General features: G+C 59.9%; 41 protein-coding genes and 11 pseudogenes. 22 read left to right on the forward strand and 30 right to left on the reverse strand.

All coding sequences use genetic code 11. The features are described 5' to 3' along the window. Positions 1–310: 310 nt before the first annotated feature. The 4 genes and pseudogenes from NKH28_RS27150 to NKH28_RS27165 all read right to left on the reverse strand — a co-directional run. On the reverse strand, positions 311–565 hold the full coding sequence (locus NKH28_RS27150) for a DUF982 domain-containing protein (protein ID WP_352467868.1): 255 nt from the start codon (positions 563–565) through the stop codon (positions 311–313). A 548-nt stretch (positions 566–1,113) separates the two neighbouring features. Continuing rightward, positions 1,114–1,341 (reverse strand): hypothetical protein, encoded by a 228-nt coding sequence (locus NKH28_RS27155; protein ID WP_352467869.1) that lies wholly within the window; start codon positions 1,339–1,341, stop codon positions 1,114–1,116. Positions 1,342–2,007: 666 nt separating this feature from the next. Continuing rightward, entirely contained in the window at positions 2,008–2,235 is a 228-nt protein-coding gene (locus tag NKH28_RS27160) for a hypothetical protein (protein ID WP_352980852.1), read from the reverse strand. A gap of 617 nt (positions 2,236–2,852) precedes the next feature. Then, positions 2,853–3,049, reverse strand: a pseudogene (locus NKH28_RS27165) (transposase); the annotation flags it as partial. Positions 3,050–3,124: 75 nt separating this feature from the next. Here NKH28_RS27165 and NKH28_RS27170 point away from each other — a divergent pair. Then, entirely contained in the window at positions 3,125–3,376 is a 252-nt protein-coding gene (locus tag NKH28_RS27170; protein ID WP_352473724.1) for a DUF6074 family protein, read from the forward strand. Here the strand turns inward: NKH28_RS27170 and NKH28_RS27175 are convergent. Continuing rightward, positions 3,322–3,666: a hypothetical protein gene (locus tag NKH28_RS27175; protein ID WP_352473732.1), complete on the reverse strand. Its 345-nt coding sequence runs from the start codon at positions 3,664–3,666 to the stop codon at positions 3,322–3,324. The genes NKH28_RS27170 and NKH28_RS27175 overlap by 55 nt on opposite strands. A gap of 424 nt (positions 3,667–4,090) precedes the next feature. Between NKH28_RS27175 and NKH28_RS27180 the strand changes: the two genes are divergently transcribed. Both NKH28_RS27180 and NKH28_RS27185 read left to right on the forward strand, forming a co-directional pair. Beyond that, the gene (locus tag NKH28_RS27180; protein WP_352700228.1) at positions 4,091–5,254 is read left to right on the forward strand and encodes a hypothetical protein; all 1,164 of its coding nucleotides are present in this window, start codon (positions 4,091–4,093) and stop codon (positions 5,252–5,254) included. A 220-nt stretch (positions 5,255–5,474) separates the two neighbouring features. After that, positions 5,475–6,056 carry a hypothetical protein gene (locus NKH28_RS27185; RefSeq protein WP_352682139.1) on the forward strand — a complete coding sequence of 194 codons (582 nt, stop codon included), beginning with the start codon at positions 5,475–5,477 and terminating at the stop codon, positions 6,054–6,056. Positions 6,057–6,164: 108 nt separating this feature from the next. Here NKH28_RS27185 and NKH28_RS27190 read toward each other — a convergent pair whose 3' ends face one another. From NKH28_RS27190 to NKH28_RS27200, 3 genes are all read right to left on the reverse strand, one after another. Continuing rightward, complete coding sequence (locus NKH28_RS27190; RefSeq protein WP_352980853.1) at positions 6,165–7,646, reverse strand: hypothetical protein; 1,482 nt, start codon at positions 7,644–7,646, stop codon at positions 6,165–6,167. 49 nt (positions 7,647–7,695) lie between these two features. Beyond that, on the reverse strand, positions 7,696–8,370 hold the full coding sequence (locus NKH28_RS27195; protein ID WP_352980854.1) for a hypothetical protein: 675 nt from the start codon (positions 8,368–8,370) through the stop codon (positions 7,696–7,698). Between the two features lie 287 nt (positions 8,371–8,657). Further along, positions 8,658–8,903: a hypothetical protein gene (locus tag NKH28_RS27200; protein WP_352980855.1), complete on the reverse strand. Its 246-nt coding sequence runs from the start codon at positions 8,901–8,903 to the stop codon at positions 8,658–8,660. Positions 8,904–9,027: 124 nt separating this feature from the next. Between NKH28_RS27200 and NKH28_RS27205 the strand changes: the two genes are divergently transcribed. Further along, complete coding sequence (locus NKH28_RS27205) at positions 9,028–9,609, forward strand: hypothetical protein (protein ID WP_352682133.1); 582 nt, start codon at positions 9,028–9,030, stop codon at positions 9,607–9,609. A 6-nt stretch (positions 9,610–9,615) separates the two neighbouring features. Here NKH28_RS27205 and NKH28_RS27210 read toward each other — a convergent pair whose 3' ends face one another. From NKH28_RS27210 to NKH28_RS27225, 4 genes are all read right to left on the reverse strand, one after another. Beyond that, positions 9,616–10,479 carry a hypothetical protein gene (locus NKH28_RS27210; RefSeq protein WP_352682131.1) on the reverse strand — a complete coding sequence of 288 codons (864 nt, stop codon included), beginning with the start codon at positions 10,477–10,479 and terminating at the stop codon, positions 9,616–9,618. 302 nt (positions 10,480–10,781) lie between these two features. Next, entirely contained in the window at positions 10,782–15,626 is a 4,845-nt protein-coding gene (locus NKH28_RS27215; protein ID WP_352980856.1) for an NACHT domain-containing protein, read from the reverse strand. A gap of 211 nt (positions 15,627–15,837) precedes the next feature. After that, positions 15,838–20,979, reverse strand: coding sequence for an NACHT domain-containing protein (locus NKH28_RS27220; RefSeq protein ID WP_352980857.1), 5,142 nt, complete (start codon positions 20,977–20,979; stop codon positions 15,838–15,840). 347 nt (positions 20,980–21,326) lie between these two features. Continuing rightward, on the reverse strand, positions 21,327–25,880 hold the full coding sequence (locus tag NKH28_RS27225; RefSeq protein WP_352833898.1) for an ATP-binding protein: 4,554 nt from the start codon (positions 25,878–25,880) through the stop codon (positions 21,327–21,329). Between the two features lie 522 nt (positions 25,881–26,402). Between NKH28_RS27225 and NKH28_RS27230 the strand changes: the two genes are divergently transcribed. Continuing rightward, positions 26,403–26,663 (forward strand): hypothetical protein, encoded by a 261-nt coding sequence (locus tag NKH28_RS27230; RefSeq protein WP_352682123.1) that lies wholly within the window; start codon positions 26,403–26,405, stop codon positions 26,661–26,663. On the opposite strand, the gene NKH28_RS27235 is transcribed toward NKH28_RS27230, so the two are convergent. The 5 genes and pseudogenes from NKH28_RS27235 to NKH28_RS27255 all read right to left on the reverse strand — a co-directional run bounded on the left by NKH28_RS27235 (position 26,660) and on the right by NKH28_RS27255 (position 30,091). Next, a complete protein-coding gene (locus NKH28_RS27235) occupies positions 26,660–27,484 on the reverse strand; it encodes a toll/interleukin-1 receptor domain-containing protein (protein ID WP_352980858.1) in 825 nt (274 codons plus the stop codon). The two genes, NKH28_RS27230 and NKH28_RS27235, sit on opposite strands and share 4 nt — an antisense overlap. Positions 27,485–27,561: 77 nt before the next feature. Then, positions 27,562–28,122: an RloB domain-containing protein gene (locus tag NKH28_RS27240; RefSeq protein ID WP_352682119.1), complete on the reverse strand. Its 561-nt coding sequence runs from the start codon at positions 28,120–28,122 to the stop codon at positions 27,562–27,564. Positions 28,123–28,124: 2 nt separating this feature from the next. Continuing rightward, the gene (locus NKH28_RS27245; RefSeq protein ID WP_352818549.1) at positions 28,125–29,354 is read right to left on the reverse strand and encodes an AAA family ATPase; all 1,230 of its coding nucleotides are present in this window, start codon (positions 29,352–29,354) and stop codon (positions 28,125–28,127) included. 98 nt (positions 29,355–29,452) lie between these two features. Continuing rightward, a pseudogene (dnaE2, locus tag NKH28_RS27250) lies at positions 29,453–29,831 on the reverse strand (error-prone DNA polymerase); the annotation flags it as partial. Between the two features lie 5 nt (positions 29,832–29,836). Beyond that, a complete protein-coding gene (locus NKH28_RS27255) occupies positions 29,837–30,091 on the reverse strand; it encodes a hypothetical protein (RefSeq protein ID WP_352682116.1) in 255 nt (84 codons plus the stop codon). 99 nt (positions 30,092–30,190) lie between these two features. On the opposite strand from NKH28_RS27255, the gene NKH28_RS27260 reads away from it, so the two are divergent. Next, complete coding sequence (locus NKH28_RS27260; RefSeq protein WP_352682114.1) at positions 30,191–30,877, forward strand: DUF4160 domain-containing protein; 687 nt, start codon at positions 30,191–30,193, stop codon at positions 30,875–30,877. A gap of 70 nt (positions 30,878–30,947) precedes the next feature. On the opposite strand, the gene NKH28_RS27265 is transcribed toward NKH28_RS27260, so the two are convergent. The 3 genes from NKH28_RS27265 to NKH28_RS27275 form a co-directional block, all read right to left on the reverse strand. Next, positions 30,948–31,664 carry a hypothetical protein gene (locus NKH28_RS27265; protein WP_352682112.1) on the reverse strand — a complete coding sequence of 239 codons (717 nt, stop codon included), beginning with the start codon at positions 31,662–31,664 and terminating at the stop codon, positions 30,948–30,950. A gap of 251 nt (positions 31,665–31,915) precedes the next feature. Further along, a complete protein-coding gene (locus NKH28_RS27270) occupies positions 31,916–32,380 on the reverse strand; it encodes a type II CBASS E2 protein (protein WP_352682110.1) in 465 nt (154 codons plus the stop codon). A 343-nt stretch (positions 32,381–32,723) separates the two neighbouring features. Continuing rightward, on the reverse strand, positions 32,724–33,695 hold the full coding sequence (locus NKH28_RS27275) for a LysR substrate-binding domain-containing protein (protein WP_352457357.1): 972 nt from the start codon (positions 33,693–33,695) through the stop codon (positions 32,724–32,726). A gap of 122 nt (positions 33,696–33,817) precedes the next feature. On the opposite strand from NKH28_RS27275, the gene NKH28_RS27280 reads away from it, so the two are divergent. The 8 genes and pseudogenes from NKH28_RS27280 to NKH28_RS27315 all read left to right on the forward strand — a co-directional run bounded on the left by NKH28_RS27280 (position 33,818) and on the right by NKH28_RS27315 (position 38,852). Next, positions 33,818–34,285, forward strand: coding sequence for an ATP-binding cassette domain-containing protein (locus tag NKH28_RS27280; protein ID WP_352980859.1), 468 nt, complete (start codon positions 33,818–33,820; stop codon positions 34,283–34,285). After that, positions 34,285–34,945, forward strand: a pseudogene (locus NKH28_RS27285) (amidohydrolase family protein). Before NKH28_RS27280 ends, NKH28_RS27285 begins: the two are co-directional and overlap by 1 nt. Before the next feature lie 35 nt (positions 34,946–34,980). Continuing rightward, positions 34,981–35,733 (forward strand): SDR family NAD(P)-dependent oxidoreductase, encoded by a 753-nt coding sequence (locus NKH28_RS27290; RefSeq protein WP_352453729.1) that lies wholly within the window; start codon positions 34,981–34,983, stop codon positions 35,731–35,733. A gap of 19 nt (positions 35,734–35,752) precedes the next feature. Next, entirely contained in the window at positions 35,753–36,592 is an 840-nt protein-coding gene (locus NKH28_RS27295; RefSeq protein ID WP_352453734.1) for a transketolase, read from the forward strand. Further along, positions 36,589–37,611 (forward strand): transketolase family protein, encoded by a 1,023-nt coding sequence (locus NKH28_RS27300; RefSeq protein WP_502895560.1) that lies wholly within the window; start codon positions 36,589–36,591, stop codon positions 37,609–37,611. The genes NKH28_RS27295 and NKH28_RS27300 overlap by 4 nt, the downstream gene beginning before the upstream one ends. Positions 37,612–37,717: 106 nt before the next feature. Further along, positions 37,718–38,002, forward strand: a pseudogene (locus NKH28_RS27305) (transposase); the annotation flags it as partial. A gap of 71 nt (positions 38,003–38,073) precedes the next feature. After that, positions 38,074–38,229 (forward strand): annotated as a pseudogene (locus NKH28_RS27310) (ATP-binding protein); the annotation flags it as partial. Between the two features lie 266 nt (positions 38,230–38,495). After that, positions 38,496–38,852: a hypothetical protein gene (locus NKH28_RS27315; protein ID WP_352453730.1), complete on the forward strand. Its 357-nt coding sequence runs from the start codon at positions 38,496–38,498 to the stop codon at positions 38,850–38,852. Between the two features lie 138 nt (positions 38,853–38,990). Here the strand turns inward: NKH28_RS27315 and NKH28_RS27320 are convergent, their stop codons facing one another. Beyond that, positions 38,991–39,944 carry a glycosyltransferase family 10 domain-containing protein gene (locus NKH28_RS27320; RefSeq protein WP_352881705.1) on the reverse strand — a complete coding sequence of 318 codons (954 nt, stop codon included), beginning with the start codon at positions 39,942–39,944 and terminating at the stop codon, positions 38,991–38,993. Positions 39,945–40,505: 561 nt separating this feature from the next. Here NKH28_RS27320 and NKH28_RS27325 point away from each other — a divergent pair. After that, positions 40,506–41,629, forward strand: a pseudogene (locus tag NKH28_RS27325) (site-specific integrase). Between the two features lie 242 nt (positions 41,630–41,871). Here NKH28_RS27325 and NKH28_RS27330 read toward each other — a convergent pair. Next, the gene (locus tag NKH28_RS27330; RefSeq protein WP_352980860.1) at positions 41,872–43,539 is read right to left on the reverse strand and encodes a tannase/feruloyl esterase family alpha/beta hydrolase; all 1,668 of its coding nucleotides are present in this window, start codon (positions 43,537–43,539) and stop codon (positions 41,872–41,874) included. 185 nt (positions 43,540–43,724) lie between these two features. On the opposite strand from NKH28_RS27330, the pseudogene NKH28_RS27335 reads away from it, so the two are divergent. Continuing rightward, positions 43,725–44,016, forward strand: a pseudogene (locus NKH28_RS27335) (integrase); the annotation flags it as partial. A 906-nt stretch (positions 44,017–44,922) separates the two neighbouring features. Here NKH28_RS27335 and NKH28_RS27345 read toward each other — a convergent pair. Continuing rightward, positions 44,923–46,005: a sensor histidine kinase gene (locus NKH28_RS27345; RefSeq protein ID WP_352980861.1), complete on the reverse strand. Its 1,083-nt coding sequence runs from the start codon at positions 46,003–46,005 to the stop codon at positions 44,923–44,925. Between the two features lie 404 nt (positions 46,006–46,409). Beyond that, a pseudogene (nadE, locus tag NKH28_RS27350) lies at positions 46,410–46,741 on the reverse strand (NAD(+) synthase); the annotation flags it as partial. A 1,013-nt stretch (positions 46,742–47,754) separates the two neighbouring features. Between nadE and NKH28_RS27355 the strand changes: the two are divergent. After that, positions 47,755–49,821, forward strand: a complete 2,067-nt coding sequence (locus NKH28_RS27355) for a carbamoyltransferase family protein (protein WP_352980865.1) — start codon at positions 47,755–47,757, stop codon at positions 49,819–49,821. 85 nt (positions 49,822–49,906) lie between these two features. On the opposite strand, the gene NKH28_RS27360 is transcribed toward NKH28_RS27355, so the two are convergent. Next, on the reverse strand, positions 49,907–50,083 hold the full coding sequence (locus tag NKH28_RS27360) for a hypothetical protein (protein ID WP_352457364.1): 177 nt from the start codon (positions 50,081–50,083) through the stop codon (positions 49,907–49,909). A gap of 320 nt (positions 50,084–50,403) precedes the next feature. Here NKH28_RS27360 and NKH28_RS27365 point away from each other — a divergent pair, with 320 nt between their 5' ends. The 4 genes from NKH28_RS27365 (at position 50,404) to NKH28_RS27380 (ending at position 53,547) form a co-directional block, all read left to right on the forward strand. After that, positions 50,404–51,588: a glycosyltransferase family 9 protein gene (locus tag NKH28_RS27365; RefSeq protein WP_352453586.1), complete on the forward strand. Its 1,185-nt coding sequence runs from the start codon at positions 50,404–50,406 to the stop codon at positions 51,586–51,588. A gap of 539 nt (positions 51,589–52,127) precedes the next feature. Continuing rightward, the gene (locus NKH28_RS27370; RefSeq protein WP_352517874.1) at positions 52,128–52,412 is read left to right on the forward strand and encodes a type II toxin-antitoxin system TacA family antitoxin; all 285 of its coding nucleotides are present in this window, start codon (positions 52,128–52,130) and stop codon (positions 52,410–52,412) included. Continuing rightward, positions 52,413–52,922, forward strand: coding sequence for a GNAT family N-acetyltransferase (locus NKH28_RS27375; RefSeq protein ID WP_352453588.1), 510 nt, complete (start codon positions 52,413–52,415; stop codon positions 52,920–52,922). A gap of 187 nt (positions 52,923–53,109) precedes the next feature. Continuing rightward, positions 53,110–53,547: a hypothetical protein gene (locus tag NKH28_RS27380; protein WP_352980862.1), complete on the forward strand. Its 438-nt coding sequence runs from the start codon at positions 53,110–53,112 to the stop codon at positions 53,545–53,547. Between the two features lie 650 nt (positions 53,548–54,197). On the opposite strand, the gene NKH28_RS27385 is transcribed toward NKH28_RS27380, so the two are convergent. The 3 genes and pseudogenes from NKH28_RS27385 to NKH28_RS27395 all read right to left on the reverse strand — a co-directional run. Next, a complete protein-coding gene (locus NKH28_RS27385; RefSeq protein WP_352567081.1) occupies positions 54,198–54,440 on the reverse strand; it encodes an FMN-binding negative transcriptional regulator in 243 nt (80 codons plus the stop codon). Continuing rightward, positions 54,368–54,541 (reverse strand): FMN-binding negative transcriptional regulator, encoded by a 174-nt coding sequence (locus NKH28_RS27390; RefSeq protein WP_352468507.1) that lies wholly within the window; start codon positions 54,539–54,541, stop codon positions 54,368–54,370. The genes NKH28_RS27385 and NKH28_RS27390 overlap by 73 nt, the downstream gene beginning before the upstream one ends. A gap of 92 nt (positions 54,542–54,633) precedes the next feature. Further along, positions 54,634–55,567, reverse strand: a pseudogene (locus tag NKH28_RS27395) (class I tRNA ligase family protein); the annotation flags it as partial. A 442-nt stretch (positions 55,568–56,009) separates the two neighbouring features. Here NKH28_RS27395 and NKH28_RS27400 point away from each other — a divergent pair. Next, positions 56,010–56,585, forward strand: a pseudogene (locus tag NKH28_RS27400) (MFS transporter); the annotation flags it as partial. On the opposite strand, the pseudogene NKH28_RS27405 reads toward NKH28_RS27400, so the two are convergent. Together NKH28_RS27405 and NKH28_RS27410 are read right to left on the reverse strand one after the other, a co-directional pair. After that, a pseudogene (locus NKH28_RS27405) lies at positions 56,586–56,726 on the reverse strand (family 4 glycosyl hydrolase); the annotation flags it as partial. A gap of 158 nt (positions 56,727–56,884) precedes the next feature. Further along, on the reverse strand, positions 56,885–57,598 hold the full coding sequence (locus NKH28_RS27410; protein ID WP_502906670.1) for an extracellular solute-binding protein: 714 nt from the start codon (positions 57,596–57,598) through the stop codon (positions 56,885–56,887). Between the last annotated feature and the right edge of the window lie 73 nt (positions 57,599–57,671).

The raw sequence follows: 57,671 nt of genomic DNA on the forward strand, positions 1-57,671 counted from the left end.
ACCGCGCGGGTTCGGACCTCGGGAGAGAACTTGTTGGTCGTCTTGCTTGTCATGGCTCCACCTTCTCAGGAGTTGGAGCCTCCGATCAACCCGGCGCGGTTCAAAGAGCCCGCCGACCAACCCCGCTTTAGCTGCAGCTAAGGGAACGATGTAGGCCCTCGCGGGTTTAGAGGCGGCAGCGGGATTACTTCGTGGATGTGCAGCCGCTGTGGGGGGGTCCGTCGCCTCTCATCTCCATGCTTGGCGGCGGGCTCCTTTCGCGAAGGCGGTGTTGGTCTGAGACACCTAGAACCTTATACCGCAATCCAATTTAGCTGGTTGTCATTGGGGGGAGTAATGTCCCCTCCTCTTTTGCAGCAGCCAGGAATGCCTTGCGGGCCTCCTCAGCTTCCATCTCGTCGAAAATCACGGCCATGCAAACGCGCACCGCGAGGTCCCACCAAGGGCCACGCTTGGTCCACTTCATCAACTCCTCGCCGGCTGCCTCGGCGTTGTTGACGTTGCGGATGATCCCGGGACGCTCGGTCTTGACGGGGATCGGAGGGTTGAACCAGTGGAGAGCCATGAATGGACCCCAGGCGGCTAGCGGGTTTCGTCTCTACTAACCGGCTCAGCGATGAGGACGATTACCGTTTGTTAGGCATGTCTGAGTCCGTGACGGGATGTTTCCAAAGGTTCATCGACGGTTATCTAAGCGGTCGGTACGAAGCCGGTATGCATCATCTTCCGGTGGGTGTCGCCCTGGTCATTTCGCTTGTTGTCGGTCTACTCGTTGCGACGATCGCGTAAAAGGACCAGTCGGAAATCTGCGGCATCCGATGGTTATTTGTCCTCGGCGAGAGCGTTAATGTGAGGACTGTCACGCCAAGGCCGGAATATTGAGAATGAATGACAGCATATGGGCGCGCGCCCATTGCGAGGTCACCGAAGTCGGCCGACAGCTACTCCCGGGCGTCGAAAGCCACGCAGAGGCCCATGGCAGTTGCTGCCTCGACGATTGCCTCGGTTAGTTCTTCGTCGGAGGCCACCAAATAAGGCGCAGTCTCCCGAGCTTCGCGTAATGCCGCTTTGATCGAGACCGTGTCGCGACGGTCCGCCCTGTTGAGGAGGCGGTTATTCGCGAAGATCGAACCCGACGAACAGGCCAAAGGCTGGGGCAACATTGACAATAAGCTCCACCAGCTCGCAGTCAGTTTCCGCCAGATGTGGCCGGTCTCGGCGCACCGCTGCAATAGTCTCTTTGACGGAGATGATTTGGCCGCGACGGGCTTGTAGGATCAGCTCGTGAACAAGGTGTTTGGCAGTCACTTTGTCGGGTCGGCAGTTCGTCCAAACGTTCATACAAGGCCTCCCACCTCAGCGAGAACCCAAGAGAACATTCATGATCCTCTGTCGAGAAAAATCAAGAAGAATGTTTGATAACTTCTGAGTGGGAATCAGGGGGACAAGCCACGAAGCGAGCCTCTATACTCTTTGACCTGACGCTCAGCCAGCCGGCTAGGGACCTTCTTCCGTCGGGCCCTGTTTGGCCCGATCAATAGCCGCAAGTAATGACTGTAGGGTTGGCGGCAGTTCTGGTTCGACCTCCAGATTTAAGAACGTTTGTACGTGATGACGATAGCCTTCGGAACGGATCAGTTTCCGAAACGCTTCGGAGACAGACTGATGGTCTGCTTTGTTGCTCGTTGTCATGTTCGGGAAGTCCGTCCCAATGAGCCGCAACTCGCCCGCAACGAAAGGGTTCCATCAGGAGGTCGGAATATTTGGTAGAAATTTCTGAGCGGGAGATCGGCTAACTAGCTCGCGCGAAGACCCCCGTGCCCCCTTCGATCCGCCGAGCATTAATCCCCGCTGTTTGAACAGAAGATCGTGTCGATCTAGCGTCGGTGTTGCATATCGTGAATGTTGGAATGCTTCTGTCCAATGTTTGCTCACGCTGTGATGCCAACAGGGCAGGCTCTCGCGGCAGCGTGCCGCAAGGCCGCGACGAATGAACGCCGGCCCAGTTCAACCCGCGCGACGTCGTTCAAAGCTGGGAGGATCCATCTTCACCAAGCGGTCTGCGGCCTCGACCGCAGTTCGTATCCTGCTGCACAGCGCGAGATTTTCCGCCAGCATTTCTTCAGTGCGTTGAAGCGCGAGCTCGATCCGGTGGATGCGCTGCCTGGCATTGGCAACTTCCGATGTCAAAAGATCGGCCGCCATCCCGTGGCCGTGGGGTTCCATAGTGTCCATGGGTTTCTAATACATGGGGGGCGATATCGTTCCCTGATGTCGGGCGAAACGGCGGGCCGCAGAAAAGCGCGACGGGCCGAATGACCAATGCGCGCCGTGTCAAAACAGCGCCGGCAACAGGCGAACGGCTTCGGCCGCTCTAGATCCCACGGGCAGAGGCGATCACGGTCCAGAGGGCCATTGATCTGTTCAGGTACGACTACAACGTAAGCGAAGACACACTCAGGCGGCTGGTGATCAAGCACCGTCTTCACAACCAGACAATGCCCGGTGCTCCGTGGAGAATAAGCGCTCCCGTTGGTTTGGCTATGGCGCTCGCCGGCGATGATGACGCGCTTGCGCGGTTGAGGCGGGACGATCGCGAGCATCCGGACGTAACCCGGTATTTCAAGCGGCTCGGCATCCCGCGACCCTGACCTGTTATCAAAAGTTATGGTCGCGGCGACTGTCTAAAATAGACATTAAGTAGATGTCGCGGCCCGACAGGGCTCCACACAAGAGCGAACCGTTGCTGCCTTGCGCATCGCCCTCTAGGCCGCCGGCGTCGAGTTCATCCCGGAGAACGGCAGCCGCGCCGGCGTGAGGCTCCGCAAACCTTAGGCCGTAGACTCGTTACTGCGCAGCCACACACCTGCTTTTCGCCATCGGACGAAGCGGTTGCAACAGGTGGTGCGCGGGCCATAGCGCTGAGGCAGGTCGGCCATGGAGCACCGGAGCGCAGCACCCAGAAGATGCCGTTCAGCACGCGCCGATCATCAACACGTGGCACACCTCTTGGCTTGTTGGGTAGACGCTTTATTCCATCGCTGACCATTGTCCAAAAGCGCTGTTAACCAAATTTTCTCACCCGCCAATGCTTATTCGCGCGACTGAAGGGGTGAGGTGATCGATGTGTGATTCAAACATAAGCGCGTTTCCGCTGCATCGGCGGCGGAAGTTGGTCGAAGGGATCGCCCGGGTCCTGGAATCCAAGAACGGGAAGGACGCGAACGCCTTCTGGCGCAACACCGCCAAGGAAATTCTCGTTCAACTGTCCGAATCAGGAATTGCACCCGGGGTCGCCGAACAGGAAGTTGGAACGCTTCTTCATGCTGTCTTGGCCGATATCGCCACCCGCAGTGCTGCGAAACTTGCACAATAGCATCGGCTCACGATGAAGGATTGCCGCATAGAGACGCCCCGGGGCTCCACAAGCGTAGCACCACTGCATCCGTCAAACGCAGGTTTCTCACTGCGGATGAAAAGATAGGCGCGTTCGTCGAAATCATGCGCGCGAATGTGCTCTCGGGCGAGATACGGCTCCGCCTCGCCTGTCCGGCGGTCATCGACCAAATCGAGGTAGGCGATGCGGAAACCCGCATTCACGAAAGGCCGACGGACCTTTTCCACGAGCTGAACCCGCAAAACCAATGAGCCGCCGTTGAGTTCCACACTGCCAATTATGCGACTTTTGAAGCACAAAAGGCGAACATGTAGTGGCCGGCCTATGTGTTCTCGACGTCAACAGCACTGACTCACTTCGGCTATCGCCGGCTTGTGAATGACCGGAAGGGGGCCGTTTCCAGACCGTCCGGTTTCGGTAGTTGCGAGAAGCTGCCGTTCTGCAGCCGACCCCTTAGCGGACATGGGGAGCTACTTCGAACAAAGATGTAAGCTGCCCTCCCCCATGCCAATCCAATGGCAGTCCTTCGGGCTACCATTGCAGTTTGGTGTACCTTTCCTTCTATAGGCTCTAAGCGATTCCAAGAGGGGGATTTTTGCCTTTCCAGCTGCAGAACTAGCATCGTCAAAGCACGGCTCCCATAGTGCCGCATGACCAGCGCGATGCGCGACTGAAACACACGAACGGGACAGAATGTTGGACTTGTTTACTCCGCGATTCCGGGAAGAAAAGCTCCACAATTACTTTCGTCGCATCTCGGCCGACCCTCACTACGCGAAGGTCCAGCCTATCATTCAAAACTGGGCGACAGGCCTGCTGGATCGAAGGGGAGAGAGCCAGAAATTCATCAACGAATTTCAAACGACATTCAATTCCTCGATGTGGGAACTCTATTTGAACAGAGCGCTGACCGATTTGGGGTGCAGTGTCGACTTTTCAAAGTCAGCGCCGGATTTCTTCGTCCGAGGACCCGGAAACTACGAGTTCAACATAGAGGCTGTCGTCTCTGACCAGCCTCCGACCGCGAAGCAGAAGAAGACCTTCAACGAGCAAGATTTCAAAACCCGTGGTGCACTGAAGCTTGCTGGGAAGATCAGGGACAAGCTGGATCTTTACCGCGGAAGCAATGGAAAGAAGCACCCGTATTCCTCGATGAGCCACGTGTGCAGCCGGCCATTTGTCATTGCAATCGCCCCCTTCGATAGCGACCTCTCACTCACCCAAAACAACGAACTCATCAACATGGTCCTTTTTGGCTTGGCGCCGCCTTTGCTCGAAGGGCCAGACCTAGGAAAGCAAGACAAGATAACCTCTCTCCTGAAGCCTTCGGGTGCGCGAGTTGAGATGGGAATTTTCACGAACGATTCGTTCAAAGAGATCAGCGCCGTTTTCTTTTCTACGGTCGGGACCTTTGGAAAAGCGGTCGTTGAAGGTAAGATTGATAGGCTCGTCCGGTCGACCCGTTACAGGGTGATCGACAAGGACAGGATTGCGCCCGGTTCGGAGCTCTGGCAAGTCGGGACGCACCGGTTTCAGCTCGCCGCGCTGAACTACCTCCTCACGCAACGACGAGGAAGCGAGCATCAGATCGGCGGTGCAGATGTGCTTATTCAGCACTCATCGTTTCATCGTGAAACCCATCTCGATGGGTTTCAGGTCTATTTCAATCCGTTTGCAGAGGTACCGTTTGAGCCAGAATTCCCATGGCCCGCAGAAATCGCTCTCAACTATTACGACGTCGAAAGCGGTGAGCACATCCAAGCGCATCCTGACGGCGCGCTCGTTTCAAGGCAGGTTTATCAAATAACCCCCGAATACATTCGGCTTCTGCTCGGCAGTTATGGCTTTCTTTCATGATGGTTAGCCGGATTGGAGAGGCTTCAAGATCGATTCCTAAGTCCGCATCCTGAGTTCTGCGCTCAAGAGCGGACTGACAGCAACCTGAGGTGCCTTTTTGCGACTGTGTGACGATTGCTTTGAACTCCGGTCATCAACATCTGGTACCATTCTTGAAGTAGCAGCAAGTAGGGCGTCGAACGATCAAGTCTGTCGCCCGAAACCGAATTGGGTCCCCATTATGAAACAGGAGGCAACTACTGTGGCAGCGGGAACTGCCGCGAGCATCGAACTTGCGGATCTGATCCGACGAAACGTGGAGTCTATGGCCTTCCCGCCATCGGAAATAGAGGCGGCCACCTATGAGGAGGTGAGCGCGCTGCCGCGCGTAGTTGTTTCTCGGCCGCCCGTGGAAGAGCTTTTGGCGACTGGCTTCGTGCGTTATGACTGTCACCGAAATTGCGGTGAGCAAGCTGCCAATGACCCGGATGGCAAAAGCAGACAGGTCACTGGATGGTTGCCCCATGGTGAAGACCTGATCCTCCACTCGGTCGCCATTATTGAAAATGAATGGATCTGTCTGACGCCGCAGTTAGTGCCTGCGCCGAACAGGTTTGAGTTCATTCCTGACCCTCATCTTGAGTGGCGCAATGCAGATGGCGGCGCCACCCGGACAGCATTCCGTCATGGGAATGAGGTACCGAAAGCACTTCGCAGGGACCCAGGCCATCATATCCGTATGTGGGACGAATTCCAGGCTCTCGTCGCAAGGGGACATTCGGTGATCGAGGCCAGAGATTTCATGGCAACGTCCGCTTTTTAGGAAATCGAACGTCGATTCGGAATGTCCGGCATGCGGCGCTAACCTGCCCGTCACGGTTCGAGCGAGTTGATTGTTTTGATCAGAGCGGCCACCGGTGGGCGAATAGCGTCAGAGCCCTTCGAATCCTGGGATGCCGTAGGCGGTCGGATCCAACGTCGGATTGAACAGCCATGCCAGCATTGACATGTTGCAGCCGTTCATGGTCTTGACGTTACTTAGCAAATCGGGCTCCGCGGCTGGCGTTTCGTCGGCGGCTACACTCACCTTTCCCTCCGGCCATTTGCCGGTGAGGCGAAATTGCTCCATGACAGCTTTTGCTTCTTCTTCAAGGGTGCGCCAGTATCTCGGCTTTCCGTAGAGAAATGGACACGAGTCTGTTGATGCCGTGAGTCCCGCCATCTCGGCGACTTTGGCGTCGGACAGCCGCCAGCCCAGCGGCAAGCCCAAGTCGCCGATGGGCAGCTCGTGGGGAAAATACCCGCCATCGACGTGTATTCCTTGAACGTTGTCCGGGTCAGCCAGTCCGCCGAGCAACCGCCTGGCCCGACTCACGGCCAATTCGCCTCTGGTGGTCCGAGTGCTGATCATCGTTAACAGCGGGTCCAGAAGATAGGACTGCCGTGGATCTGCGTCCTTTAGGGACTCAAGGTCGTTCAGAGGCACTTTGGAGTTCAAACTCTTGATCGGCATGTAAACGAGAAAAACATTGAACTCGCAGCCCTTCCACTCAACTGTTTGGGTGAATGTCGGGATGACGTGTAAAGGACATTTGCAGAGGTTTGTTCCACTCACCTCGTAGGTGGCGTCTTCGCTCTTGGCGCAGTGCTCGGAGTCGAGGGAAAGCGCCTTTATCTGCTCGACCACTTCCATCGCCGTATCGGCCCCTGCGTTCTCGAAGTAGCCGCCGTCTCCGAGAATTCGATAATCGTCTTTGTCGACTCGCAGCCGCGCCGTCGACGTGAGCCACGGGAAGCGAGCGCTGGTTACGGCTGCCCGGTTCCCTTGGATGTCCTCGCCGCCCGTCATGGGGAAGAAAGCAGCTGTTTGGCCACCCAGGTCAGGCACGGATCCAATCACAAAGCGAAATCCCGAATTGGCGTCCGTTGCAACGAACACCTGGGCGGGACGAGCCTGATCTGGCCGCCATGACGCTGCTAACGGTTCGGAGATACGCGGATTGTCCGGGAGACTTGCAGCAATGGTGTTTGCCAGGACATCGCCCCCGTCCGGCGAAATATCGATGAACGGCACGAAGAAGTCAGCCACCTGCACAATGAGGAGGTTGGCCAAAACGGGGGACAGGAAATCATAAGACAGCACATCGGTATTCACAGCCGTGTTGGAAGAGCCGCATTTACGCAGCTCAGAATTAGGCGCCTCCGCTGATGCGAACAACAGGTTGCCGATGCCCCCGCCCGATATGCCAACCGACGCGAACAGGTGCTGCTGGAAGCTTGGACAAACGGTCTGCAGCTTGCTGAGCGCGAGATAGGAATGAGCTGCGGCATAGATGCCGCCACCCTCGGCGGAGCTGATAATGACCGGATAAGGTCGCTTTGCCTCTTTGTAGGCGTCCAGATCGCCGCGCATTGCCAACCACGGCACGACAGCAGTGGCCGCAAACCAGTCGGAGCTGGCGTCAGCCCCGGGGCTCTTTGCCAGGCGTGAGCGGAATATCGTTGCTGCTCCCGAACACAATCGACGCTAAAAGGCAAGCTCCGAGGTATGCCGCTGTGGCCAAAGGCCATGACCATAGGATCGTTAGTGTGGCGCCAAGCAGTCCAAGTCCAATAGTCACGACTGCAATACCTAGAGCCTGAGGTGTCGAGATCGGGTCGAGCCTCACTACGAGGCACAAAAGCGCCCACATGACCAGAACGGTTACAAGCGACCATCTCCGGCTCAGTTCTGCAACGCGCTTTGCGCCATACCCCGCCAATCTTAGCCGGCCTAAGAGCATCATGGCTCCAATACATACAAAGATGCCGGGAACGACAATCACCCAAAACAGCCACGGCGAGGCGGCGTCAGTCTTTTCGATTAAGCGGGCAATTGCGTAAAAGGATACACTCCCGACGAGCAGATCGGCGAATCGTGAGCTTCGACCGAGATCGTCGACGAATGAGATGGCGAAGGCCACGGTTACATATACTGGCAAAGCAAAGAAGAATATCGAGGCATAGCGCTCGTCGCGCAGGTATATGCTGAAGATATGTAAAACCTGCGGTGGCGCTAGAAAATTGAAAAGAACATAAAATACAGATATGACAAAAAGCGGAATGCGCTGAAATAGATATCGTGTGAAAAGCGTCATCGTATGTCTCTAAAGAGAATTTCAGCGCAAGTCAGTGATGCACATTCAAGAGAATGGTATTACATCGCCAGAGAACCGCAAGTCCTCCCCGCATCGTCATCGTATGCGAAGCCGGACGCATCATCAATCTGAGGACTGCCTGCAGCCAGATCCTCGGCTTCGTCGTGATGTCTATCTCCATGCCCTCCATGAGGAGACCTTTGTGGACCACCTGTTGGGCCGGCCAATGAGCCATGACCGTACCGAGTACCGCGTGCCGGTGAACGCCGATATCCATGACGCAGAGGTCATTTTTCTTCGAGGAGTAGGATTTCGATATAAAATCCGCTTGGCGTGAGGGGGCCGGCGAACTTGGCATAGTCGGTACTGCCGCCGCCGTAGCCAACGCCATCCACCACGTGACCGGCAAGTCCGTGCGTGATCTGCCGGTCACGATCGACAAGCTGCGTAGCCTTCTCCAGTACGAGCATCCTGGCGCCGCCCGTTTGGCATTCAGATGCGATGTGGCCGTGACTTAGTGCAATCGTGCCCAAGGTGGATCGCGAGAATGTCCGCTTTCTGGCTTTGGGCGAACCAACGTGAACGGCTGCGATCAGGCGCAAAGCTGCCACTCACCTATCGAAGAGCAAGAGGCCGCTTAGGGTCAGATCTTGCCGTTTGAGCTGGCCGCCGGAACGGGCACTGCGCCATCTCCGGACCTCCGGATCGCCATCAGGACTGAAGGGATTCTTCAAAGGCACGCATGCGGTGCCTCAAAGTCCGCTGATTGAGCTGCCGCATATGTCGAAGGTTGCGAAGGCAGGCCTCCGTCTCGCCGACACGGCTATCAAGAACGGTATCGAGTTCGATTTCAGCTATGAGGCGGATGCCAAGACGGGCACCCAGAAAATTGCCTTCAGGGTGACGCCCGCGGAGGCGCTGGAAGCGAAGAGGCGGGAGAAGGCGCGGCAACAGTTGCTTACCGGCCCGGAGACGGTGCGGCGGCTAACTGCTGCCGTTCCACAGGTCCAAATCGAAGACTTCACCAGAAGAGTGATTGCGCACGCCCCGTCTGGCAGCTCGTTCGACCAAATTGTGGTCGAGGCTTTCGTGCAGTTCATGAAAGATAACGGCAACGCTTACCAGTTGCTACAGCTCGCGTTGTCATTTGAGATGCAGGGCAGGTCGGACATCGGGCAGGTCATACGCCGACATATCGATGACGGACCGGGCAAAGTGAGCGTCAGCGTAGAGGACTAGGCTCAATCAAGCCTTTGGGGCAGCTGCGGGCTTCTCCGCTTCCTTTGCATCAGCGACAGCTGCCCGCTCTTTGGGCGTCGGGAAAATGGTCTGAAGCTCCTCGGGTGGTATCCGCTCTTTGCCCTTATCAAGGATGCCACTGGTACAGATCGTGATGAACCCGACTCCAAACTGCGAGGTGGAGATCATGAAGTCCCCCTTCTCCTTGTACCCGTAACGGTAACCGAACCGCCTGCCGTAATCCTTGATGTTGCCCCGGCCACCAACCTCTTTTTCAGGCAACATCCTATTCACGTAGTCGGTTAGCTGCGACGCGCGCGGATGGCTGCTGTGAACCGTTGCGGTCCAGATGTAGTGCTTCTTCGTAAGGAACTTGCCGCCCGTTTCCTTGTAGTAGATCGCACACGCCATCTTCCGCCCGATCCTCGTGGCCGCCGCAGGAAACTCTGCAGGCACACCAGCCAACGGCATGTTCGACAAATCGGCGTCCGCTGGCACATGAATCCCCATTTCAGCCAGTGCCGCCGCCTTGGCCTGATTGCTGAGCTTGGTGTTCAGGAGCGCGGCCGGATAGTTGTTCTTGATGCCATCCTGCAGCCGCCACATCGACCACAAGTCGTTGGTGAACAGGTCGGGGTTTCCCATCTGCATGTAGTAGCCGAATATCTGGTCCTCCCTCTTGGTCGAGCCGTTGCAGGCCTCACACGCGGGGAACTCAAAACCCTCCGGGAAGAACCCACGCGGGAAGCACGCCTGAGGCGGGATGTGGTCGACCGTGGACGACTTGGTCACGCCTCCACAAAGGCAGCACAGCGGGTTGTCCTCCAGCAGTTGCTGGTAGCGGCTCTTCTTTTGTTTGGCCTGTCCCATTATTTCAGCAGCCCATGCAGGAGGTCGTTCAGCTGGATGGTGCCATGTGCAAACCCGTCGGCGAGAGCATCGATTTCAGGAATCGAGAGCCGCGCGCTTTGCGCGATTAGCTGCTGTTCCGCTTGCTCGAAAGCCCCGCGTCCAACCTTGCTCAGGCCGATGCCGAACGACGGTCAGTCCGGACTGAACTATACCCGTTAGAGCATCCTTGTCAGGCCTAAGTTTAGCATGGCTCGGTTTCGGATAGGTTAGCAGGCGACATCTACCGGGCTAGGGAAGCGCGGAGATGTCGAGCGACCTGGCTAACGGCCCTTCCGCTGCGCAAACAATGGGACAATCGCAAGCGCAGCGTTCGAACCAGCGTCGGCCATAATGGCCAATATGCGCCGGATCTCGGGCCTGTCGCAGCCCGCGTGATCGGCCAACGGCTTCGCGAGCGCGGCGGCGCGGTCGCCAAGATCATCATATTGCCAGAATTTCGGATCGCGGCCATGCGCCTCGACAAGGCGGGCGAGCCATCGCGTATAGATGGAAGCTCGCTCGTCCAACGACATGCGTTCGACCACACGCAATGATAACCACGCCGCTCGGCGGAGATGAAGTGTCGATTGCTGCCAGGTGTCGATCCATTCCAGAAGATCTGCGAGATGTAGCCAACCGGGCGGAATTGGAGTCGACCAAGGGCCCACGAACCCTGCAGCCTCCACGCAATTGTCGAGTGAATCATAATTGGTTTGCCGAGATGGGACGGCCGTCGCCATGACCCATTCCGCCGCGGGCTTCCACGCGAACCAGAAGCGTGCGTCGGGCCTCCGCTCGCTGACCATTAGTTCGTGGGCGATCGCCTCCATATAGTTGCCGACGAGTTCCCGGCCGTGATCTCGTTCTTCAAACCGGGTCAGACTTTTCCAGATCGCCCCATCGCCGTGGAAGGCCGCAAAGCGCCCGACCTCGCTCGCCATCTTGTGGGCCCATTCGAAGGGATAGCGGCGGTCGTGCTGCCGCGGCTCCTCGTCTTCCGAATAGTCCCGTGTCCATTCGACGAGGCCCTTCAAATAGGTCGCGAAAGCGTCGCGCCCCGTTGCCTCGCTCGTAAGGCGACGCCAGTCGAGGCGGGCTAGAATTTCCGCCACGCGTCCCCAGTCGAGCACGACAGGCGAGATCAGCCGAACGCGGCGCGGCGGATGATACCATTTGCGACCGCGTACCCACTGAGACCGATAGGGTGCCGGCGGAAGGTCTGGAACTCGGTTTGCCGGACATGGCGTTGCAGCGCGTTTGATAATCTTCAATCGCCTCCTCGCCATGCGTCTCGCAGCCCTTTCTTCGCTGCCCTGAAACCAGAAATGGCCGATGTCGATCACGCATACATCCAGCGTGGCAAAGGTCACCCGGCGAGCAAAGTCCGGGTTTGCGTCCCAGAGAAGTCCATCGAGCACTGCCTTTTGAAGGCCATGCAGCCGATCGACGGCAAGTTCGAGGACACGCCGCTCGATGGCGTCGTTGCGCTGGCGGCAGGCATACGCGGCGAGCCCCCATGCTCCTATATCCTGAGGGTCGAAGCTGAGTAGCGCCTCATCAACAGTAAAGTGTTCTTCCGCTGGCGAGCGCCGATTCTGACAACCCGCCTCAAGCCGTTCGCGAGCCCATTCGAGCCTTGCATCGAGAAACGCCATGTCGGCCCTTGCGACGACAATTGCTGCTGCTCCAACAATGGCGAAGGAGGTCATCTTTCGGGCCAGTCCGAATCCGCCATCATCGGCATCCTCGGGCGGTTCGGCCATCACTTGATCAGCTAGTTCGATAGCCTCTTCGAGGGTCAAGCCTTCCTCGATACCACCTTTCTCGCGCGAGTGGACTGCCCACATCGCCAACCGATTTACCTGTCCCATTCTGCGGCGGTTTTCTTCTGCAGCCTCGATGACCTTGAGCTGCTCGGCCGGAGGATTGATATGGGCTTCGATACGCTGCTTGGCCTCATTGTAGCTGATCTCGACCTGATTCTGGTCGCTGTCGGAGAGGATGCGTGCGAACCGCTCCCCGTTCGCCGCGACCCATGATGAATCGGCCGGCTGTCGCTTATCTTCGGCGAGATCCTCCAAACTCCACGTGCCACGCAAGGCGTCGAACTCGGCTTGGACTGTCTCGCCCGCCTTCAGGCGGAATGGAAGCATCAACGTGTGCGACATCGGCGACTGCGCCTTATGTCGCTCGAAGATCGCCTCGACCTGATCGAAGTGGTGATCACGCTCTGAGAAACTGTAGCTTATGCGATGCGCCGGTTGTTGGTCGTCGATATGCTTGCGAATGTCGTATTTCCAGAACCGCGGCGTCCCGAGAAATGGCGCAGCGTGATCAACCGCACCCGGCGTGTTTACATGCGCCTTGAGGAGAGAAATACACAGACCCGCCGTCGCCACCAGACCGTTGGGCTGTAGAGCGAGCCTAATAAGGTCGCCGACATCCCGTCCGTTGGATGCTTGCCGATGCATCCATTCATCGAGCGCGAGATGCATCGAACCCAGGATATTTGATCCGAGTACGGCTCGGGACCAGCGGTAAACGGTCTCGTCACCCCAGAGAGCGATGGTATGCCCATCGATTTTGAGCGTCAGCGCAAGCGGTTGTTCCCCGTCGCGGCAGCGGGCGTACCAGCGCCAGAAGACCGAGGCTCGCCGTTCGATTCGATGGAAAAGATCCAGCGCCAACACTTCGTCGGCCTCGAACAACTCAAGGAAACCCGCGCGTGATGGGCCAGGCGGGTAGCAACTCTGACCGTCAGGGAGCCCCGAGCTATGAGCGTCGGAAAAACTAAATAGCTCACGCCCGAGGATCGACTGATCGTTACGCGAGCGGCGTCGCGGCGGCAGATAATGGCAGGCGCAAAGCTTGGCCCACGTGGCTGGAAACTTACCTGCCAGGAAACCAGGGGATTTCAGCAACTTGCGTCGCGGGCTGCCGAGGCGCCGATCATTAGCCAGACGCGCGAGATAGGCTTCGACACCGCGCGCGTCCGACTCAGCGCAGAATATCAGAGCCTGCCGAAGTTTCTCTTCGATTAGCTTCCAAGCGTCGCGGTCCGGCAAATCGATCCCGAAAGGCTCGCGTCTATCGCTCCAACCGAGCAGGTGACGGCATTCCTCGATCTCATCCAGCCAAGGGCGTACGATCTGTCCTATGGCCTGGCTATGGGCGTTCGGGAAGTTGAGCGTTGCTCGGCAGAAAACGCGCGCAGGTTCGGCAAGCTGAGGAACAAGACTCTTCGGCCAATTGGACCATTTCGGCAGCGACCAACGTAGAAATGGAACCCAGCTTCGCCACACCGGCTGCTTGCCATAGGTTGCGATCGCGTAGCGTTGGCTTTCGCTAAAATGGGCAAGGTGAGGAGAGTGTAGGAGCGTTTCGTCTAGCCTTGTCTCGGATACGAGGAGCGAGTCAAGAAGACGGCGGATCAGCCGGAAGTCATCGGCTTCGAGGGCGGAACCGAGATCGTCAAGGATTGCGCTAGAGGCTTCGGTATAGAGCGGCGCGACGAGCCAGGCCCGAGCCCAGGCAGGATCTATTGAGGTGTCGGCTTCGAGCGCCGCATACACTTCGCGCCAACGGACATAGTGGCCTTGCTCGAGACACAATTGTCCGAGGAGCCTAACCGCTCGAAGCCACCACAACGGCTCACCGCTGTCGCGCAAACGTTCGCCAAGCCGGTCGCAGTCGGGCAGCAGACCACGGGCGATGAGCCAATCCTCGTGTACGTCAAAAGCAAGCGTGATTGCGTCGGCACGAGGGTCTGAAAGCAGCGTGCCTTCGCTTATGAGGCAGAGCGCTCCTTCCGGATCGAAAACGGAGCTCCCAGGCGCGCGCGTCGGATTTTCGACAAGCCACCGCCCCATCTGCGACAGAGCCTTGGTCCGGCAAACGGTTAAGCGGGCATCATTCTGATCTGCATTAGCCCATTTTCCTGCTAAATCCATTTCGGTAATGCGCCCCTCGGGCGGTACGTCGAGTTTTAAAAGCTCGCGAAGAAGAAAGAGCCGCCGGTTCTGCTGGGCAAGATCATTCCGTCTGAGTAAAGATGCAAAGGCCGGGAACGCTTCCGCAACTGCTTCACAATCCTCCTCTTCTATCGCATCGACCGGAAGGCTCGCCGACTTGCTGATCCCCGCGTCATCGAGAGCGGCGAGCACCAAGTCCCGGTCTTGATATGCGCGAGCGGAAGTAATCATCCGCCAATTGCCGGCATCCAGATAACGTGCCGCGAGCGCCAGCAGGTCGGTCACGACCCCGCGCCGCTCCGAGAGCAGGAGTCGGTCGGCCCCGTCGATCAGGACCAGCAAATTGCCACCGCGTCCGAGGCGCTCGAACAGCTTTGTAGGTGTCTCGCCGATCCCGAGTTGCACCAGGTATTCGGCGAGCGAGCCTGCCCGAACCCTATTGTCTTTCAGAACAAAAAGCGGACCCAAATGCTCAAGTGCCAGGCGCTTCAGGATAGCCGATTTGCCACCTCCGCCCTCACCTGTGACGCGGACGATATTATGCTCAGCAAGATAGACCGACGCGCGCGCAACGAGATGCGACCGGGGCAGTTGGAGACTTTCACTGCCGCGGCGCAAGCGGTCCTCGATTGACCCCAAGGCGGCCTCGGCGGCCTCAGCCACACGCTCGAGATCAGCCGCGCCTGCCGCAAGCTCAGGGTAAAATTGGCGGATGACCGATGGATGCTTTGCCAGCAAGGCTTTGAGAGCGCCCCAGCCAAGAATATCTACCTCGAACTTGCCGACGGCAACCCGATCCGCGGAGACAGTGCGGGCGTGCTCCTGGAGATCCGCATCGACCTCGGCAGTCGTCGCAAAATACCATTTCCCGAGTGGTGGTGCGAACGCCTCTGCTTTGCCGAGCTCGATATCGAACTCGGCCTTAGTTGGCTTTCCGCCAAAGCCTTGGTCCTTGCCTTTGCACTGAACACCGAAGTATGTACCCGGCTTCCATTCGGGCGAGCCGTATACGTCGACGCCGTGCTGCGGTTGGCCGATCCGGCCGTTCTTCTGCGCGGTTGGATCCCTCCATACTTCCGCGAACAAGGCGCAAGACAGGTCCTCGAAGGTTTGCCACTTGCTCGGCGCATTGATCTGTGAGTCGAGAATATCCACGAGCTCAGCCTTGGCACAGCGAAAGATAGCCAGCAATTATGCGGGCGGAGCAATATCTACCCCAGCGCAAGATATTTCGCTTCCATTTTCACATTGGCCGGCGCGAACGCTAATCTGCAATCCGACTCACCCTCCGCTGGCCGAGCTGTTTGAGCCGATGCTTGATGTCCCGCGATTTCGCCTTGCGCGCCGATCGCGTAGGAGGACCTACTCAGCTTCTCCCATCCAGACGCGCGACCGATGCCTGTGGGTCGCCCGCAGCCGCTTCCACCCGCAACTCGAGCTCATGCGCCTCGGCGACGCCAACCCCGATCAGATTGCCCAGCGCGCGGTCGATCCGGCCCCGCGCGGGATGCGCCTGGATCAGCAGGCTCGGTTGTTCGACGAACACGGCATCGAACCAGCGCACGACGCGACCACCGATGCCAGCGGTGATCCACAGGCCCGCCGCGCGGGTGCGATCGAACCAGGCCTCCACTGCATCGAGGACAAAGTCGAGGTGTCGCGCCCGGGGCGCAACGAGGAGCAGCTTCATAGTGCAAAGCGCCACGAACACCGTCGGCCCGCCCCTCAGCAGGGGGCGCATTGTGGCTAGCAGCGGGTCGATGCGGTCGAAGAGAAATGGCGGGAGATAGCTATGCGTCCCGTTAAATGGATCGTGGGTATTGAGGAGCATCTTCGCGATGATGCCGCCACTTTCTATGTCGATCCGCGAGCTGGCCGGATCGCCGGCATATTCCCACCGCCTGAGCGCGATCACCCGCTCCACCAGCTTGGCGCGCAGATCGGCAGGCCGAGAAGCGGTACGTTGGAGATCATTGAAATAGAGCGCGTCGGCCGCATGCATGACCGTCTGCGCGACCTCGCAGAAGGGCTCGTCTGGCAAATCGGTCACGAGCTTCAGATCGGAATCGAACGACATAGGCGTTCCGTCGAGTAGCCGCTCGGCGAACAGCGCATAATAGTGCAGGTTCCAGTCGTGGGGATCGCGGTCGATCTCGGTATCAACCGACAGCCCCAACCCGTTCATCCGCGCGGTCCAGTCAGCATAGGCCGCGACCACCTCCTGCCGCCAGCCGATCGATCCCTTAGGCGCGGCCTGCATCATCGCCAGCCACTGCGCCGCAGCCGCGCTGTCGACGTGGACGATCTCAATCGCCTCGTCTTCGTCGAACTGTGCCGGTGGGACTGGTCTAGGAACGCGAATACGCGAGCCGCGACGCAGATGTGGACGCTCCTTGGGCCATGTCGGCCACGCAGATTCGGCGCCGCCATCCAGCCAGGCGACCTCGGCTGCGACCGCTGCATCGATTGCCGCGGCCCGCTCTGCTTCGAAACGCGCATGCTCGGCGTCGTCCTCCTCCTGATAGCTCTTCCAGCGCCAGATCGTGCTTGCGAAGGCTACGCGCATCGCCGCTTTGAAGAGCCTGGGCTCGATCTCGAGGATCCGCGCAAGGCCGGCGGAAAATGCCGGCGCGGCGCTGCGGTCCTTGCGGGTCGCGAGCCGGATCAGCGCATCTCGGTCCGCTTTGCTCCCCTTGCGCCCCCAGAGATGGATCAGCGCAAGCGTCGCGATCGCCGGGCGGTTGAAGCGCAGCGCAAGCTGCGAACCACCCCCGCGATCGGACTGCTCTTCCAACGCGATCGAGATGACCTGACGAACCCATTTCTCGTGCGTCACGAGCAGATCGTCATCCCCATCGCGTGCTACCAGCAGGGCAGTCGTGACCAGCCTCGTCGAGCGCGATTTGAGAGCATCGGTATCACTGTCGTCGGGAAGATCGCCCTCCGCATACTCGACCGCATCGCGTGCCGTTGAGGCGTTGGCGTGTTCGCCTTCTCCGCCCATAGCCAGACTGACGCGCGCCTCGATTTCGCTAGATCGAAGGAACTCGCCCCGCGTTTTCTCCATCGCCGCAAGATGGGCGGCCTCATCCGCCGGCGGCTGATAGGCCAGCTTCCCCTCCCCGATGTCTGTCCAGTTCGACCGTTGAAGCATGTTGTTGGCACAGCGGGCGATGAACCGCGTATCGCCCCAGTTCGAATAAGGCTCATAGGGCTCCAAGTTCTCGATCGCGGCGCCCAGTTGCTCACGCAGACGGTTCGCAATGGTGTCGTCGCCCATATAATTGGGGACGATGTCAAGCAAGGACGCACCCCGTGACGGGCGGGCTTTCAAGTCGGCGAGTTTGACCTTTCCATCCGGCTCTTTCCCAATAGGGAAATCAATTCCCGACCCGATTTGATCATGGGTCTGCCGCGCGCGGTCGGCAGACAGCAGCACAGGGGCTGCGATAAACGGCGCGAGAACGTCACGACCGACACTGAAATGCGACAGCAGTACGTCGATTGCGACCAGCAGATAGGCCGCACAGCTGCCTTCGGGTCCAAGGATGTCGGTGAGCACTTCATCGACGGGTACACCGTCGTCGAGGCGCTGCTGGCTCCACGCCTCGAGGGCCTTCAGTCCGGAGGCCGCGGAATATTCGTGGCTCTGGTCGCGAGACCACAAGTAGCTCGAAGTCCAGGGAAAGAAGCGCGGGCCATGGCCGAGATCGACGGTGTAGCCGTCGTCTTCCGGGGCAAACCCGTCGGTGTTGAACGCTATCGCTTCCGCAACCAGCGTCCGAATCAGCCTCAACCCTTCAGCAGCGCCGGACTCCAACAGATCGAGGAATGGCGGCTGCGCCGGCGAGGCCGGCAGATAGTCGCTGTCGGCGAAGGTGAAGGCTCGCTCCATCGAGCGGTCATGGCGGCCGCGCCGCTCCCGCTTGTCAATGAGGCTCGACAGTATGAGGTCCGTAAGCTCGGCCGGCGCAACCGGCGCGATCACCTTGGAAAACGGCCGGATCGCCTTGACCTTGTAGCTGTCCCCCTCGGCGCCGAGCTCCCTTAAATAAGTCTTCAGTTGATCGGGCGCGAATTCGCCAAGCAAGACCGCAATCAGGCGCAACTGCTCTATCGTGCTACGCGACGCGTCGCTCGCCGCCCGGCCGAGGCTTCGCTCTCCGGGGATCGTCACCTCGGCGTCGCGAACATCAAGCTGACGCAGCCAGCCAAACAGCATGATGGCCGTCTGCTCGGCGAACGGTCGAAGGTGCTTGAGGAAATAGACCTGTATTTGGACCAGCTCGACCACCGCGCCGATCGCCGACATTGGAATCTCAGCAGCATGCGCCACCACCCAGCGCAGGACCAGAACTGCCGACCCGGTATTATTTGTACGATACGAGCGCGGCAGATTGACCTTGGAGCCGTCCGGCATCGTCATCAAGTCTGCCGTCGCCACGGTCTCGGCCGCCGCGATCGCCGTGCACAATTCGATAAGGCGAGCTGCGTCGTCTGCCAATAGACCAGCGCTGCACTTTTCGAGCAATTCGAAGCCGGCCTCCGACCGCGGCAAGGCGAGGATGGCTTGGCGCCGCCATGATCCGTGCGCCCCTCGCGGAGACAGATGAGCGATCAGATCGGTCCAGGCGCTGCAATCTGCCCCCGTCTCGAGCGCGAGACGTGCGGCGAACTCGATACCGCGCGCCACACGCGGCGATACCGGCACAGTCAGATCGAGTGCGGCCAGACGGCTCGGATTCTCTGCGATGTAGTTCCCGATCGCCCAGTCGCGCAGCACGTCGTGATAGAAGTTTAGCCGGTCGCGGCGCACTTCCTTGAGCGTCAGTGCCTCAAGCAGATGCGTCCGAGCAGAAGAATCCTCGGTCAGCTCGACCCCGTCTTCTCCCTTTATGGCACTCGCCGCGAGCGCTGCCAGCAGCCGCTGCGCGGCGCGCACCTCCGCAGCCGACGCGCCGTCCGCTCTCTTCCACCACGAGTCGGCCATTGCTGCTTCGGTCCGAACCTCGGTCGCGCTCGGCACCTTCAGCAACCGGGATAGCCGATAGAGATTACGAGCAAGACCGGCGGCGGGATGTTGGGGGGCAAGCAACAGCCGAAGATCCGGCGCCTGATTAACTAGAATCGCGACTTCATCGTCCGACAAGGGGCCGACGGGTACCGGCTGCACGCCGCCCAGGGCGGCAACGATCTCTTCGTCGAGCCAAGGTTCGATATCGACATGGCCGGCAGTGCGCGTGGTAGCGATTACTGTAAAACCCGGAATCGTGCTCGCCGCGCGCATGAGCTCGATGATGGTGCGTTGGCGGCCTCGATCGTCGAACATATCAATGCCGTCGACGAACAGCATCGCGGCGCCGCTAGCGGCCAGATCGGTCAGGAATTCGCCCGCCGAACCCGGAATACCGAGCGCGTTAGAGAACGGTAGCCAGCCGCCTGCCGGCGTCGAGTCGCAGTCAAGCACGATGATCGGCGCTTGGCGCGCCACGCGCTCGGCGACGTGCCGAAGCACCCAGGACTTACCGACACCGGAATCGCCACGGATTTCGATGAACCGATGCGCTTCGGACGCGTCATCCACCGCAGCGACAGCTTCCAATCGTGGCAAGGTCACACCCGCCACGCTCGTCCCGATATGGGAAAGCGTATTCCGCGCGAGTTCGGCTAGCTTGGCGCGTGCCAGCCCATAATCGCGGTCGCCGGCAAGCCGGAACCCTGCCTCGGCGAGATCGGCCCTGAGGCTATCTCGATCAATTTTACCGCCAGTGGTTCCGGTCTTGATCGACAGGTCGGTCAGCCGGCTCCATAGCGCCTCGGCACGGGCGACATCCTCGTCTGCCAGCGCCACCCGCGCGAGCGCCAGACCATGGGCCCGGGCAATCGGCGCCATCGCTTCGAAATCGAACTCGAGGATGAGCATTCGCCGCAAAAGCAACCAGATCGCCTGGTCATTGTCAGCGATACCGCCGGCGATCAAATGCTTTCGCGTCGTCGCGACGAAGTCGCGCATGTCCTTGCTCGCGACGCCCTTGGCGTCGATGCGGTTGAAGAACGCTGTTGCGCTATCCGCAGTTCGCGCCCATTTGAGCACATCCTGATAGGCGCCCGAAATCTTGCGGCTGGTCCGTTGGGTCGCGATGCCGAGAAGATGCCGGTCCTCCGGGACAGAACCCACCGTGCTCAGCGCAATTTGCGACGCGACGTCCTGATAGACGCTATCGCCAGGCGAGAAGGTAATATCCCGCTTCGACTGGATTTCGAGGATGAAGTCGCCCGCCGATCCCACGCCCGAAACTATCAGGTCATCGAGCTTGAATCCCTGCTCCGTGCCCTGGAACCGAATGCTGACGACCCGGGCGTCAGGCAAGCCCGGTGCCCGATTGCCCGTCAGCAGCGCAAGCAGATATAGCGCGCCGAGCTCACCTTCGATATAGGCACCGGCTGGCCCCCGCGATGCTGGGCTCGAACCGCGCGCGATTTCGGAGCTGGACTCCTGTTCCACCATTGAGATGATTTGCAGGGAGTCGTCCTCCCGATCAAGTGGGCACAACACTTTGTTCTAGTTCACCTGAACGGTCGGCAGGTTCTGACTTCGCTGAAAACAGGTGAGAATGGCCGAGGCGCTTTGCAGCCGGCTGCCTTGCTGCCCGGAAGTGGACTTCTTTCTGGTTCCGAATTGGAAATAGCGGACTCTGAGGTCGCCACGAGCCTTATCTTACATGACCCGTGACGGGCAGCGAAGGCTTGAACCAGCACAAACCAGACCTGACCAAGTGCGCTCTATTTATTCCATCTGGGTCCAGACATCGAACCCATCTTAGCCGAGCTGCACACAACTGTGCTCGCGGCGCGTCAACGATCCTTGTCCGATCTGGCCGCGTTCTCTCGGTCCTTGAGAAGTCGCGTACGGAGCTGGCGGGCCTCGACGACAAACTCATAGGGGAGCGTCTCAAAGACGCCCTTGAGGCTGACCGGATCGTTGCGCGCCCAGAGATAATAAGGATCGACGATTTCCATGATTTTTACCAAGCGAGCCCATTGGATAGGTTTCGGCGAATCGAGCAGCCGATCGCGATGCAATAACGCGGCCGTTTCAAGGTGACGTTGACGGAGCGCCACGCGGGCGGCATCGCTTACGGCCGGCAGAGTTTCGGCTGCGAGTTGATCAAGCCAAGGTACCATCACAGCCGAAGGGATGACGGTGGCTACCTGAGCCGCCAAGACTCGGTCCTTTGAGCGCTGCGAGTTCGCCAGCGGGGCGAGTAGCGCTGCCAGCCTATCGCCCCCCAGATGCAGCCGAAGACGCCGCTCGAGTTCCAATCGAAGGGAAGGCTTTGCGTCTCGGTAGCGGAGTAGGAGTTCCGAGCCGGCGCGATCTGGGTCGATCTCAAGCATCAGGTCGGCCGAAGCTGGTACCTCGTGGCGAGTGAGCAAGCGCTGCGCGGCGAAATAGGCTTCGTCCGGATCCTCATTCCGCAAATAGCGAATGGCCGCGATCGCGTTCCCGCGGTCAAACCCCGAGTGGCGGTAAGCCGCGCGCAGCAGCTCGTCTCGAGCCCGGCTGTCGCCCGCCTCGGCCAGCAGTCGCATAAGCCCTCCGTCAACGATCAGGTGCCCGTTGGTCCGCGAGCGCCGCAAGAAGCTGACGACCGCAGCCCTGCCCTCGGGGTGGTCGATGAGCGGGCGCAGGTAACCTTGGCCCGACCATGATGAACTCCCTATGTCCTGCTCCGAGAGCCAGTCAATAACGGCGCGCCGGGCATCTTCGTCTCCGTGTTCGCCGAGGTAGGTAGCGACGAGGTGTGCCTCCTGGTGGATCTGCCCGGCAATCATCTCGCGCGCCAGCGGAAGCACTCTGGGCGTGTAGAAGCCCAGCGCCCGAAACGACGCCAGTATCCTGATTCTGATTTGGCGGGAGGTCCCTGGTTCCAGGAAGGTTGCGACTAGGCGGGACGCATCCTCCGCGGCTCGTAGGAAGCCAGTCAGAGCTGCGGCAGTGTCGAGAGATTGTGCGTCGCCAGCTGCGAGAAGGTTCGTGATGCGGAGGCGGAGCGCCGAGGTGTCCCGGCCGTTCGACGAGCGCATCTCCGCAGCATTCAAATAGATGGGGGAGCCGGTTCGAACCATGCTTTCGATGTGCGCGTCGCAACCGTGTACGGCGAGCGCTTCCATGTACAGGACCTGGCCAACGGACTGGGCGTCGGGGTCCACCAGGGCTGCCGACAGCGACCTCGTGACGGCGTGTGCCTCAGACCAGCGGGCGGCGATAAAGCCATCCTGGCGACCAAAGGTATTGGGTCTTGCGAGCTCGGCCACCACCAAGTCATCGAACCCCGGCCCAGCGATCATCGCCAGAATGCGTTCGCAATGGCCGCCGGTCACATCGCGCGTCATATCGATGCGGCCGCGACGCCGTGCAGCGAACGTCAGCAATTCGGCCTCGAGCGCCGTGCCGGCACGACTTCTCAGTCTGTCGAATTGCCAAGGTTCACAGAGGCGAGGAAGGAAGTCCAAGGGGTGATGCAGTCGCCCCTCCTCTCGGTTGGGATTTCCGGTCCCGTTGAAGACACGGAGCCTTTCGGTGAAAGCGTCGAGAACTTCGTCGAGCGTTTCGGCATTCATCGCCTCGGGTCTGTTGCGGTAATAGAAGATGAGCTCGGTCGGTGGATCGTCGCTCCTGCTCGCACGCATGCGGATCGCGTCAGCGAGGCCCTTTGGATCGGCCGCTGCCAGTAAGTCGAACCACCAATTGGAGGCTTTCCAGCCGTAGAGGTCGCTGCCCTCCGCCAGCTGCCGCATGGCATCGCTTGGCGCTAGCCGTGCGCGGCTTCGCAAGATGCGCTCTGGCATCCACTCCTGCGCACCGGTCCCGGCTGCGTCAAGTACCGTACTCAAGGACGTTTCGCGGAAATGGCCTATTGCCTCTACGAGCGCTGCGCTCGAGGACGTCATTAGGGCCACCAACCGCTCGCGATGCCTGTTCCAAATCGCTGACGCCGTATCTCCGTCAACCGATTTCTCATCCTTGAGCCGCCACAACAGCTGGTCGATCGCCGTCACGTCCGTTTCGGCGGCCAGCTTCTTGTCGAGCCACTCCGGGGCTGCGGCAACGGCGATGCGCAGCGCATCGGAACTCAACTCCCGCCGGATAATCGCGAGCGACCGTACCTCGACATCCGATGTGGTTGCGGCCTCGTCGTAGGCGGCCGTGCGCGCAAGGTGCTCGCCCCAGATCGAGTCAAGCGCTCTCGGAGCCGGCACCATGCGGGCCGCCCGCACTCCAATGTCGACGATGCGCTCGACGCCCGACGTGATCTGGCGCTCGATCAGGTCCTCGACGGGCTGGGCATCCGCGACTGCGATGCTGGCGAGGGCGAATGGAAGATTCCTCAGGATTTCCGTATCACCCTCTTCACCGAGCTCGTGGGCGGCGAGATATTCCAGGGCGGGAAGGATGCGCGGGCCCAGGCTGCCGAAGCCGTTTGTCCACTGATCCTCGGCATGGTCTTCCGGGTGCATCCGCGCGATATGCTTACGGATGAGCATGGCAACGAACTCGGGCTCGCTCTGGCCAGCGAGCAGCCACAATGCGTCGAAGTAGACATAGCCAAGACGCGTGCCGATCGCTTCGCCACTCTTGGTTCGCAGAACGTCGATCGAGGCAAAACGGGCCTCGGCTTCCGTCGGAGACAATCCATCCTCCAGTATTGCTTCGACCAAAGATTCCGCGACCGCCCAGTTGAGCATTCGGTCCGCGGCGAAAGCGATGCGGTCGGCTACCACGCGCCGTAAAAGCCCGACCTGCTCAAGGCGCAGGATTGCGGGATCGTCGAGCCCCGCGGCCCGCATCTCGCCGATACGCCAAGGATAGTGGCTTTGCCCTGTCAGGAGTTGGCCGGCCAGCGACCTCAGGCAGTGTCGGTCGCTGGGATGGTCGAATTGCTCGCGGGCATCCAGGCTCGCGTAGTCCCAATAGGCGTTGAACAGCTGATACTCTGATACGCCCGCCCAAGCATCGCGTTTGGGTAACTGAACAATAATGCTAGCGTGCACCGGCTTCAGAAGCAGTTCGAAAACATCGTCGGGCGTGGTCTCCAGCGCCGTGGCATGCCCATGTACGGTTAGGAAGCGGCGCAGTTCGGCACTCCGGAAATTGCCGATCTCAATGATCTGCAAATCTTGGCGAACCGAGCGGATCGCCTCGGTAATGCGCGGCTGGGCCGAGATGACGATGCGCACACCATGTTCGTGCCACCTGGCTCGCGCGAGCCGCTCCGCGAAGGTCCGATCCTGCACGTCATCGACATAGAGGGTGAGCCACGTCCCGTCGGCGCGACGGAGCGCCTCGCGCAGGCTTTTGGCCATGACCGCGATCGGCGCGAGATCCGGATGCGCCGGTTGCCAGATCCGCTCCGCGATGAAGTCGAGAACCTCCTCGATTGTCGCGGGCGCGCGCATGAGGATAGCGAGCTCGCCGCGATCGATCTGCTCGAAGGCGAGTTGTGCGAGTGACCAAGTCTTACCCTGTCCGGACTCGCCCGAGAGGACGGCGAGATCGGCCACGACATCGGGCAGAGCTCGACGCACCTGTAGTTCAACGGCGTAGCCGATGAGGCGGGCGTCCTCTTGCAGATGATTGCCGAGCAGCGTCGGCAAGGACTGGATATGTGCAAGCAGGCGGTGCGCTCGCGGACTAACCAGGGCGAGCAGGTCTGCGGACGACAGCTTTGCCCCATTCGTTGCGAGCATCATCAATTGGCCAATCAACTGATGGCGCTTGTCACTCACGTGTTCGCCGGGCTCGATGAGCGGGGTAAGCACCTTGTCGATCTCGTCTTGGGCCGCCGCTGGATTGAATACGTGGATTTCAAGCCGATCGAGCAGATGGCGCAACTCGGCGGTAACCTGGTCTAGGCCAGCAAATTTCGCGAGGCGTCGCTCAAACTCTGCCGTCGTCAGGCGTTCAGAGCCCCATCGATGTGGTTTGCCAGTAGCCCGCCCGCGCGACGCGATGTAGCCCTGAAGCGTAGCAAGGCCGGCCCCGTTGTTGGTGACGAAGCGAAATGTCTGGTCGGCAGCGATATGAACCGCACGCAGCAAGTCGGGAAACACCTTTGAGGCGACCTCACTGCTGGACCATCTACCCCGGCCGGTGCGCATCTTCACCTGTTCGACGATGTCGCGTGGTCCGCGAAGAAGCCTGTGGTCCCCGCCGTCGGAGGGTTCGAGATGCAAAATCATCTGGGCGCTGCCGTCCACAGGCGAAAGCGCGATGCTCATCTCGAGGCCGAGGTGAACGCTCCGCAAGATCTGCACGAGAAAGCCGGCGATCGCGCGCCGGCCCGGCGTTCCCGCGTCAAGGTCGATGGCAAGCGAGGCCGCGATCTGAGACGCCGCGTCGTTCATTGTGTTGGCTTCCTCAGGCCCATTCCATGATCGAGCGATGATTCGCTCTCAGAAGCAGCCTAGCCATCGGTGCGGCAAAGGCGAGGCGGAAGAAGGGACCTGGCAGTTGAAGCGGGCGGAAGCATCAGTCTACTTCGCGCCGACGTTTTTGTCCGCATTTCCAAGCCCGACGTTCCTGCACCGCAGGACCAAACTGTGAAACTCCCGCATAGCAAATGGGCTGACGGGAGGGTCCACAGTCTGGGACGTTCAAGGTTGATATCGAGCCTTCGGACCGATGTTCACGAACCTCGTCCCGAGGATGCGGCGTGAGCGGGTCGATGTAAGTCGTAAATGGTCTCCGCCTTCGTTTGGGTTAGACAAGATCGGATTGAATCGGTGTCGCCATTCTCGAATGGCAGCTCAAGAACGGACGGATCCGCGAGGCTGCCAAGTGCCAAGCCTATCTCATCTACCGACCTGATGTGATGATACAATCTCGGCGAGTGGCTCGATCTGGCGTCGTTCATCCTCTCCGACATTGTGGAAGACCCCACGCCGTCCGAGCGTGGGCGGCGCGGTCTCTACAACGACATTCTGAAATGCGTGGCCGAACTCGAGCGCCGCGGCCTCACTGTATTGTCGGGCGTCATGGAAGCGCCGCAACCGGGGCTGCCTGATTGGAAGGTGGCCATTGTCTCGGTGACGCCACGTCTGACCGATCCCGGCGCGCCCAAGCGCCGCCACGTCATGGTCGACCGCCGCTGCGTGGCACTGCCGCCGAATGCGCTCGCTGACGGCTAGGCAATGAGCGCGGCGCGCTCAGCGATGAATTGGGCAATCTGAGCCGGTACGAAACGGCGCGCATCGACATAGCCATCGGTGCGGAACACTCCATCGACGGCGCCATCGTCCACGCGCACGAACATGACGCACTGATCTTCGCGCCCCATGATGATTTCGCGGATGGCACGGAATTCGACGTCACACCAATCCTTGCGCTGATAGTCCTCGCCGAGGAAGACAACGATCAGCTTGGACCGATTTCGGTAGATGTCCTGCAGGAGGGTGTCCAACGAGGGTCGCGCAAGCTGGGACACGTAGTTGTTGTCGTAGAAATAGGCATTGGGGCCGACGCGTGCTTCAAGCTCGCGGGCGACCTGCTCGACCAGTCCGCGCGCCTCACCAGGGAAAGAGAGGCCGACATCGAAAGTGTGCCGCGTGATGTCGACGGCCCTCCCGGCCTGCTGGGTCCATGACGGCAGCACGATGCCGCGTGCGGCATGGAGTTCCTTGGGCAGGTTGACATTCTTGACCGCCCAATGCGTGCGGTTCATTTCCCAGTTGCCGATATCGAGCTCGAAGCTGAGGGCATCGAAATCGGCCGCCACCAGGAACGGATCTACAGGGATGATCTCGTATTCGATCCGCACTTGGCCGCGGCGTACGGTGACCTCGCGGATGATGCCGAATTTGGGGTCGAGCTTGCAGCCGGCTTCGTAAGCGAAGATGGAAGGCAGACGAGTCAGTTCCTTCAGCGCTTCCTCGTCCAGGGCGCCGAACTGCTGGGCTATCTGCTCGTCGGTGTATTCATGGTGGCGAACGCAGCGGCTGGCGTCGAGCACGCAGGGATCGCCTTTCTACTGATCTTCCCATCCGGATACGAAGAGGTTGTACATCGGCGTGCTTTCAAGGTGAGGCGTCAGGGCAGAAGCCCGACATCGTGGAGGAAGGCGGCGAGCACGGGCTCGACTGCAGCGGCCCGGCGCACATCGGTAAGGCCGATGCGGCGCGCCAGCAGGATCTTGGTCATGGGTTTGTCGTACTGAGGCCAGGCACCACGCAGGGCGACTCCCGATGCTTGCGTGGTCGGCGGCCGATGCTGGGCGAAGCCGTTGAGGTGACGCAGCAGCAGCGCCTCGTGGCAGGGGTCCTGCCAGATGAGACGGATGTCCAGCTGGTTGGCGAGCTGCTCGGCCTGTTGCCGACGTTGGTTATCGTTCTGCACCTGATCGATGTCGAGGAGCACTGCCCGACGCGCGAATTCCGAGCGGCGCCGGCGTCTCCGCTCGATCTCTTGTGCGGCGCGGCGCAAGCGGGAGGTGGGGTCACCCGCGCCCGGGCTGAGGTTCACGACTTCGAGGTGAACCGGACGGCCGGCGGCCTGCAGCAGATCGTTGAGCAACTGCCCATAGGCCTGTTCGGATTCCCCCTCGCAGCCCAGAAAGATCGGCGTTTTCGGTCTTATGGTCGGACGGCGCATCCTCATCCAACCTGGGGGACTGCGCCGTACACGCCGCCGAGATACTTCTTGTAGAGATTGTCGGTGCGGCGAACGGCGCCAACGTCCATCAGGCTATACACCTGTGACCGGCCCCGGCTGTCCTTCTCGCAAAAGACCACCTCTTCCTTGGCGAGATCGTCGAGCAGGGACGCCGAGTGGCACGTCATCCATAGCTGCGCGTCATAGGGGTTGCGTTCCGGGTCATAAAACCAGCGGACGATCTCCGGCAGGATCAGCGGGTGGATCGACTGATCCAGTTCGTCGACAAGCGCCACCCCTCCCTGCTGCAGGGCGAGCAGGATCAGGGGGAAGATGCGGATGAAGGAACGCGTCCCGTGGCTCTCGAGGCCCCAGGGCATATCCACATGCAGACCCTGATGCCGAAACAGTGCGACCGGTCCGGTTGCTGCCTGCACGATCTGCATCTCCTCGACACCGAGGTCGATGCGCTGCAGCTCCCGGTTGAGCGCCGCCACGACCGGCGGGTTCTGCGCGAGGTAGGTGATCACGGCCTGGTCGCCAAGATCGGTGCGGTCGATCAGGATGTTGCGATAGACGGCGGCGGCGGCCTCGAGGATGACCTTGGAGGCCTGGTGTTCGAAGAGTGCCAAGGTCGCGATGACGCTGGCATCCTCCCTTACCTTGTCGACCACCTGCGAGAAGCCGCTGAGCGGAAAGATCCTCGATCCCTGGACCTTACGGTCGGCATCCCGCTCGAAGACGCGCTGCCACTTGCCCTGGCCGTTGTTCTTCATGCGCAAAGCTTCGTGGGTGACGGTCTTGATCACGCCATCTGTGGGTTGCAAGTGCAATTCGTAGCGGAAGGTTCCGACATCGTCGGCGACGGCGATCTCCTCCGCGCTGCGTTCGGCGCCACTCAGGTCGAGCAGACCGCCCAGCTCGATCGCGAGCCGGATCGGACGATTGGCGGATTCCGCGTCGTTGAAGCGCTCGAAGGGAAGACCGGGACCCTTGTGCTGGAAGCTCTCGCCGATGAACCAGCTCACGAAGGCCAAGGCACGCAGCACGGTCGACTTGCCCGAGCCATTGGGCCCGAACAGCGCAACCGCCTTGGCGACACGCTCTTCCGAGCGCGGGAAGATCGAACCAAATCTTTCCGGCAGATCCGGCACGTTCTTGCCGATCCTCAGGTCGAGGACCTGTGGATCGCGGATGGAATAGAAGTTCTCGATTTCGAGGCGGTACAGCATTCGCGCAATATGGGGTGCCGTATTCGTATTTTCAACCGAAATTTGTCGATTATACGTTTTAGTCAGCCAAAATGCTACCTGAAGTCGCGGGTTTTGACTTTGATTGGCTCCACCTTCAGCCTGGGATCTACGATATCGCGTGGCTTGATCCTCGGCAGCATCGAGATCTGCGCGCGGCTCTCGATCTGAAAGACCCCAATCGTGTCCGCCTTGCGGATCATGGCGTAGGTCGCGGGATCCTCGGCCGGGTGGCGAGGTGGAGCGTGAGGCCCCCTCGGCCAGGAGATCGAAGCTGCGCATCATGCAGGTGAGCATGCCTAGCGCCAAAACATCCACCTTCATGAATTTGAGAATGTCGATATCGTCCTTCTCCCATTCGATGACCTGCCGATCGGCCATGAGCACCGGCTCGATCGGCACCAGCTCATCGAGGTGGTCGTGGGTCAGGACGAATCCACCGGGGTGCTGCGACAGGTGATGCATCAGAGGATCCGGCCGCGCTTTCGGGCGGCGACACCGGCCGCCCACAAGGTGGCGGCCGCTCCGTCGATGGCCCCGTTAGCGCCGCTGGCGACCTCATGCAGCGCCCCCAGCGCAAGCCCTCCTCCCAGCAGCACGCGAGCGATTTCGGGGACGCCGAAGAGTAGGATCTCGCGCCGGCGTGCAGAGCCGCTTTCCAGGCGTGCGATGCGCCCCCGAAGTTCGCGCAATTCACGACTGTTCGAGGACATGGCCATGCCCGTCGCGCTCGGCTCCGTTTTTCGATATGTTCTATCTTTGTTCCCGTGACGGAAGAGTCAATTGCAGGCACAGTTCAGATATGGAGTGTTGATCTGATGACCGACGAATTGCCGAAGTTTTCCCGCGTGGAGCTTGCGCTCGGCGAGCGTGTGGGAAAAATCGCCGCGCCCATGATTAACCAAGGCATGGCGCTCGAAGAGGCCCTGACGGGCGCCTACCCGATAGCAGCGAGGCAACTCATCGACGCTGGTGAAGATGCGCAGGAAGTCGAGGCGGCTCTGGCTCGTCAGCTCGCCTCTCAAGGGGTCCTGCCCGAGCAAGAAACCTTAGAGATTTCAAAGCCGCTTCACGCCGCGCTCATGGAGAGCTTTGAGGACGGACTGATCACGCTGCCCGAAGGGCCGGTCCGTCTCGACGAAGTGACGGTCAAGGCGAACACCGGCTTTAAGATGGTGCTCTACCCGAACGAGTCGCAGCACGCCGGCTTTCCCCACGTGAAGGTCCAACTACAGGATGGCGACATCAATATCTCAATCGAGGAAGAACCTCGCGTCGTGGCCGGCAAGCGCAGCCTTCGCGGCGAGGCTGCTGCCCTTCGTGCCGTGAAGGACCACAAGAAGAGCCTGCTCGAGGAGTGGCACGCGACCCGGCCCGACGACCAGAAACTTCCGAAACCCGCGAGCTCCGCACCGCCAAAAGCGCCAAACACCGCTGCACATAAGGTCGCGATCGCGGGCGGTTCATCGCATTCCAACCCATGGCGACCGCGATGGACTCGGTGAGTTCTTTCTTGCAAACAACCGGATCGTCCCCGTCAATTTTCAGCAGAACGCGATAGCGGGCGACTAGTCCTCAGGAGCTCACGTTGCGCCCCCAGAAATCAGCGCTGAAATTGTTCAGCCGGTCATCGTCACCGAGCCTAACCTCAAACTGACCTGGAATGCCCGCTCCGTCACGGCCCGCCCGGAAATAGTCGCGCACTGACCAATGAGCCAACCGCTCAAAGTGCTCCCGTTCGTAATGCAGGTCACTCTCACGGTTCTCCGCAAGCTTCCTGGCGCTCGGCTTTCGCTTAGGCTTCGGCTGAGCGAGTGCAAGACAGTCCAAACGGGGCCGGACCTTGTGCTTGAAGACAATGGACCCGGAAGTCCATTCATCCCCGGTCGCCCGGCGCCACCGGTAGCTGACGCGAACCTGCATGTTCTGGGTCAGACCAAATGGAGGCATCGTCGGATCGTAGACAAAAAATAGCTGGCTCTCGCGTTCCTCGACCTCCATGCGTTGCTTTATCTGGGCGAACGCAAAAGTCAGATCACTGCCGGCCTTGTGAGCGGAATATAGCGTCTCTTCGCGCTTCTTGGCCGACTTCGCGATCCTATACGCCGCAAGCGCTCGATCGAAGTACCGAAGCTTGGTGGCCACGTACTCTCCGCAGTCGTAGAGTGGTAGGCTGCTGAGTTTTCCGAGGTGCTCTGAACTGATGGCCTGATTAACCAAGTCATGAAGCTCGCTGCTGTTAATCGCGCCGATGGCCTGCTTCTCGCGGTGACTTAGGTTTATCAGCCCCATCTGGCTCTCCGTCCGCATAGATCACACCGTCACGTTCAACGCATTTGAGGTATCTGACAACACTCTTGTACGAGAAGGGCGCCCAGAACATGGCTAAAGGTCAGATGACACCTTGTGCCACTATCGTCCCTGACCCGATGAGGTTGAGAGCCCGTCAACCGGCTGCTGCGCTTCATCGCCACGCACGCGCAGGTACCCTGCCACCGCGCACCGATACCGAAAAGTGAGGCCTTGTTTGCCTTCTCCCCTTGCTACCGCGTGGCCCGGCGAACGGCCCGGCGGATGACCTCGCTCGAATCTGGATCGGGGTGCTCGCCACCGCCTTTCCATTCATCAGAAACCAGCCATTCTTCAAAGTAGAATAGCCATGTCGCAATCCATGGAATAAAGGTCTGGTCCAGGCGCATCGACCCCACCCACTCATGCGCTTTGGGCAGGTACAGGCAGAGTCGGAGTGGATCACGGTAGACGTGCGGTAATTTTCTCTCGCCACCAAGAAGCTGAATGTCCGGTTCCAGCACGACAGCTTTCGCTGATCCGCCTCGCTCATAGCTCAGACGGACGCGATATTCCCGACTCAACGGCGTGGGACGAACATGACATTCCCAGGTCAAGCCTTTTGTATTCAACGCACCGTCGCCCGCACAAATCGGGTTCGCTCGCAGGAACAAGAATTGCTGTGCGGGCGTGAGATCAGGACGGGTTGACCAGCTCATTAATCACCGAAATCGCTACAAGGGGCTGATCGGACGTCGCCTGCGAGCCCGCTCCTTTTCGGCTCAGCAGACCGAGGTCGCCATCGGCTGCGCCGTGCGCACGCCCGGAGTCCGTTCGCTGCCCGGCAAGGCCGACATAGCATGCGGCATCAAAGAGCTGATTGTGCCTAATGCCACATTTGTGCACCAACGCCTTGTGGCGCGGGCAGCCACAGGCACAGGCTACGCGGAAAATGAAAAGCGGGGCCAACCCATTCGCTTGCACACAGCCTGCGTTTTGCCAGCTCCTCAACCGCAACGTGCTGTCAATCTTCGTCTTGCCATGTCTTGAACGCCGAACTGTTCACGCCATTGGCGCCGCTTTGTCATCCCGTGCCCCGAAATGAGGCCGTCGTTCGAACGATATGCGCAGTTGCTTATCCGCCAGAAACCGGCGAGCCAGATCGGTGTCGCGCTTACCCACGCGTGACACCCAGTCCGAAAACAGGCGAACCGCGCGCCGGTTCATATGCCGCGAAGGACAGACCAGCCAGTATCCCGGAAACTCGATGACCTCGAACTCTATCGAGACCGGAACCAGAGAACCCGACACCAGGTCCTCGAATGCGATGGATGTGCTTTCCAGGACCACACCTGCACCGTCCTTCGCCAGTTGAACCGACATTGACGAACGGTCGAAACGATAGGGATACGTCATGCGGGCGCCCTGGATACCGTTGCACGGCAGCCAATAATCCCACCGGAAATAGGCCTTCACACTGTCGATCAACCGCGCATGGCGAAGCTGCTCGCGCGGATCCGGTGAGATCGCGCGCAGTTCGGCAAGATAGGAAGGCGAGCACATCGGCAGGATCAGATCGTTGACGACGCAATCCGAATAAAGGCCGGCCCAGCCGCCGTCGCCATAACGAAGATCAAGATCGATGACCTCCGTTTCGAAATCCGAGAAATTGGGCGTGGCGTCGACGCGCAAATTCCAGCTCGGATAGCCCTTGCTGAACTCGGCCAACCGCGGCGCCAGCCATTTCTCGCCGAAGGAAGGACTGACGCGCAGGCTAAGCTGGAAGCTTTCGCGCTGCCGCACAATGGCATTACGCACCTCGCGTATGGATTCGAAAGCCTGGGTCGTGGTCTGGAAGAGCCGCTCACCGTCGATCGTGAGCGAGAGATGGCGCTTTTCGCGCTGAAAAAGCCGCACCCCGAGTTGGTGTTCGAGCAGCCGCAGCTGCTGGCTAACCGCCGAAGGTGTCACCTGCAATTCCTGAGCGGCCTTTGCCACGCCGCCGAGCCGCGCGACTGCCTCGAAATGCGTCATCGAATTGAACTTGATGTCTGACCTCGTCCTCGTCAGTTAAGCTCAGCTACACAGAATGTTAAGAAACGAAAATTGAGCCGAATGTCAATCGGTCGCACAGTGGTCCCGGAAGGAGATACAGGATGGAGCCGAGTTCAACCCAAAGCTTGGGTAGCGCCGGCAACGTGCCGGGAGTTGGACAGGTATTGACCAGGAAGCCCCTGATCGAAGCTGCGAATATCGAGAAGAGTTATGACGCAACCCGTGTCCTGCGGGGTGTGAGTTTTCAGGTCCGGGCCGACGAAATCCACGCGCTCCTGGGCGGCAGCGGCGCCGGCAAAAGCACTCTCATCCGCATCGTCACAGGGCTGACCTCACGCGAAGCCGGCGAGATTGGCTTCGCCTCGTCGAAGGCCGACCACAACAGCCCGATCATCGCGGTGGTGCATCAGGAGCTGGCGCTGTTGCCCGAGCTGTCCGGTCGCGGAAAACATCGGCATTGTGCATGCGAGGTCGGGCTGGTCGCAGATCAGCCGTCGCCGCACGCGCGAAACTGCGCTCGGAGCGCTCCAGCTGATCGACCCAGCGATCGGCGAAGCGATCATCGATAATGCCGGCACGCAAATTGTCCCTCCACGAAGGCCAGATCGTCCGGATCGCTCGTGCCCTTTCCACCGGAGCCGAAGTGCTGCTTCTCGATCCCGGCGATCCGGTTGGGGAAACGCGCTGGCTGCAGGAGATCGCCAACAAGCGAGGCTTTCCGCATGGCATCGTCGGCTATGCCGACCTGTCCCAACCCGACGTCGGCGACCTCCTCGACCGCCACATGGAATATCCGAACTTCCGCGGCATGCGGCAGCCGATGAATTATCATCCCGACCCCGCCAAGACCTATCTGGCGCGGCCGGAGGTCAGTCGTACGCCCGAATGGCGGCGCGGCTTCCGGGAGCTGGCGAAGCGCGGGCTGAGCTTCGACCCGCAGCTCTACTATCCGCAGATGAGCGAGTTCCTCGAACTGGCGCGCGACTTTCCCGACGTGCAGATCATTCTCAATCACACCGGCATGCAGGTCGACGGCGCCGAGCATCGAGGAGGCGATCGCAGCCTTCGGCGTCGGCCGCTCGATGTTCGCGACGAACTTCCCCGTTGACAAGCTGTTCTCGAGCTTCGACGCCATTTTGAACGCCTTCAAGGAAATTACGATCGCCCACCCGCACGAGGAGCGGCTCGCGCTGTTCCATGACAACGCCGCCCGGTTCTACCGACTTTAGATCGCCGGCAAACAGAAATAGCAGGAGAGTTCGACTTGTTGCTGAAGGGCAAGGCCGTGGTGATTTCGGGGGCCGCGGGCCCCCGGGGAATTGGCCGCTCCACGGCAGCGCTGATGGTACAGCACGGGGCTCGCGTTGCAATACTCGACCTCGATGACGGGCAAGCGCGTGACGCCGCTGCGTCGCTTGGACCCGACCATATCGGCCTTGCGTGCAACGTCGCGGACCTCGACGCCTGCAAGAGGGCGGCGGCGCAAGTGACAGAAACCTTGGGCAGGATCGATGTGCTCTGCAACAATGCGGGCGTCACGCAGCCGGTCAAGACGCTGGAGATCAGCGCGGCTGACTGGGACCGCATCCTCGATGTCAACCTACGCGGCGTGCTCCATCTCAGCCAGGCATTCATCCCGAACATGCGCGAAAATGGCGGCGGCTCGATCATCTGCATGTCGTCAGTTTCGGCCCAGCGCGGCGGCGGCATCTTCGGTGGCCCGCACTATTCGGCTGCCAAGGCGGGTGTTCTGGGGCTTGCCAAGGCCATGGCGCGCGAATTCGGTCCCGAAGGCATCCGCGTCAACTGCATCACACCGGGCCTGATCCAGACCGACATCACCGGCGGCAAACTGACCAACGCCATGCGCGCCGACATCATCAAGGGAATCCCGCTCAGCCGGCTGGGCGAGGCGCGCGACGTAGCCGGCGCCTATCTCTTCCTGGCTTCCGATCTGGCCAGCTACATCACCGGCGCCGTGATCGATGTCAACGGTGGGATGCTAATCCATGGCTGAGTGGACAACGGAGCTTGAGATGCCTCGCGCTGGCAGCAATGTCAGCCTGGCCGAACGAGCCTATCGTATCCGCCGACACGCCGTGCGGATGGGTCAAGTCCAGGGCCAAGGTTATGTTGGACAGGCGCTGGGTGTCGCCGACGTGCTTGCCGTCGCCTATTTCCATGCGCTTCGTTACCGGCCGGAGGACACGTTGTGGGAGGGACGCGACCGCTTCCTGCTGTCGATCGGACACTATGCGATCGCGCTCTACGCGGCTCTGATCGAAGCGGGCGTGCTGCCGGAGGAAGAGCTCGAAACCTATGGCAGCGATGAAAGCCGTATGCCGATGTCCGGCATGGCGCCATACACGCCCGGCATGGAGATCACCGGCGGCTCGCTCGGTCACGGCCTTGGCATTGCCGTTGGCATGTGCATGGGGCTGACGCGCAAGCGAAGCGACAGTTTCGTCTACAATCTTTTGTCCGACGGCGAGCTCGGTGAGGGCTCGACCTGGGAAGCCGCGATGTCGGCCGCCCACCACAAGCTCGACAATCTCATTGCCATTGTCGACTTCAACAATCAGCAGGCCGATGGTCCGTCGACGGCCATGCTCTCCTCCGAACCGGTGACCGACAAGTTCGAGGCGTTCGGCTGGCATGCGCAGCGCGTCGACGGCAACGACATCGAGGCGGTCCGCAAGGCCTTCGACATGGCGCGCGGCCTGAAGGAACCTCGTCCGCGTGTGATCGTTTGCGATACGCGCATGGCCAAGGGTGTGCCATTCCTGGAAACCCGCGACATCACGCATTTCATCCGCGTCGAACCGCACGAATGGACGTTAGCGCTCGAAGCTTTGGAAAAGGGACGTCCGCGTTGAGGTTGTCAAAGTTCGCGCCGCGCCACGCCGCCAATGCCGGTGAGCGCAAGACCACATCGGCGATGATCGCGTCGATCGCGCCCGATGGCGTACCGACACGCAATGCGCCGTTCGGGCACACACTGGCCAGACTGGCGCACCAGCGGCCCGGGATAGTTGGCCTGACGGCGGACCTCGCGAAATACACCGATCTCCATGTCTTCGCACAGGAGCATCCGGACCGCTTCTATCAGATGGGCATGGCGGAGCAGGTGCTGATGAGCGCCGCCGCCGGCTTGGCGCGGGAGGGTTTTACGCCCTTCGCCACCACCTACGCCGTCTTCGCATCGCGACGTGCCTACGATTTCATCTGCATGGCGATCGCCGAGGAGAAACTCAATGTGAAGATCGTCTGCGCCTTACCGGGGCTGACGACCGGCTACGGCCCCAGCCACCAGGCGACGGAGGACATCGCGATTTTCCGCGGGATGCCGAACCTGACGATCATCGACCCTTGCGACGCGCTCGACATCGAACAGGCCACGGAGGCGATCGCGGACTACAACGGGCCGGTCTACATGCGGCTTTCGCGCGGTAAGGTTCCTGTCGTGCTCGACGAAGACGACTATACATTTGAAATCGGCAAGGCGCGAATGCTGCGCGAGGGCGCGGACGTATTGTTCATTTCCAGCGGCCTGATGACCATGCGCGCGCTGGAGGCCGCGAAGGCGCTTGAAGCCGACAGGATCGGCTGCGCCGTTCTGCACGTTCCGACGATCAAACCTCTGGATACGGAGGCGATACTCGCTGCCGCGCGCCGTTCGGGACGGCTGGTGGTGGCGGCGGAGAACCACACCATCATTGGTGGCCTTGGCGAAGGCGTTGCCGCGCTGCTGATGCGCGAGAGAGTGACCCCAGTCTTTCGCCAGATCGCCCTGCCCGACGAGTTCCTCGACGCTGGCGCGCTGCCGACGCTTCACGATCGCTACGGGATCTCAACTTCCGAGCTCGTGCGCCGCGTCCGCATTTGGAGCGAATGAGAAGTAAGAGCTCTCCCCACACAACAGTTGAGTCATCGACCTTGACCTTGCCCCTCTTATCTAATCCGGTTTGAAGTTCGTTCTGGCCCATCGAGAGGACCAGGACATGAAACGTAGCCGCTTCTCTGAAGAGCAGATCATCGGAATTTTGAAGGAATGAGGCCGGGGTATCGGTTGCCGATCTGTGCCGCAAGCACGGGGTCAGCGACGCCTCGATTTACAACTGGAAGGCCCGCTTCGGCGGGATGGATGTCTGCGAGGCTCGGCGACTGAAGGCTCTGGAGGACGAGAACACGCGGCTGAAGCGGCTTCTGGCCGACGCCATGCTCGACAATGCCGCGTTGAAGGATCTTGTGGGAAAGAAATGGTGACGCCCGCGGCCAAGCGGAAACCTTTCCAGCGACCAGATCGATCAACTTCAACGCCGACTGCAACGGACCAGGCGATCAAGGAAAGGTGCATCATGAAGCATTCGCGGAGCCGACAATAGCCGACGCCATTCTCGACCGGATCATCCACAACGCCCATCGCATCACCCTCGAAGGCGACAGCATGAGAAAGCAAAAAACACCGCCGCCCTTGACCGGCGCCGAAAACGGCGAAATCAATCGCAAATGACTTCAACCAGGCAACCGAGCGCCGACCCCATCCTGCTGTCCGCGAATTAGTGAAACTGCTGTCCGCGATTTAGCGGAACGACTGTCCCGTTTTTGCGAAATACGCACGTCCGACGCAGCTTGCGTTGACAGAGGCGGTTTTACGCGCAGTTGCAATAGCACTTCCGCCGGCCTATTTTTGTGGAGTTCAATTGTGGTTCGGCCAAGGGCGCTTTGGGCGCCGGACCGGCCCCGTGTAAACCTCATTAAAGAGAGACGAACCCTGCCATGGAAGAATTCTTATCGCGCATCGCCACTGGTGCCGGCATCGGCCCGGCTCTCGCAGAGAAGGCCGTTGGGTTAATGCTGGGTTTCCTGCAACGCCACGCGGCCGACGGTCCCGTTGCGCGCATGATCGCGGCCATTCCCGGAGCTTCGGAATTAGTGGCGAAGTATCATGGCAACGACCCAGAGGGCGGAGGCGGCCTCATGGGGCTCGGCCAGCAATTGATGAGTGAGGGTCTCAGCATTCTAAAGATCGCCGCCATCGCCAACGAGACGATCGCCTTCGCCAAGGAACATGCCGGCGACGAACTCGTGGACGAGGTCCTCAATTCCGTTCCTGGCCTTCCCCAGTTCGTCTGATCAGCGGCAGCCGGGGGCGCATGACCTCGTGCGCCCGTGCCGGCCCGTCTGCGCAGGTAGGCATTCTCCGCCGAGCGCTCCGTACCGATCTCGCCAGACCACCAACCGCCGGGCACGCGAAGCGAGCGTTGGAGTACTTCATTCGTCTGTCCCAAAATCGACCGCAGGCGAACCGATGTGTATAACTTCCGGCGGTAAGGGTTTATCGTGAACGCTTTCGATGAAGCCCGCGAGATAAGCAAACGTATTGTATTTCTCAAGAACCAACCGCTTCGCCTCTTGTATTGCGCCGCGACGCTCCTTCCAGAGGTCCGAGTCGATGATTTCTTGAATTTTTTGGATTACGTTCTTGTCCTCTGGGTCAATCAGAACCATTGAGTCGGAAGGGAAGAACCTCGTGATTGCCGGGCTGCCGTAATAGATCGGCATTGTTTCAGCAACGAAGCAGTCCATAAGCTTCTCTGTAAAATAGTAATCAGCACGAGTATTCTCGAAAGCTATACTGTAACGGTACGGTGCGAGTGCGTCCCATTTATCTCCAATCAGCCGAAAACCTCGGCCGAACAGGTCAAAATCGAGCTCCTCTCTCAGCCGTTCCAGAAACGCCAGCCGATATCGATGCCCTTTAAGCAGGGCGATGTTACTGGTAATCCATGAGAGCCGAAGCGGCTTGTCCACGACTTCGCTGACCAGAAGTTGGTCATATGTCTTTGTTACAGACCAAGACCGAGTGATAGGTGGAGACAAAACGAATCGGCGCTCTGCATTCTGCCGAGCAGCCAGCTCTGCGTCAGACGTCAGGACGATGGTATTTTTCCCTTGCCCTTCATGAAATGCGCGATGAGCTTTCGTCGGCGGTTCGCCGATTGCAAAAATTGTCCTGTTTGGACTCGCCTCGATATCAACAGGGAGCCCAAAAATAGAAGCAGAGTTAAAGACAATATGCCAATCGGGCGCGAAGGATGTCCTGCGTACAAAAGCGACATTGTTCCAGATTCCACTGCCCTTTGGAGTGAGATGGTGGATTGCATCATCCAAAACGCCCCAAGAATCCAGACATGTAGCAACAATGGGCGCCGGACGTTCCGTCAACAATTTGGTCGACAAAGCAGTTCCACCCCATTCACTTCCGTTGGACCGGGAGCAACTCGTGCATCGGGCGCAAGACCTCTCTGCGCCTGAAATAGCTCGCGATCCTGATCGGTATCAAACACACGATTCTGTGCGACTTCGCGATTCTGTGCGACTTCGCGATTCTGTGCGACTTCGCGCCATTCGACAACTCATCTCTAAGACCGCGGGAATCCCTTCACTCGTGAAGGTACTCAATCGCCATTTCGGATTGCGGTAAGATTGGGCAGCATAAACCTTCCGGGACCCGCTGTCGAGGCAATTGTCGCTTTGCACCTAACCAGGTTCTTCCTCACTTTGTGTGGTGATCAGGCCGGTTGAGTGGCAGCATGCGTGCCCTCTAAAATATGGAAGTTGACTACATTCTTATTATTTATACGACCAGTTTAGAGGCGGCTCGCCTCTCACAGGCGACGTTTGCAGCGGCGACGGCAGATCGAGATATTGGCGGGTTGATGCCGGGGCTTTGTCCGAAATCTGTGGTCCGATTTCGGACGAAGTGACGGTCAAGATGTCCGAAATATGCTACGAATTTCGGACAAGCTTCACACACAAAGCGCCGCGGCTTTGCCCGACATCATCGATATCGTCATGCAGATGGGCGATGCCGACCTAGCCTCGTCCCCTCCCCTTCCAGCCATTGCCAATCCCAGCCTGCCTGCGCAGCTTGAGGCGCTCGCCGGCCGCGCGCGCGATTATATCGAGGCGGCGAGTTCGGCCAACACGCGCCGCGCCTACGCAGCCGACTGGAAGCATTTTTCGAGCTGGTGCCGGCGCCAAGGCATCGAGATGTTCCCGCCCGATCCTGAGGTCGTCGGGCTCTATATCGCCGCCTGCGCGTCAGGTACGGCCACTGGCGACAAAAAGCCCAACACCGTTTCAACCATCGAGCGCCGGCTTTCGTCGCTCTCCTGGAATTTTGCCCAGCGCGGCCAGCCGCTGGACCGCAAGGACCGGCATATCGCCACGGTGATGGCTGGCGTTCGAAACACCCACGCCTCCCCTCCCCGGCAGAAGGAAGCGGTCCTGCCCGAGGATCTGATCGCATCTTCGAGACCCTCGACCGCGGCACGCTGCGTGGTCTGCGCGACCGCGCCATGCTGCTTTTGGGTTTCGCCGGCGGCCTTCGCCGATCCGAAATCGTCGGCCTCGACGTCGGCAGGGATCAGACCGAGGACGGGCGCGGCTGGGTCGAGATTTTTGCCGATAAGGGTCTGCTTGTCACATTGCGCCGCAAAACCGGCTGGCGCGAGGTCGAAATCGGCCGCGGCTCCTCCGACGCCACCTGCCCTGTGGTCGCTCTGCAGACCTGGCTAAGACTGGCGCGCATTGCGCACGGACCGCTGTTTCGGCGCGTTGCTGGTCAAGGCAGAGCCGTCGGTGCCGATCGCTTGAACGACCAGGAGGTCGCACGCCTGGTCAAGCGCACGGCGCTCGCCGCCGGCGTGCGCGGCGATCTGTCGGAGGGCGAACGGGCCAAGAAATTCGCCGGCCACTCACTGCGCGCCGGCCTCGCCTCGTCGGCCGAGGTCGACGAACGCTATGTGCAAAAACAGCTCGGCCATGCCTCCGCGGAGATGACGCGAAATTATCAGCGCCGGCGCGATCGTTTCCGCGTAAATCTCACCAAGGCGTCCGGGCTCTGATGCCCCCGTTTTGTCCGCTGGGATGAGGCGGTCAGATCTCAGGCGATAACAATTACCTCATCGAGCACAGCGAGCGCTGTGTCCAGACTATCGGCGGCCGACGCTTTGTAGTCAGGCATGATCATCAACTGCGTTATGGCACGGCCCACAAATTCCGGGTTTAGCTTTTCCAACCGATCCTTGGTCCGGGAGACCTGTTCCGGGAATGCGCGCAGATTGAAGCGAACAAATGACGAGGTCTCTTATCCCCGACACGAATAGCTCGCGATCTCATCGGGATTTCCCTTACCGCCATAGGCAGCTTGAGTGGGATAAGCGCAGATCGGCTGGTGCTTGCCGGGGAATGCCTTGCTGCCAGCCGCGAGAGAATCCGGAGCCTTGTCTTGGTTTATCCAGCCCTCGATGGCGGCCAAAGGATCAAAGTCGTCGAAGGCTTGGCCATCGCCGCAGTGGGTCATCCCCGGGATTATGAACATGCGCACGAAACGGCGAGTCGCTTCCAAATCGCCGCCGCTTGTGACCTCGACGACTTGCTTGTACCAGCGCACCAGATCGTTGGCTGAGAAGACCGGATCGGAAAGTCCCTGAAACAAGAGCAGCTTTCCACCGTGGGCAGCGAAGCTGGCGAGATACGTGCCGGTCGCATCATTGAGCTTGGCCGTATCCGCAACGCGTGCCGGATCCTTGTCGAAGTCGAACTTCAGGGGGTCAAAATTCGGCGCCGGGGGCGTCATGAAGTAGTATTGAAGCGAGCGGGCTCCCAGAACGATGTTATTTGCATCCGACTGGGAAGTGGGGGAATTGCCCAGCTTCCACATTCTCCAGTCCGCGCCCGCAACGCCCGTATCATATGGCCAATCGCTGTAAAGCTTTTCGCCATCGGAGCTTTCCGGACCCGCGAACGCGCGGCTCATAGCCTGCACTTGACCAGCCGTGAGGCAGCTGTCCGTCTTATCGCCTTGGCAGGACAGGACCTTTGGGTCGAACCGGCACTGCTGCCAGGCGTTGATGACGCCATCCTCAATGCCATCGCGAGCATCACAGGCAGCGAGAACCGCCTTGGCGACGATGTTCAGATCCTGCTGGGAGAAGGCGCGGGATAGAATGGGATGGCCGGCCTCATCCTTGGGAGCGATGCTCATGTACTGGCGAGTATCCCAGGCTTCGGCAATGTTGGCGGCACTGAGACGAAAACCCGGGCTACCTGCAACAATGCCGTCGAACTCGAGCGGATATCGCTGAGCCGCTATCAACGCCTCACGACCGCCATTCGAGCATCCCATGAACACCGACTTTTTCGGAGCCGCCCCATAGAACTTTGCAATCACCTGCTTCGAGACCGAAGTGACTTTGCCAATGGAGGCGTACGCAAAATCAATGCGTGCGGCTTGATCGACCCCGAAAGCCGGATCGGGGCTTGGGTGCCCGCCATCCATGCTTACAACAGCGTAGCCGCGCAAGAGCCCGGGAGCCGCGGTCGAGTTCCGGCAAGGAATGGTCCCGACGGCCGGCGCCAGGAAGCCATCAACTGCGCCGCCGCCCTGGAAAAGGAACATGTCGTTCCAGGTCGTCGGAAGACGCACCTCAAACCGGGTGCCATATGATTGACCATCGACCCCCTGGCGTTTCCCGATAACACCTCGGACAAGGCAGTGCCCGCCCACTTTTACCGCCTGAGGCGAGGCGCCGGTGAATGCAGTGAAGGGATCTGCGGGGATCTCCTGCGGCTTTTGAAGGCTAGCCTCGGTAAAGATCACGCTTGGAATTTTGAGCTTGGCGATGGACCGGCACGCCTGATCCGACGCGTTTGCCGCCAGTGCAGGCGCACATACAAATATGATCGCCAACATCAGTGCCAGCGTGCACCCGCGGTCCCGCAGCTTGAGCCCGTTAGCCAAGAACATACCCATCCTCCCTGGATGCGCCCGATAGCCCGAAAGCTGATCGCATTGGTAGCTAGTTGTGAGCTTTCAGTAGCTTGTCCATCCGGTCCGAACCGGGAAAGCTGAGATTGTCGAAGCTTCAGTGACTCCAGGGGGACCGGATGAACATCCATAAGAATACCGGTCTGACGCCGCTCGGTCGAGAGCGGATTTTTTGCGCCTGGGCGCGCCGGCAGCACCTCGGAGGTGTTGCCGCCTGATCCGCAGACCGTCGGCCTCTACATCACGGCCTGTGCATCCAGAAAGGTTACAGGAGACAAGAAACCAAACTCTGTGGCGACGATCGAGCGCCGTCTCTCCTCCCTGGCGTGGAATTATACGCAGCGTGGCGAGCCGCTCGATCGAAAGGACCGCCATATCGCCACCGTGCCCGCCGGCATCCGTAACAGCCACGCAAAACCGTCTGTGCAGAATGAGGCCATACTTCCCGAAGACCTGATCGCCGCTGGAGACGGTGCTCCGCAAGACCCATCAGGTCGCCCCAGGCCAGAGCAACCGGCTCGTCCCCGGGGAGGACGAAACGGTCGACCACTCCGCTTGTTCGACTTGTGTTCGGGCGACTATCCCGGCTTCTATGCATCGCGCTTCGGCGCGGCGAGCTTTGTCCAACGCGCCAAGCCTTTGAACCGAATCGCTGTAGACGGAAGTCGCGGCGAGCTTCGCGTTGTTGATCGGAGCATCGAACCAGGCGTCGTATCCGCGGTATCCACCCCATCGTCTGTCGCGCAATCTGTTGGCGAGCGCGTCCTCAGCCGTTCGATCGCGGCCGTCTTTGCCGCAAACTATTATATGGCGGCCGCCGATGCCATTCGGGCGCGCAATATCTCAGGGGTTGAAGGATCGTCGATCAGTTTTCCGATGTCTTGGCGGGCCGCGATGATCTGCACATGACCCTACAAAGATTGCGCGTAGTAGGAAATACTGGTGCAACTGGTCACCCCAGGCGTCAGGATAATCGTAGAACCAATCGAACGAATGCACGCATCGCGGTTTGCCTATAGCACTGCTCTCCTGTCCCGATAGCGCAAATTCGCGGTTACCTCCGGCCACGAACAGTCGGACCAATTTTATTTGTAGGTTAGACCTTCGTCCTCGGCAAGCGTGATGAGCGCGAAGGCGTCAGGTGCCCCCGCCGTCAAGACTCAAGCCGCAACGTAATCAGGCGGGAGTGCCTTCCGCTAGGTGGGGATGGACTGGCCGCCGAAGTCAGAAGCAGCAAGCCTGGAGCATAATGGAAGACCTCGACCATGTGAAGCAGGCCGTGAAGGGCGACCTAGCCTATTTGCAGGCACCTGCTCAAAGCCGCGACATGAAGCCAGCCGCCAGCCTGCTATGTTCGACAGCAATCGTTCAGCTTGCTGCCGCCGACCGTTTGAAAACGATGGTCACCTTAGTCCCTTTGTTGGCGCTGGACTCGACAGCTAGCTGCGCCTTGGCGTTCTCGGTCAGCGATCGCGCGATCAGCGCTCCGAGCTTGCCTGGTTTGGGCCACACCTCGCCTTCCGGCAGGCCGATTCCGTCGTCCGCCACTATAACCCGGCAGCCGTCGCCATCGACGACGCTGTGCAGTGTTATCGTGCCGCCATCGCGGCCCCGGAACGCATGCTTTAGTGAATTGGTCAGCAATTCGTTTACGACCAGCCCGGCCGGCATGGCGACGTTTATTGACACGGGATATGTATCCACCTTCATATCCAGCCGGATCCCCTCGACTGCATGCGAGCTCATCACCGCGGACGCGATCTGGCTGAGATACACACCAAGGTCGACCTCTTCCTTCGGCTCGTCGGCCGTTAGCGTCTGGTAGAGGATCGCCAAAGCGTCGACGCGACCGGCGAGGCGCTCAAACCGTCTCCGGTCGGCCTCGGTAGCGTTGCGGCTTTCCAGCCGGATCAGTGCGGTGATCATCTGCAGGTTGTTCTTCACCCGGTGCTGCAGTTCGCGCAGCAGCGTGTCTTTCTCGCTGACACGCTCCTCGGCCGAGCGCTGATCTCCCGCCTCGCCGTGAGCCGATACGTCGACCAGGGCCACCAGTCGGAAGCAAACCTTGCCGTTGTCGTCTTCGATCACGTTGGAATAAACGTCGACGATCGCGGGTTTGTCCTCGCCGCGCTCCAGCTTGAAGGTGCCGACCAAATCGGTTCCCTCGACCACCGCCTCGGCTAGCGGCCTGTCCTTTTGCTGATGGAGGCCCGTGCCTAAAAGGGCCGCCCAGTTTTCTTGGGTGAGCCTGGCGGCCATCAGGCCTGAGAGTTTCTCGAATTCCGGATTGGCGTAGACCACGCGCTCTTCACCGGCAAGGTCCGAAACGGCTATGGCGATCGGCACCTGGTCGAGGAATTTCTTGAACTGTTCGCTTTCCAGTGCGGTTGCAAGGTCAGGTGTATCAAGTAACTGCTCGACCGCCTCAGCCTTCTCTGAATCCGATGTCATTTGCGCGCCTGTTCTGTGCGGATGATATCAACAATGCGGCGAGCCCGCCATCGCCAAAACTGGAGCTGCATCTCACGTTTCGCATCACGCATCTGACAACCAGCTCTGCATCGCGTAACGGCCGCACGTCCAGCATTGCGACCGGCCGAAGGAGAGCGGCAAGGATCGGCTAGAATCCAGGTGCCTGGAATGTCGAAGCGACCGGTCAAGTGGGTACGCTGCGGAAGATCGATAGAGCAGGCATTCAGGGAGAATGAGTTCGCGTGCCGGCCTCGGCGATACGTGCCGACACTGTCAACCTCATGACCGCATGCGGGCTGAAAGAGCAGCGCTTCGCTCCAGCGGTAATTCAGGCCGCTAGCTGCCTAACTGCGGCAAGCCCATCGATCGTGTATGTTGAGACGCTATTGCCGATGCCTAAATATCGAACCCGTCATGGCAATCGTTGTGACGGGAAGCGCTCGCTTATGGGCTGTGCTGGAATGCGCATGAAGTATACGCCTGTGCGCCGCTTCGTTGATCTCTTGGCCTTCGAGGAAGTCGTCAATCTCATCGTATGTGAGACCGGGACGAGGTTCTCCAGGTCGGCGGTCGGGATCTTTTCAACAAGATCAGACGGAGCGCCCAGATACACTGCCAAGGCGCGAACTCTGCGCTTGTTCAGCCCGGAAAGAGGAAGAATGTCTGCGGCACCATCGCCGAACTTGGTGAAGAAGCCCATCAAGGCCTCGGCTGCTTCGAAGCGACTTCTGAAAAAGAAGTGTGGGTTTGCTCTCATACCCTTTGCTGAAAAATGTTGTCATAGAGCGCATGGAATGCCACGCGCTTCGAATCGGAGTAGTCCTCCGGGAAGCCTGAAGCCCCTTTGAAGCGCATGTCCGGCAGCTATTCATAGCGTGGATGACTTTGATCGAAACAAACGATTTCATAACTCTTCGGAAATCTTGCATGGACAAAAGCACGTCCGCACCGGTCACCCATCCAAAGGAGAAAATCTTCCATGCGCCCTGACGTGCAGTGGAGGTCGTGCCGAGAAGTGAGTTGCAACTGGCCGATCATGTCGGCGGTTCGACGCTAGTCGTCCCCAATGTTCCTGAGCTGCGAAGTCTTGCAGGCGAGCCAGCTGCCCAGCGCGATTCTGCTTGTGGCGGGCTTTTTGCCGCAGGCAGTCCGCTCGTTTGGGCAGCGGATTGGAGACCCGGCCGGCAGCGCTACCATACAACATCAGCGCACTTTACATCTACGCGGTATTGCCGGGCTTCCAGTCGGTGCCATGTTTGGCCGACGAATGACGCGATGCGGCCTCCTGCACAAGCGAAGGCGTTATCGGATGTGCGACCGGGAAGCAGGCGGACAGTGCAGCACATGTCAGTCGCCTGTGCGACGGTCTTTCGGGGAATGAAATCGGGCCAGTTCACGGCGCGGCATTATTCGTCAACAGCCGCCCCTTCGCAAGGATATAGGCAGCCCGCGTCACAAGTTCGTGCTGCAGATGAAAACGGCATCGCCGGCATGCAAGTCAGCAGCCGCTCAAGATTCGATGATCCAGCCAAGCTCTCGGCGTCATGGAATGGCAGGCGCCACGATCGAAGCATCTCATGTTGATTCAGGCGGACCCTTATGAGGCGTTCTTTGATGCCGGTGATGCCTGACAGGCGGTTGCAGCTGCAAGCGACAACGCGGCCTATTTAGTTGGAAACGGTCTGAGGCAGGCCAATTTGGCTTGCCCGTCACTATGTGGAGAAAGAAATGCTGTGTCTAGGAATTAGCGGCGGACTTGACCAAGTCCATGAAAACCGATTCGAGCTTCGGAACGCCTTTATGCACGATGGCGCCGCGGTGCTCGTCCGAGACGGACGGGTGATAGCAGCCGTCGAAGAGGAACGCCTCAATCGGATGAAACACTCCAACAAGCTCCCAATTCGTTCGATTCAATACTGTCTGTCAGCGGCGGGGGTTCAGCTCAACGACATTGATCGTGTCGCGCTCTACGCCAGCGAGCCCTATGCCAACGCCATGCTTGAAGGTATGTCCGCATCCCACCCGGACATTCTCTCCATTCCGTTGGATGCTAAAACGTTGGTGCAGGATCTGTTAACGCGTGAGTTCGGCACTAAGTTGGACAGTTCGCGTATTTCATTCGTAAGTCATCATCAGGCGCACGCCGTGAGCGCCTTTGCAATGTCGGGCTTCGAACAAAGTCTCATTCTAGCCATTGATGGCTCTGGTGATTTCCTATCGGGCCTCTTGGCGGTAGGGTCTGGCACAGAAATTACGCAACTCGAGGCTTTCCCCGAGAACAATTCTCTTGGGCTGTTTTATCTCGAGACGATCCGCTATCTCGGCTACGGCTTGTTCGACGAGTATAAGGTAATGGGACTCGCGCCCTACGGCGACCCCGCTCCCTGTCGCGAGCTCTTCGAGCAGTTCTACGAGCTCTCCGCCAACGGCGGTGGCTACCGTGTTCACCTCGACCGCATCGGTCCGGCGTTGCTCCGCAATATCGAGGTCAGGCGAAAGGGAATGCCCTTCACCCAGCAGCATCGAGATGTGAGTGCGTCACTGCAGGAAGCGCTTGAGCGGATCGTGTTCCACATTCTCCGGCATCACCGTGAGGCCACCGGCATGAAGCGGTTGTGCCTGGCGGGGGGGGTGGCCCACAACTGCACGATGAACGGTAAGCTGCTGTATTCAGGGCTTTTCGAAGACATTTTCGTGCAACCCGCGTCTCACGACGCTGGCTGCGCATTGGGAGCTGCGCTGATAGTCTCTAACGAGATGGGCCGCCCCGCGCCGTGTGAGCGACTGCAGGGGGTCTATTGGGGTCCTGATCTCGGGAGCGAGCGCGCCGTGCAACAGGAACTGAATGCATGGGCCGGACATCTCGAGGTTGAACGCTCTGATGACGTGGCAAGCAGTGCAGCCGACTGGATCGCCAACGGCGCCGTGATCGGCTGGGTGCAGGGTCGTTCGGAGTTTGGGCCACGTGCGCTGGGCAACCGCAGCATTCTTGCCGACCCTCGGCCCGCCGCAAACAAGGACCGGATCAATGCGATGGTCAAGAAGCGCGAAGGCTATCGGCCCTTCGCGCCATCTGTGCTGGAGGAGGATGCGAGCGAATTTTTCGACCTCCCGGACGGTAGGCACGAATTTCCATTCATGAATTTCGTCGTTCGCGTGCGTGACTCAAAGCGCGCCTTGCTCGGTGCCATCACGCACGTCGACGGTACCGCTCGCCTGCAAACAGTATCGCGCAACGCCAATCCCGCGTACTGGGAGGTCATCAATGCGTTCAAGAAGCGCACAGGCACTCCAATTCTGCTCAATACGTCCTTTAACAACAATGCCGAACCGATCGTGGATTCGGTTGCAGACGCGATTGCCACCTTTCTGACGACAGAGCTGGATGGACTTGTGGTCGGGCCCTTCCTGGTAAAAAAGCGGGCTGCAACGCTGCAGGATTGGACTGCGCTTGCGGTTTCGTTGCCGCCCTATGTGTCCCTCCATCAAACCCGCGCTTACAAAGCGCCAGATCGTCGGGAGACTCACTGCGAGATCAGCACGACCCACTTCAGCAGTGACAGTGTACGAATTTCACACGACTTGTTTAATCTGCTGATGCGGATTGAGGGCGAAGCCGTGTTGGGAGATCTCCTCAATACAATTGCGCCGGATCAGGCTAAGCGTGAAGCTCTGATGGAGGGCCTGCTACGGCTGTGGGAGCAGCGCCTCGTTCGATTGCATCCCTCACAAGCTGCTCGCATGGATCAAGACTGCGATCAAACGCTGGACCAGCATAACAGGCTCTCAGCGTGATAGAGGTGCCGCTATCCAAGCTCGGCGAATAATGGTGTTCATCGATGCCGCCTGCCACCTCACCGCTGGCAGGCAATCGACTTCATCACAGGGTTGATTCGTCCACTTCACCTTGGACGACCGGACGCGCAGAAAAAAGCGGCTGCGGCGGGTCCTTGCTAGCGACCGTGATGCGGGACCACAGCGACAGGGCGTGCCCGAGACGGTCAATGCGGCCGGCGGTGTCGTCGCCGGCGGCGACGGTCGCATTCAGGATCAGCATCGACCAAAGAGCGAGGCCACTGCCGTTATGCTCCGAGATCTGGGGACGGCGGCTTGGCGATCACCGTCTACTCGGCGTTGCCGAACTCACTGCATGCGAGACCGTGACGAAGCCCTTCACATTGCGGGTCGGGACATAGCTGGCTTTCTTGGCGCGCTACCATCGCTAGAGATGCAGACTTCGCCCAACAGCTCCTGCTGGAGCGCGGCTTGGATCTGATGGCAGAATTCTTGCGGAGACGCGGACAAAGTGGGGAGCACTCCAACCTACACACGCGTCACCGGGCTATCAGTGTTGACCGTATAATCTTCGGAATGGCAATGGCATATTTTACAAAGCACGACGGCAATCAAATTATATACCGCAGCTGGGAAGAGCCGGAACAGTCAAGCGCAAGGATGAGAATTTTGGTCCTCAAGCTTGATCATGTCGGCGACTTTTGGATGTCTCTAGGGCCTCTAAAGGACCTTCGTCAGCGTTTTGCGCATGCCCACATTACGCTGGTGGTGGGAAGCTGGAACATCGCTACTGCAAAACAGTTCGACCTCGCCGACGATCACGTTGCTTTTGACTTTTTTCCTCGCAACCCAAAAGTCAAAACGCGCAAAGAAGCCGCGGACATAAGGCCGCTGCTGACCGGCGAGTTTGATCTTGCCATTGATATGCGTGTTCCGGAAGAAACAAGGCCGATCTTGCTTGAAGTTCCCGCCAGGCACCGTGCGGCGATAGTTGATCCGTACAGCATGCATCAGATCGATATTGCGATAGCGCCATTCAATCTGAAACTGCGCAGAACCATTTTCTACAAGCTGGTCCAAAAAATAGGGCTTGCTAACAAAATCCCCCGTAGATGGCTTGATTGGTTCATTGACCGTAAGCAGGTGCGTCTCCAGCATGTGTCAGAAATCCTCCTCTTTCTGGTCGCAAAGGCAGCTGCCTATTTCGAAAGCGGAGCGGGTCACCCACAGAATTCGACTACAGGCAATGCCCCGATTGTCGTGGCTCCGTTCTCCAATTCCAGCCTGCGAGATTGGCCGATTGAAAGTTTTGGCAAAGTTGTCGCTGCTCTTTCGACCCGTGGTGAGGTGGTCCTCGTTGGCCGTGGCGAATGCCTGGAAGCGCTTGAGGAGGTTGCGAAGATAGCTAGGGAACGTGGAGCCGCGAACATTCGGACGGCTGTCGACTTGTCAGAATTGGAATTCAATTGTCTCGTGAATTCGGCCGCGCTCGTCGTTTCGAACAATTCAGGCACCGGCCATGTCGCTGCCCAGCTTGGCCGCCCTACTATCGGCATTTTCACGGCGTCACATCTACCGGAGATTTGGGGGTTTCGAGGTCCCTTGGTCAGCATGCTTATGAGTGTTATTGAATGTCGCGGATGTGGTCTGGACCAAGTGCGGCATTGTCCGGTCAAAGTCCGATGCAAGTTCGACATCACGCCGGATCTCGTGATTGCCGAGGTAAACGCCTTGATGAATCATTGTAAGGGTACGGCACAAGCTTAGTGGCTCGCGGTCACCACAACCGCGATTGCCCAGCCCTTGTCGCTGATTCAATCGCTACAATCATCTAAAGGCCGAAATTCAGAATCGAATCGACTTGTTCGAAGGACCGCAGTGGCGATGTCACATTGGCCGACAGGTGGCATAGAGCGGCGCCTGAGAATGAAAGTGCCGCCGCCCAGCCTTCATAGCCGTTCCTCCTTTGTGGCGTGACGGCCCGAAAGTCGCCATCGCGTCAGATGTTCATCAGGTTCGGGATAGCCGGGGCTCGTCCGGCGACAGTCATGGCAGCGACTTCGCTTCTGGACCCGCTCATCCGGCCGCCAAAAACAAATGCACTTCCTAAAGCCGTAATTGATCCGCCGGAGCTGACCAAAGCCACCTTGCTCTGGATTGCGGCAATGGCGACTGGGGCGAGAAGCCGAGAAGAACCGATGCGGCGAGAAATCCTGAGACCATCCGCCACGAAACGTCGCCAGGGAACGTAGTATTGCGTTCCGCGTTACACTAACGTATATACGTTCGCAGCACAGGAGCGCGCCATGGCCACCACACCCACCAGGAAGGAAGCACCCGTCTCGATGCGGTTTCGCGACGATGATCTCACCATCATCGACCGCGGCGCGGAGCTGCTCGGCCTGTCGCGCACGGAGTTCATGCGGCGCGCCGCGCTGCACGAGGCGCAGGCGGCCATCCTCAACGAAACCGTCATCCGCGTGTCCCCGGAAGCCTATGACGCCTTCATGCAGGCGATCTCAGCCCCGGCCGCTGCGCCCCCGGCGAAGGCGGCCGAGCGGCTGCGTCGGTCCCCGCCCTGGGACAGCTAGGTGGCGCTTTCAGGCATCGAACTCCTCGACCACGCACACCGCCTCGACAGCTTCGATTGCGGCAAGCCGGCGCTCAATGCTTGGCTGGCCGGCTTCGCGCGAACGAACCAGGCCCGCGGGTTTACCCGCGTCCTGGTCGTTCACGACGAGGGAACAGTCGTCGGGTATTACGGCCTCGCGCCGGGCGTGATCCAGCCAAATAGCGCACCGCGCGCCATCCGCACCGGACGCCCGCCCGATCCGATCCCCTGCCTGCTGATCGGACAACTCGCCGTCGACCACCGCTATGCCGGACAAGGCGTCGGTAGCGGCTTGGTCAAGGACGCGCTGTATCGCTGCGTCGCCGGCGCCGACATCGTCGGCGGCCGCGCGGTGGTGGTGCGGGCGATCGACGCCGAGGCAGAGCGCTACTGGCAGAGCTGGGGCTTCATTCCCGCGCGGGACAATCCGTCGGTGCTCATGCGCTCGATCCAGGACGTGAGCCTCTGGCTGGCCGACAAAGGCCACTAGCTCCGCGCGCGTAGCGCCTCCGGAAGCGGCAGGTCTGCGCGCCGGCCTGCCGCCGACCGGGCTCTAGTTGCGGCGTCCCGCCGCTCCCCGAGCCGGCTTCGCCGTCTCGGCGTTCGGGTGACCCCTCACGCAGGGCCAGAGGGAGACGGCGGTCAGAGCGAGGGAGCCCTGGAGAGAAGGGAAAGTCATGATGTCGATGATATTCATAGGGGGTTCACGCGAGATATTAGAGCTGCCGGAACCTGCCATCGCTCGGATCCGCCCAATCGTTGTTGCCGTGCACGGCGTGCTGATTGGCGACGCGTCTGGAGCCGATGCCGAGGCGCAGGGCCTGCTCGCGGGCTACGGCTACAAACATGTCGGGGTCTTCCATGCGGCCAAGGAACCCCGCAATGATCTGGGCGACTGGGCTGCCTACCGGGTCCCGTCTCCTGAAGGCGCTAGAGGATACTGGATCTACGCCGCCAAAGACCGGGAGATGGCGCGCGCCGATTTTGGGATGATAGTCTGGGACGGCGCATCACCCGGCACGGCCGTCAACGTGCTTCGGCTCGCCATGGCGAACAAGCCGAGGTCATCTACGATCTGGCCAGGGGCAGCATGGCGACTACGCACCATGTCGTAGACTGGTGCGCCATTGCTCCGCGATGCCGGTCCAGACATTCGGCGCGCCAAGCCGAAGCCCGCATGACGCCAGGCGAGCGCCTGGCGTTGCCGGGATGATGTACGCGCGGTCCCGGCGGGTCCAACGCGATAGGCTTGATCCGGCCCCGCGCCCCCAACTCCACTTGTATGAACGGCCGGGGCCGGCCCTTTTCGAAACCGGCTCACCGCCGCGTGGCGTTGTGCAGGATGATTGTCTTGACCCGTCTCGCATCTGAAGCGGGTGCAAGCCTGCCGCACATGCCGCTGCTTGGTCATCCAACCTGGCTGCGAGGCATCGCTACCGTGGGGCGTGGCGTTCGCTGCCAGTCGGCTCCGATCTCCAAACCGCTGTGCCGCCATACCGAACACGCAAGGCGGTTTAACCGCCAGGCTGCTGTTCAAGGTATTAACGACGCAGGCGGCATGACCGCAGAGGCTGGCGGGGTAAGCAGCTTCCATCGATCCGGCGGCATTGCGGATGTAGCTGGCGATGGCGGCCTGAGTTCTTGTCCATCTGCCGCATAGCGGGTGGTCAGATGCTGGTCGCGTTTCCGGCGAGCCGAAGCATTTGTCTCTCAAGGTCACCCGTTGGAAATCCAGCACCAGCGGCTTGTCGGGACAAGATAGTTGCTATTGGGATTTGGCCGCCGCAGCCGCGAGCATCGCTTCTCCCATCCCATTGACGCCTCGGGCATTCAGCATTTCACCAGCGTTCTGAATGTCGCGCACCTCTTTGTTCTGGCTGAGTTTTGATTTACCAACCAGGGTGGTGATCTCGATTTCTAGGGCGACGATCGCCTTCACCATCGTGTCAATGAAGTCCTTCGGCGCGTCGCCCATCTTCCACGGGGCAGGCTGCGAGGCTTCATGCATGTGAGTGAGCTTCGCCACGTTACGGCGCACACATAGCGCTCATCATCCCGGACAGTGATGCGTCCGTGGGCGTGGACGACGAGATAGTTCCACGTCGGCACCTGGTTATGGAATTCATGCTTGCTTGGATACCAGTTCGGCGAGATGTAAGCGTCAGACCGTCGAGCTCGTCCCGGACCGCATGGCGCTACGGCGTCACCTCCAGCCCGGCGAGAAAGTCGTCATTGTCCGTGAGGGTGACCGCCGCCTCTATGGTGAGAATATTGATCGCCGGCAACTTATGGCGCCTGCCGACCTCAAATTCGTCGAAGTCGTGCGCCGGCGTGATCTTGACCGCGCGGCTGCCTTTCTCCGGATCAGAATACTCGTCCGCCACCACCGCGATCCTGCGGCCGACGATCGGCAGAGGATGAGGTTCTTGCCGACAAGATGCCGGAAACGCTCGTCGGGATGCACCGCCGACCGCCATATCGCCCAGCATCGTCTCCGGGCGGGTCGTCGCCACGGTGATGAAGGTTTTAAGATTTTCCGGATCCAAAACCTCGCCCTCGACGGGGTAGCGGAAATGCCAGAGATTGCCGTTGACCTCCTGCTGTTCGACCTCAAGGTCGGACTCGCGGTCAAGAGCTTCGGGTCCCAGTTGACAAGCGCTTGTCCTTGTAGATCAGGCCTTTCCTTGTAGAGCGTGACGAACACTTCGAGCACCGCCCTGGACAGGCCCTCGTCCATGGTGAAACGTTGTCGGCTCCAGTCGGCCGAGGCCCCAGCCGCTTCAACTGGTTGAAGATCGCGCCGCCGGATTCGGCTTTCCACTCCCAGACTTTCTCAATGAACTCGTCGCGCGTCAGGTCACGGCGGTGGATCTGCTTCTCCATAAGCTGGCGCTCGACCACCATCTGCGTGGCGATGCCGGCGTGATCCATGCCGGGCTGCCACAGCACGTTCTTGCCGCGCATGCGCTCGAAGCGCACCAGAATGTCCTGCAGCGTGTTGTTGAGCGCATGGCCCATGTGCAGCGAGCCAGTGACGTTCGGTGGCGGGATGACGATGGTGAAGGCTTCCGCGCCCTCCTCGGCGCCTGCGCCGACACGAAACGTCTTTTGAAGCGTATTATGTTTTTTGTGCATAGACCAACGAGTTGAACGGCGGCCCCATAAATCGCCGATGTGATAGGTCGGGCGAAGGCGTCCACCAGCTCGTACTTGTCAAGACGATGCCACCCTTGATCTTGCACCCGCCTCCGATACCAGCGATGCGCTGCGTCGTACGCTCATGCCTGTCAGGATGGGATGGGCGCTGCTAGCACCGTGGCAGTTTGACAACCCGGCCATCGGGGCGGTAGCACCGTCCAAGGCCAAGAGTCGCAGGGCAGACCGCACCCCATCGGGCTGCGCGACCCAGACCAGCTGACGCCCAACTGGCACACTCATCGCGCATCAGCACCGTGGATGCGACATCTACTTTGTTGCGAGCGCGATATCGGAACTTGGTTGTGACGCAGCTGTGCGTAAGCGCACCGCTGTCAGCAAGTGAGTGAGCGAAAGAACTACGTGGTGGAGGTGAGAAGTCATGCGGCGTCAAGATTCCCCGCCCTTTGCGGCAAACACACTGATCCCTCTTCAGAATCCGGTCTTTCGTTCGATCTGGACAGCCACGCAGATATCCAGCCTTGGCTGGCTGGTGCAGAGCGTGGCTATAAGCTGGCTTATGGCAACGATTTCAGCCTCCGATCTGATGGTTGCGCTCGTGCAGGCTGCATCGACACTGCTCGCCTTCTTCTTGTCGATCCTTGCTGGAGCGATTGCAGACAGCTTCAGCCGCCGCGGCGTGATGCTTGCCGGACATTGCCTGATCGCACTGGCATCCACGGCGCTGGCTCTCTCTGTTGGACTGGGCTTTGTCAGTCCATGGCTGATCTTGGGACTGAGTTTCTTGGCGGGATGCGGCTTTGCCTTGAATGATCCAGCCTGGCACGCCTCGGTCGGCGACATCCTGGAAAAGCGCGACATACCCGCTGCAGTGACGCTGATGTCGGTGGGGTACAACGTGGTTCGAAGCATAGGACCGGCGCTTGGCGGTGTAATTTTGGCTTTGCTGGGCCCCCTTACGGCTTTCGCCTTCGCTGCGCTGACCGACCTGGTCCCTTTCCTCAAGCCGATTCGGATCGATGTCCATCAGCGCGATCCTTGCGCCGCTGGTCGCCTCTTTCTGAAGGACGTCCGCAGCAATGTTTTTCATGAACACCGACGAACCAGCGCCAATGAAGGTAATCTTGGGCTGTCTCATATTCCGTCTTTCACTTTGATTTGTCCGATCGGAAAACCCGTCCGTCTCGAACTGCTAGAATGGGATGGGCGACTGTCGCCCATCCCGCGGCGCTCAGGGAGAGAGGCGCCGTTTACTGGAGAAGCGCGTTCGCCTCATCGTTGGCTTGCTTCAGCACTTCAGCCGGATCGCCCTCGCCCAAATTGATCTTGTCTACGGCGGTCTGGAAGATTGTGAATATCTGGTTGCCGTAGTCGCTGAGCGGGTACGCGAAGGTAGTCTCCGGCTTGGCAACATCGGTACAGGTCGAGGCCGCTGGCCTGGTGAGCCTTGATCGCCGCCTCGGTTCCTGACGGCAACGCCGGGAACACTACACCCGATTGGCCGACGACATCCTGGCAGGCGGCGCTGCCAAGATACTTGACCCATTTCCAGGCCTCGGCCTGATGTTCGGACGTAGCGGAGATGGAATCCGCGAGACCGTTCATCATCGAACGCCGACCCTCCGGACCGGCCGGCATTGGCGCGAGGCCGAACGGTCCGGGCGCGGTGCCTTTCAGCGAGGCGATCATCCACGACCCTTGTGGAGCCATGGCTACTTTGCCCGACACGAACAGTCCGGACGGGTTGAGACCTCCAGCCTGCGCCTTGCTGACGCCGACGCCTTTGACGAGCGCCAGATCGCGCAGGTAGGTGAGCGTCTTGGCGAGTGCCGGACTATCGTACTGGAAGTGCTTTCCGAACGGCTGATCAATATATTTGAAGCCTGCGGACGCGGCGAAGGCGCTCCAGGTATCTTGACCGAATCCGTCCCCGGTCGAGAGAAACCCGTAGGTCTTGACGTTCGATTTGTCGAAGGTCGGATCGTTGCCGCGTTTGCCGTTGGCATCCACCGTGAGCTTCGCGACGACCTGTCCGAACGTGCCACCGTCTTCAGGGGTTCCACGTCAGGTTTTTCAGTTCTTC

Origin of the sequence: Mesorhizobium sp. M1227, from assembly GCF_040318315.1 — a bacterium.
Classification (GTDB): Bacteria; Pseudomonadota; Alphaproteobacteria; order Rhizobiales; family Rhizobiaceae; genus Mesorhizobium.

Excerpts from the sequence above, each read along its gene's own strand:
- NKH28_RS27210 (WP_352682131.1), bottom strand. The coding sequence starts at position 10,479 with ATGGGACAGGCCAAACAAAAGAAGAGCCGCTACCAGCAACTGCTGGAG.
- NKH28_RS27190 (WP_352980853.1), bottom strand. The coding sequence starts at position 7,646 with ATGCGCGGCGATCTGGACGCCTACAAAGAGGCAAAGCGACCTTATCCG.
- NKH28_RS27315 (WP_352453730.1), top strand. The coding sequence starts at position 38,496 with ATGGAAGAATTCTTATCGCGCATCGCCACTGGTGCCGGCATCGGCCCG.
- NKH28_RS27170 (WP_352473724.1), top strand. The coding sequence starts at position 3,125 with ATGTGTGATTCAAACATAAGCGCGTTTCCGCTGCATCGGCGGCGGAAG.
- NKH28_RS27195 (WP_352980854.1), bottom strand. The coding sequence starts at position 8,370 with ATGACGCTTTTCACACGATATCTATTTCAGCGCATTCCGCTTTTTGTC.
- NKH28_RS27270 (WP_352682110.1), bottom strand. The coding sequence starts at position 32,380 with ATGAGCTGGTCAACCCGTCCTGATCTCACGCCCGCACAGCAATTCTTG.
- NKH28_RS27155 (WP_352467869.1), bottom strand. The coding sequence starts at position 1,341 with ATGAACGTTTGGACGAACTGCCGACCCGACAAAGTGACTGCCAAACAC.
- NKH28_RS27380 (WP_352980862.1), top strand. The coding sequence starts at position 53,110 with ATGATGTCGATGATATTCATAGGGGGTTCACGCGAGATATTAGAGCTG.
- NKH28_RS27265 (WP_352682112.1), bottom strand. The coding sequence starts at position 31,664 with ATGGGGCTGATAAACCTAAGTCACCGCGAGAAGCAGGCCATCGGCGCG.
- NKH28_RS27225 (WP_352833898.1), bottom strand. The coding sequence starts at position 25,880 with ATGAACGACGCGGCGTCTCAGATCGCGGCCTCGCTTGCCATCGACCTT.
- NKH28_RS27345 (WP_352980861.1), bottom strand. The coding sequence starts at position 46,005 with ATGACATCGGATTCAGAGAAGGCTGAGGCGGTCGAGCAGTTACTTGAT.
- NKH28_RS27185 (WP_352682139.1), top strand. The coding sequence starts at position 5,475 with ATGAAACAGGAGGCAACTACTGTGGCAGCGGGAACTGCCGCGAGCATC.
- NKH28_RS27295 (WP_352453734.1), top strand. The coding sequence starts at position 35,753 with ATGCCTCGCGCTGGCAGCAATGTCAGCCTGGCCGAACGAGCCTATCGT.
- NKH28_RS27330 (WP_352980860.1), bottom strand. The coding sequence starts at position 43,539 with ATGGGTATGTTCTTGGCTAACGGGCTCAAGCTGCGGGACCGCGGGTGC.
- NKH28_RS27180 (WP_352700228.1), top strand. The coding sequence starts at position 4,091 with ATGTTGGACTTGTTTACTCCGCGATTCCGGGAAGAAAAGCTCCACAAT.
- NKH28_RS27150 (WP_352467868.1), bottom strand. The coding sequence starts at position 565 with ATGGCTCTCCACTGGTTCAACCCTCCGATCCCCGTCAAGACCGAGCGT.
- NKH28_RS27260 (WP_352682114.1), top strand. The coding sequence starts at position 30,191 with ATGACCGACGAATTGCCGAAGTTTTCCCGCGTGGAGCTTGCGCTCGGC.
- NKH28_RS27370 (WP_352517874.1), top strand. The coding sequence starts at position 52,128 with ATGGCCACCACACCCACCAGGAAGGAAGCACCCGTCTCGATGCGGTTT.
- NKH28_RS27245 (WP_352818549.1), bottom strand. The coding sequence starts at position 29,354 with ATGCTGTACCGCCTCGAAATCGAGAACTTCTATTCCATCCGCGATCCA.
- NKH28_RS27220 (WP_352980857.1), bottom strand. The coding sequence starts at position 20,979 with ATGGTGGAACAGGAGTCCAGCTCCGAAATCGCGCGCGGTTCGAGCCCA.
- NKH28_RS27255 (WP_352682116.1), bottom strand. The coding sequence starts at position 30,091 with ATGGCCATGTCCTCGAACAGTCGTGAATTGCGCGAACTTCGGGGGCGC.
- NKH28_RS27385 (WP_352567081.1), bottom strand. The coding sequence starts at position 54,440 with ATGCATGAAGCCTCGCAGCCTGCCCCGTGGAAGATGGGCGACGCGCCG.
- NKH28_RS27275 (WP_352457357.1), bottom strand. The coding sequence starts at position 33,695 with ATGACGCATTTCGAGGCAGTCGCGCGGCTCGGCGGCGTGGCAAAGGCC.
- NKH28_RS27365 (WP_352453586.1), top strand. The coding sequence starts at position 50,404 with ATGGCATATTTTACAAAGCACGACGGCAATCAAATTATATACCGCAGC.
- NKH28_RS27280 (WP_352980859.1), top strand. The coding sequence starts at position 33,818 with ATGGAGCCGAGTTCAACCCAAAGCTTGGGTAGCGCCGGCAACGTGCCG.
- NKH28_RS27355 (WP_352980865.1), top strand. The coding sequence starts at position 47,755 with ATGCTGTGTCTAGGAATTAGCGGCGGACTTGACCAAGTCCATGAAAAC.
- NKH28_RS27360 (WP_352457364.1), bottom strand. The coding sequence starts at position 50,083 with ATGCTGATCCTGAATGCGACCGTCGCCGCCGGCGACGACACCGCCGGC.
- NKH28_RS27240 (WP_352682119.1), bottom strand. The coding sequence starts at position 28,122 with ATGCGCCGTCCGACCATAAGACCGAAAACGCCGATCTTTCTGGGCTGC.
- NKH28_RS27160 (WP_352980852.1), bottom strand. The coding sequence starts at position 2,235 with ATGGACACTATGGAACCCCACGGCCACGGGATGGCGGCCGATCTTTTG.